Here is a 51568-nt window from a genome sequence, read left to right on the forward strand (position 1 = left end):
CCAAATGCGCAGCACTGGTTCGGTACGGATCACTTCGGGCGTGACATGTTTTCGATGATCATGGTCGGTGCGCGCACGTCCATTGCGGTGGCTTTGGTGGCTGTGGGGATCGGTATGGCGCTGGGCGTCCCCCTTGGCCTGACAGCCGCAGCCCGCAAAGGATCATGGTTGGATGAGGTCATCATGCGTGGTAACGATCTGGTTTTTGCCTTCCCCTCACTGGTCATCGCGATCCTCATCACCGCCGTGTTTGGAGCCGGAGCGATCAACGCCATCATTGCCATCGGTATTTTCAACATCCCCGTTTTTGCCCGCATCACCCGAGGTGCGGCCCTGTCGCTGTGGGAGCGCGAGTTCATCCTTGCCGCTCGCGTTTCGGGAAAAGGGGCGGCGCGGATATCGGTCGAGCATATCCTGCCCAATGTCGCCAACTTGTTGATCGTGCAGGGCACCATCCAATTCAGCCTAGGTATTTTGGCTGAGGCCGGTCTTTCCTACGTCGGACTGGGGGCGCAGCCGCCCACGCCAAGTTGGGGCAGAATGCTGGCGGATGCGCAGACAATGGTCAGTTTTGCCCCGCATTTGGCTCTGATTCCAGGCGTGGCGATCATCGTCACCGTCTTGGGCCTGAACCTGTTGGGCGACGGGTTGCGGGATTGGCTGGATCCACGGATCAGGGTGGCGCGGGCATGAGTTTGTTGCGCATCAAGAACCTGTCACTCTCGATCCATGGGACATCGATCCTGAAACAGATCGACCTGTCCATCGATCACGGTCAGATCGTCGCCGTGACGGGTGAGAGCGGTTCGGGTAAATCCATGACGGCCTTGGCAGTGATGCAGTTGCTTCCGAACGGTGCAGAGGTAGACGGCACGGTCCAACTGGAGGGCGAAGATCTGCTGATCCGGTCCGAGGCCGAGATGTGTGCATTGCGCGGCGCATCCATCGGGATGGTGTTTCAGGAGCCGATGACAGCGCTCAACCCCGTTAAAACCATTGGCGATCAGGTGATGGAAACGATCCTGATCCATAAGGCGATGCCTCTGGCTCAGGCTAGAGCAAGGGCAGAAGAGGTTCTGACCCGCGTCGGTTTGCCTGCCGATCGGTTCCCGTTGTCCCGCTATCCGCATGAGCTGTCTGGTGGGCAACGACAGCGTGTGGTGATCGCCATGGCCATTGCCTTGCGCCCCAAGCTGTTGATCGCGGACGAGCCGACAACGGCGCTGGATGTCACCACGCAGGCGCAGATCCTCGATTTGCTCAAGGGACTGGTGCGCGAATATGACATGGGTCTGTTGATGATCACCCATGATTTGGCTGTGGTCGCAGACATGGCTGACCAAATTACCGTCATGCGTCACGGGGAAGTGGTCGAAAGCGGCGCGACAAGTTACCTGTTACACAACATGCAGCATCCCTACACCCGGATGCTGTTTGAGGCATCCGGTCATCAGGTCACGCTGCCGAAACCGCCGCAGCCGCAGCCGTTACTGGAGGTGAGCCAGGTCGTGCGTGAGTATCGCCTGCCCCGTAAGGGCTTGTTTGACAGGCCGCGTCATCATCGGGCTGTGGATGGTGTAAGCTTTACCCTCAACCGAGGAGAACGTTTGGGGCTTGTGGGCGAGTCTGGCTGCGGAAAATCGACCCTAACACGGGCTATTTTGGGGTTGGAAGAGGTGCAATCGGGCCAGATTCGACTGGACGCGCAGCCTGTGTTCACAGGTCACAAACCCAACCTTGCGGTGCGCCGGAAGATGCAGGTGGTTTTCCAAGACCCCTTTGGCAGTTTCAACCCGCGCCACCGCGTGGCGCGTCTGATCACCGAACCCTTCCATCTGCTAGATACTCCGCCGACCGGATCGGACCGTCAGGATCGGATCGCTGAGATGCTGACAGCGGTCGGCCTCAGCCCGGATGACTCTGGTAAGTACATTCACGAATTCTCGGGCGGGCAGCGTCAGCGGATTGCCATCGCGCGGGCGCTGATCATCCGACCTGAATTGATCCTGTTTGACGAAGCTGTCTCGGCGTTGGACGTGTCGGTCCGAGCGCAAATCCTTGATCTGTTGGCCGAGCTTTGCGAAGCGTATGACCTGACTTATCTGTTCATCAGTCATGACCTGAGCGTTGTGCGCACCGTCACCGACCGAGTGTTGGTAATGCGGTCCGGTCAGATCGTTGAACAGGGCGAGACCGATAAGGTCTTTGAGGCACCACAACACCCCTACACACAAACTCTGATTGCAGCCGCACCCCGATTGCCAGAGATTGAGATGATATCGGCCTAATAACTGCTGATTAGAGCCTGAAATGGAGGCGAAATTGATCCAGAAGATATGGTTCGACCCCACGCTTTGTCTGATCGAGGGACGATGGAAACCTGCAGCCTCGGGTGGCACCCTGCCGCTCATCAACCCCTCGGACGGGACCGAAATCTGCCGGATCGCACGTGGTTCCGAACCAGATATCGACGCCGCAGTTCAAGCGGCTCAAACCGCCTTGCAGTGGGATTGGGGGCGTAAAACAGCGCTGGAGCGGGGGCGCATTCTAACGAGGCTGGGTCAGCTGGTGCTGGAGCGGGCCGACGATCTGGCGCAGCTTGAAGCTATGGATGTGGGTAAACCGCTGACGCAGGCGCGGGCTGACGCTGTCGCGCTGGCCAGATATTGCGAGTTCTATGGGGGTGCTGCGGACAAGGTGATGGGAGAGACCATCCCCTATCTTGATGGCTACACCGTTTATACACTGCGAGAACCGCATGGGGTGACGGGCCATATCGTGCCGTGGAACTACCCGATGCAGATCATTGGGCGTTCGGTTGGGGCGGCGCTAGCTATGGGCAATGCTTGCGTTCTGAAACCTGCAGAGGAAGCTTGTTTAACGGCACTGGCTTTTGCTCATCTGGCGCAACAGGCCGGTTTGCCAGCCGGCGCGTTAAACGTCGTGCCCGGTCTTGGATCCGAGGCAGGCGCGGCGCTGTCAGCACATCCGGGGGTGAACCATATTTCGTTCACCGGTTCGGTGGCCACGGGAGCCCTGGTGCAACAGGCAGCTGGCCGCAATGTGGTGCCTGTAACGCTGGAATTGGGCGGAAAATCCCCGCAACTGGTCTTTGACGATGCGGATCTGGATGCGGCGCTGCCGTTTTTGGTGAACGCGGGTATACAGAATGCAGGGCAAACCTGTTCGGCCTCGTCGCGTATTCTGGTGCAACGTGGGGTGTATGATCAGGTCAAGTCCCGCATGTCTGAGGCGTATGAACAACTGACCGTCGGGCCCGCAATTCAGGATATGCGTGTCGGGCCTTTGATCTCGGACCGGCAGAAACAGATCGTTAGCGGTTTTCTGGATAAAGGCGCGGATCTGACCATTGCCGCGCAGGGTCGTATCGTCCGTGAGGCACCTGAAACAGGTGCTTATGTCCGGCCCACCTTGTTTGCAGATGTATCGCCCGATCACGTGCTGGCCCGGGATGAGATTTTTGGCCCGGTTCAGGTTCTGATCCCGTTTGACACCGAAGAACAGGCTCTGACAATCGCAAACAGTACGGAATACGGCCTTGTCGCCAGCATCTGGACGCGCGACGGGGCACGCCAGATGCGGTTGGCGAAGGCGCTGCATTCAGGGCAGGTTTTTATCAACAACTACGGCGCTGGGGGCGGAGTTGAGTTGCCCTTTGGCGGTGTTGGGAAATCCGGCCACGGTCGTGAGAAGGGGTTCGAGGCCCTTTATGGGTTTTCACAGCTGAAGACGGTCGCAGCCTATCATGGCTAGACCACGACTTCGATCGCTTGTTGCGCACCCACTCCGAAAACGCGTTTGTAGCGCTCGATCTGATCTTTCGGTCCCATCGCCTTTTCCGGGTTGTCTGACAGTTTTACCGTCGGGCGCCCGTTGGCGGATACCGCTTTGCAGACCAATGAGAACGGTGCCAGCGCGTCATTGGGAACAAGTCCGCGAAAATCGTTGGTCAGCAAAGTGCCCCAGCCAAAGGAAATATTGGCGCGGCCAGCGAATTGTGCGTGCAGCTCCTGAATTTTTTCGACGTCCAGACCATCCGAGAAAATAATACGCTTTTGCGTCGGATCTTCACCGCGTGACTTCCACCACGCGATGGCGACTTCTGCCCCTGCCGCTGGATCCCCGCTGTCAATACGAATACCGGTCCACCCGGCCAGCCAATCGGGCGCATTGTCCAAAAAGCCTTTGGTGCCGTAAGTGTCGGGCAGAATGATGCGCAGGTTGCCGTCATGTTCGTCGTGCCAGTCGCTAAGGACGTCGTACGGCGCTTGGGCCAGTTCGGCGTCGGTGTCTGCCAACGCTGAATACACCATCGGCAATTCATGTGCGTTGGTGCCGATGGCCTCAACCTCGCGCCGCATGGCGATCAGACAGTTCGATGTGCCGGTAAAAGACGCGCCCAAGCCTTCGATCATCGCTTGCACGCACCAATCCTGCCATAGAAAGGAATGGCGCCGTCGCGTTCCAAAATCGGCGATGGTTAAACCTTCGACCGAACTCAGCCGTTCGATCTTTTCCCACACGCGCGTCATCGCGCGGGCATAGAGCACCTGCAATGCGAACCGTCGCATATCGTTGAGAACGGCGCGCGATCGCAGCTCCATCAACACCGCCAGCGCAGGGATTTCCCACAGCATGACCTCGTGCCATTTGCCTTCGAAGGTCAGCTCATACTGATCGCCTTTGCGCTCCAGATGATAGGGAGGAAGGCGCATGTTCTCGAACCATTCCATGAAATCGGAACGAAACATCTGACGTTTGCCATAGAACATATTGCCCCGCAGCCAGGTGCTTTCGCCCCGGCTCAGGCTGAGTGATCGGATGTGATCCAGCTGTTCCCGCAACTCTCCTTCGTCGATCAATTTCGCCAAAGGTACGTGATTCGACCGGTTAATCAGCGAAAACACGACGTTTGTTTGGGGCTTATTGCGAAACACTGACTGGCACATCAGCAGTTTGTAGAAATCTGTGTCGATCAAAGATCGTACAATTGGGTCAATCTGCCATTTGTGATTGTATACTCGGGTCGCGATGTCGACCATGGGGAACTCCTGCGATTTCCGTAGTTAGATCAATCGACAACGGGAATGGCAAGAGTCGCTGATTTGGTGACAATGCCAGTTTGACGTCACAATGCCGGCATATTGTGCATTGTTTTAACCGGTTAGTGAGAAGAGGGGATGGAAATACGGAACTGAGTTTGTGAATGGGTCTCGAGTACGATTTTGATATTGTTAACGTAGCACCGGATGATTTTGACCCCGAAATGCCGGGGGCTCAGAAGGGTGGGGTACGTCAAGTGCATGCGGTTTTCCGCGACATCAGAACTGCGGACGCTTTGCGGGGTACGTCTCCGAAAATCCGCAAGATGTTTCTGGATGCTGGTTTCAGCCTCGAGTCGCGCAACAGCGGCATCGTGCCTGGTGTTTTCCCGGCAGAAGATCAAACGGATCGGGTGCGGGTTCTCAGGTCACTTTTTGCCAACATTAAGACCGGTGGGCTCCGTGGGGAATATTGCGGCGAGTTCGACCTGATGGATTTCCTGAACTACGTGCGCACGGCGCAACCCATGGCTGGGATTGTTCGCGCGCGTCAGCCACGCACACCGCCGCCACAGAAACTCGCAGAGTCCAGCCCGAAGCGCCGGACTGTGCCCAGTCGCATCGGCTTGGCTTTGGGTTTGGCGGTTGTTTTGTTTGTGCTTATCAAGCTGCTGGCCGCAGCCGGGGGGGCGCCTTAGCCCAAGGTAACTCCTGCGTCGCGCATGGCGCGTTCCGCTGCCGCAAGTGAGCCATCCATATCAATTGCACGGCACGCATCCATTTGAACAGTGACATCGAACCCTAATTGTGCGGCATCCACGGCCGAATAGTGGACGCAGAAATCGGTTGCCAAACCAACCAGGGTCAAGCGGTTGACACCCCGGGTTTCCAAATACCCTTTTAAGCCCGTGGGTGTCTTGTGGTCGTTTTCAAAAAATGCCGAATAACTGTCTATCGCGCGCCGAAACCCTTTCCGCAGGATCAGATCGCCATCGACACGGAGATCAGGGTGAAATGCGGCCCCTTGCGATCCTTGAACGCAGTGATCGGGCCAAAGCACCTGAGGACCATAGGGCATGTCGATCAGATCGAACGGGTTTTTAGTATCATGTGAGCTGGCGAAAGAAGAATGCCCCGCCGGATGCCAATCTTGCGTCAGGATCACGGCGTCGAAATCGTCCATCATTGCATTGATCGGGGCGACGATTTCGTCCCCTCCGGCCACTGCCAGCGCTCCGCCGGGGCAGAAATCGTTCTGAACATCGATGACGAGCAGTGCATGGGTCATTGCGGCCTCCCTTGATTATCCTATCGGTAGGGATCACAGTACGAGGCGTCAATGCACTCCCTTGCGACTTTGGGTTTGCAAAGGTAAATCGCGCCTATGTACACAATCGCCGCTTTGTACCACTTTACCCGTTTCCCGGATCCCGCTGCGCTGCGTGATCCGCTGCTGAATCTGTGCCGAGAGCAATCTGTCACCGGCACTTTGCTGCTGGCGCAAGAAGGGATCAACGGCACCATCGCAGGTCCACGCGCCGGTATTGATGCGGTACTGGCGCATATCCGCGCTTTGCCAGGTTGCGCAGATCTCGAATGGAAAGAGGCGACCTCGGATCATCCGCCATTTGGCAAGATGAAGGTGCGACTGAAGAAAGAGATCGTGACCATGGGGCAGCCGGATGTCGACCCGCGCGCCCGCGTTGGCAACTATGTTGAGCCTCAAGAGTGGAACGACCTTATCCGCTCGGACGATGTTGTGGTGATTGATACGCGCAACGATTACGAAGTGGCGATTGGCACGTTTGAAGGCGCAATAGACCCTGAAACAGCCAGTTTTCGCGATTTTCCAGCGTGGTGGGCAGAAAACAAAGACCGCTTTCACAACAAACGCGTCGCCATGTTCTGTACCGGCGGTATCCGCTGCGAAAAATCCACCAATTATTTGCTGGGGCAAGGGGTGGAGGATGTCTATCACCTCAAAGGGGGCATCCTGCGGTATCTGGAAGAGACGCCCGCTGAAGACAGCACCTGGCAAGGTGAGTGTTTTGTGTTCGACAATCGCGTATCCGTCGGTCACGGCCTTGTTGAAGGGCCGCACATGCTTTGCCACGGTTGCCGCCGACCGATCTTGCCTGAGGACATGAAACGCCCGGAATACGAACATGGTGTTTCTTGCCACCAGTGCATCGATGAGACGTCCGAGGCAGATAAAATGCGCTTTCGCGAGCGGCAAAAGCAGATTCTGCTGGCGCGTGAACGGGGTGAGACGCATTTACGGCAGGATTGAATTCGGGTTGCAGGCCATTGCTTTAGGTCAGATGATCACCTGGAAATCAGCTTGAAGGGGCACTCATGCGCCGCAAACCCACAACACTGGAAGAGTGGAAGTCGACCTTTCTGGCGGCGTTGGGTTTGATTCTGGCAAGCTTTCTCGCCTGGTATGGCCTTTCTCGCCTGAGCGAAACGACCGCAGGTGACACGATCGGCACAATCGCTTCGGTTGGTCTGTTGATCTGGCTGGTGTCGCAGTCCTGGTACTACATGACCCAAGTGAAATCACCGCGAAGGCTTTTGTTCCTGATGGGGGTGTCTTTCATACAGGTGGTCCCGTTCCTGTTTGCTGCTGTATATGGCGCGTTTGGATACAACGATCATTGTGTCGTCGGTGCAAAAGGTCCGGGTGATATTCTGTATTTTTCGTATGTGACTTTTACGACGGTTGGATATGGCGACATGTCCCCAACCGGCCTGTGTCGCGGGCTTGCCGTGTCCGAAGCTGTGACAGGATACATCTTGCTGGGCATGTTTGTTGCAGCGGCAGTCGCGCTTTATGCGCGCAATCACAGTCATGAAGGCCCTAAGTAGGGTCTATTTGTTGTGATCGATCCAGCGCGACATCATCTTCTTGTCGCGAAAACACTCAGAAGGGATCGGGCGGCGCTTGCTGCGTGAAATCCGCTCGGCGAAGGCAACTTGCTTGCCTGTTGGGTAATTGTCGAATTGCGACGTGCTGCGCGGTTTGTGCGTTGAAATCCAATCCGAAAGCAGCTTTCGGTCACGTTGTGCCTCGACCGGTATCTCCAATGCTGACTTTTCGGCAATTGCGCGGGCATAGCGCATCTGCCGGTCTGTCACCGGAAGCAAATGGTAGTCGTTGCTGGGCCCGTTCAGGGCAGGTTGACGTGCGTGCTGGGCCATCGGTTTATCCTCTGACTATGTAGAACATAAATAGAACATTAGCCAAAAATTTCAAGGTTTGGGGGTAAAGTCGGCACGTTCCCGCCGCTGGAATGAGTTTATTGACTGATCAATCAATAATCTTTAGGGCCGAATTCAACGAACCAATTGTCCCGTTCAGACGGGTGCAAGAGAAGAGGACACGGTATGAAGTTTCAGCCCCAAGCCAGCCATTTCATTGATGGCGCGTATGTCGAAGATACAGATGGTGCCGCCATCGACGTGATCTACCCGGCCACTGGCGAGGTGATCGCGCGATTGCATTCGGCAACTCCGGCGATTGTTGAACAGGCTCTGAACAGTGCCAAAAGTGCGCAAGCGGCCTGGGCGGCTATGTCGGGAACCGAGCGGGGTCGGGTTTTGCGCCGCGCCGCTGACATCATGCGCGAACGCAACTATGATCTGTCGGTCCTGGAAACCCATGACACCGGGAAGCCCATTCAGGAAACCACTGTTGCAGACGCCACTTCGGGCGCGGATGCGCTGGAATACTTTGGTGGATTGGCTGGCAGTCTGACCGGCGAACACATTCCTCTGGGCGGGGGTGATTTTGTCTATACGATCCGCGAGGCTTTGGGCGTTTGCGTCGGGATTGGGGCATGGAACTATCCAACTCAGATCGCGTGCTGGAAGGGGGCTCCGGCGTTGGCCTGCGGCAACACGATGGTGTTCAAGCCTTCGGAGACCACGCCCCTCTCGGCGTTGAAAGTGGCAGAAATCCTCATCGAGGCCGGTGCGCCAAAAGGCGTTTACAACGTGATTCAGGGGTACGGGGATGTAGGTGCTGCACTGGTAACCGACGCGCGTGTGGCCAAAGTCTCGCTGACCGGCTCTGTTCCAACGGGCCGCAGGGTCTATGCTGCTGCAGCCGAAGGCATGAAACATGTCACCATGGAATTGGGTGGCAAATCTCCGATGATCGTGTTTGACGACGCGGATGTCGAAAACGCGGTTTCAGGCGCAATTTTGGGCAACTTCTATTCGTCAGGTCAGGTCTGCTCCAACGGCACCCGCGTGTTTGTGCAAAAGGGTATCAAAGAAGCTTTCCTTAAACGCCTGTCCGAACGTCTGGCCAACGCCAAAATCGGCGACCCGATGGACGAGGATGTCAGCTTTGGCCCGATGGTCAGCGAAAATCAGATGAAAATCGCGCTGGGCTATATCGAAAAAGGCAAGTCCGAGGGTGCGCGTTTGGTCTATGGTGGAGCGCGGCTTGATGGCGACGGGTTCTACATGCAACCCACGGTCTTTGCCGACGTGACCGACGATATGACCATCGCGCGCGAAGAAATCTTTGGCCCGGTCATGTCGGTGCTGGATTTTGACACCGAAGCCGAGGTCATGGCCCGCGCCAACGATACTGAATTTGGTCTGGCCGCCGGTGTCTTCACCAGCGATCTGACACGCGCCCACCGCGTGGTGGCCGGGTTCGAAGCGGGCACCTGTTATATCAACACCTATAACCTTGCCCCGGTCGAAGCCCCGTTTGGCGGATCGAAGATGTCAGGCGTGGGGCGCGAAAACTCGAAACTGGCAATCAACCACTTCAGCGAGATGAAAACCGTCTATGTCTCGATGAACGATGTCGAGGCACCCTACTGAATAGTCGGCGTTACGCCTGTTGCGCCTAATCTGTCCCTGTTCCTGGCACCAAGCCCTAGGAACGGGGCATCATTTGAGAAAACGCTTTTCAATTCTTCGCGCCGACCAGATGTTGATGGCGTTTGCGTCGCAAGCCAATCCGAGAGCCGCTATCGCAATACTGACCCCAAAACGCAGTTTTCTCATGTTGGCACTGGATTGTCTGAAGAGCAGCAGGCGCACTTGTCATTTTAAATTGACCGCATTCAGCATCTCAATGATGCGTTCGCGTGTCGTTTCACTGTTCTCAAGCAGACCCTCTGCGTCCATTAGGGGTTTTTCCAACTGTCGTGCCGGGGTGTCCAACAGGGCTTGCGTTGTCTGGTTCAGGACCGCGTATTTCCCACCCTGTGGTTCAACGGTATCGTCCGGCAGCCCTGCCAGCCAGTATAAGCGGTTTGCTGCCTCGCCTTGCCCCAAATCTTTCATGATCTCAGCTGCTGCTGCAAAGTCACTAATTCTGCCCAGGGCCTGTGCACGCAAGGCGCGGGCTTCGTCCGATTTGTCTTCGTCCAACTCCATCAGAGCCTTGTGCGGACGTCCCGACAGAAGGGCCGCTTTGGCCCGCACGCGCGCTCTTTCTGTCTTGTGCGTTTGATCTTCTGCTCGGTTTGTCAGGTCAATGGCTTGATCCGCAAAACCAAGCGCCGCCAGCCGATCACCAACGGCGATTGCACTGTCCGTTGACAGGGCTGGGGTCTTGCTCATCTGCATTACGTGGAACGCTTGGCGTAAAAAGGTTACGTTGTCGGACCGCTCTGACAGTAGGTGAAAATGTCGATTGAACGCGCGGGTTCTGTCCTGCCCGTTTGGCAAGTTCAGGATGATGTCGAATGCTGGCTCGAAATCCTGGCTCAGGCTCAAGGCGATCGCGTGCGTGCGTGCCATCATTGGGCCCAGGTTCGAGCGTCGGTATTCGACCGCAAAAGACGCCGCCAGTTCCAGTTCTTTCGAAGTGACTGCGCTGCGTTCGCCCCAGCGCTTTTCGACCAAACGGGCCAACGCCACCGGAGCATTCGGCGTGGCTTTGGGTGATGAAACAACCTCCGTCAACAACTCCTCTTCGCGCACGTCGTTCCCCTCTGCCGCAGCAACTATGGCCTTGGCATGTGCGGTACTTGCCGAGGTGCTTTGTTCGATACGGTCGACCGAGCGTATCACTCTGCGGGCGGCCTCCAACTGTTGTGCGTTGACGAGAATTTCGGACAGACGTTTTCCGAATTGGCGGCGCAAGTGGTTCGGCAAACTACCATAAGCTTGCTCGATCGCCTCAACATCCGCGTCAGGTGCCAGAGTGCCTTCGGACAATACTGCCCAAAGCGCGGCGTCACTGTCGCAACGCTGCAATCCACTGAAAGGATGGGGGGGCTTAATTGGTTTGTCGTCTACGAGCTGAGCGACAAACTCGATGCGGTCCAGTTCTTCAGATGGTGCTTCAGACAGCGCCAAAGCAGCCAGTGCTTCGGCCCCAAAGCCGTTGAACGCATACAGCTTTGCCAGTCTGAGAGCCTTGTTTTCATCAATACGGTCAAACTCCTTAAATAGACCCGTACGCAAAGCAGACACTTGCGCAGAAAAGGGTTCATCCCCTGACCAGTGTGCGAAGCCAAGTTCGGACGTCGTGATGCAGGTTGGTTTGTTATCGAACTGCTGCAACTCGGCATTCAGAACATCCTGCAAATCGTCCAGCACCGAAGTCAGTCGAATATTGCCGGACAAACCCGTTGGCAGGCGCGCTGCGTCGGGTGGGGCAGAGCTGCGAGGACCAACTGGGGTTAGGTTCAAACCCAGCAATCTGCGGTCGGCCCCTTGCAGAAAACGCGTGGACAATTGGTCCTTCAACCCGTGTTCAAGAAGCGGCAGGTCCAATGCTGCCAACTGCGCGTCTTTATACGATTCAGTCGTGGCCTTTTTGGCCGTCCGCTTCACTGGGGGGGGGATGTCAACCAGCAGCGGGGGCAGAAATGCGCCCGGTGCAATATCAAGAACAATCATAGAATCCCGGTACAGGAAAGCCGAGGCTGCGCACGCGCACCCGAACTCCAATTCCAATGCCCCACCGGGTTCAGGTTGTGAGATTGACGCAAGGCGATTGGTCGTCAAGCGGCTGAACACTGCGCTTGTCTGAAAGGTCGCGGCATCCAATGCCAGCCTTAAGCGAGCACCGTTTTTACGCTGTTCCAGTGTCCATCCTGTGTTTGGTGGTACATTGAGAACCAAACGCGTATAGCCATCATGCTCACCTGATCGCACCGTCACATTTTGTGCGGATGCCGAAGTGGCCATCATGATCAGGGCCGCAAACAGGATTCCGAACTTTTTCATGCTGCGGCCTGCTTGAGCTCTTTCAGAGCCTCTTCAAGCTCGGAGAAGCCGGGGCGGTTGTGAGTGGGTGTGTTCTGGCGCCCAACCTCAATACACATCGCGGCATTGTGGTTGTGCAGGTTTGCAACCAGAACCTCTTTGATCAATTGGTAGAAGTGATTGTCTTCTTCGACAACGGATTTCAGCTTGCCTGAAAAGGGTCCCACCAGACCATACGCCAGGAAAACCCCCAAGAACGTGCCCACCAGAGCGCCGCCGATCAGTTTGCCCAGAACCTCGGGTGGTTGGTCGATCGAGCCCATCGTTTTGATCACCCCCAAAACAGCCGCTACGATCCCTAGCGCAGGCAGGCCATCCGCCACTGTGTGCAACGCATGGCTTGAGTGCATTGCGTGATGAAAATTCGCCTCCATCCGCTTTTCCAGCACTTCTTCAACCTGGTGCGGATCATCATAGTTCATCGCGGCGGAACGCATAGTGTCACAGATCAGATCGACCGCCTCCTTGTCGGCTTGAATCTTGGGATAAGTGGAAAACAAGCTTGAGTTTTCAGGGTCTTCGATATGTTGCTCGACCTCAACCGGATTAGCACGGGCAATGCGGATCAGTGAAAACAGAAGGCAAAGAAGGTCACGATAGTCCTCGGGTTTCCATTTCGGTCCCTTGAAAACCTTCCCCAGGTCTTTGATCGTGTGTTTTACACCGCCCATGTCATTGCTGATCAAAAAGGCACCAACGGCGGCGCCGCCGATCATCATCATTTCAAACGGAAGCGATTTCAGAATGATGGTCATCTTGCCGCCAGCAGCAAGATAGCCGCCGAAAACCATCACGAAAATGACAACAATTCCAACAATTCCAATCATTTGAGATCTCCGGCTTAGTGATGCGCGTGAAAATGTGGCACTGGTTATTCCAGTGGGGCCGAGGCATTACGGCCTGCCATGACAACACTGATCGTGTAGGCTGCCTCGGGGCTGAGACCAGCAAGTATCCCGGCCGCTGAATCAGGAGGCATACGAGAAAGAAACCCGGCGGCAAAAGTTGGATCCATGGTTTCAAACAACGCAGCAGCATCTTTGGGTTTCATGGTTTGATAGACATCTGTCAGACGGGTCAGATCATTCTCGGCCGCGTTGTCGGCGACAGCCAAAGTGGCACGCAGAGCCTCTTCCGCCTCTTGAAGCGCGACCAGCCGCGTCTCGATAGCCTGGCCCGCGATTTCCAATGCCTTTTCTTGATCCCGCAGCGCGTCTTCACGTTGTGTGACCTGTTTTTCTCGACGCAAAAGCTCGGTCAAAAGAGCTTGAACGTCGCGTGTTTCCAACGCTTTGGGCGTGTGTTCAACGGCCTTAGGTTCGGCTGGTTTCGCAAGCGCCGGCCCAGCCTCTAACCCGATGCGAATTGCGGCTGAACCAAGCATGAGTAAGGAGATGACAGCAAGTACACCGGCCCGCGGGCGAGCGTTTGGCCGAGTTGCGCGAGGGCGGTTCATGCCAGTGTTCCACCCTGCTTGTGATCATGACGGAAGAACATCAGACCCTCTGGCGCTTTGTTTTCTTTTGTTTTGGGTGCTTCAGTTTCAGAAGATTCTGCGTCGTCAGAGGGCTCTGTGACATCCTCTTGCCTTGCAAGAGTTGGTTCTTGTGGCTGAGCCTCTGCCGGAACAGCCTCTGGCTGCGTCTCCGTTTTGGAGGCGTCTTCGGGGATCACGTCATGCATTGACGCCATCATCAGCTCGAGCTGTTGCGCGACGCTCTCGGCTCTGTGTGTGAGGGTTGTAAGCTTGTCCCCGGACTGGTCAGAAGCGCTGCGCGCGTTGTCCAGAGATTTCTTCAGCTCTTCCGCTTGCCGTGAAAGAACCGCCACAGCACCACCAACGCCTTTTTCAAGGTCGGTAAACCGCTTGAGGCGGCGCGACAGAACAAAGCAGTAAAGACCCGCGCCCAACGCACCGGCAACCAGCAAAATATCCGCGATCAGCTCCAATTTCGCCTCCTAGTTCAAAACAAATTCCATCACCAGCACATCGCGAACGCGACCCTCGCCAACGACAATTTCAATGCGGCGCAGCAAATGGCCCCGGATGCGCATCAACGCCAACGAATCTTCAAGATCCTGCAATTCCACGGCACGCAGGTATCCGTTCAGAACATCCATGATTCGCGGCTGCATTTTTTCCACGTCAGCCATGTACGGGGCGTTAACTTCGAGTTGTGCGTGAAACTTCAAATGCCGAGTGCTGTCTGAATTCACCGATACGACGACGGGTGGCAGTGCGAGGAAGCCAACGTTTTCCAGCGCTTTGACAGAGTTTCCTTTTTCCATGTCCTGGCTTGTTTCCTGCGTAGCTTTGCCGCCCAGCGGAATCAGTCCGGATGAGGTTAGGAAATATCCGCCCGCGGCCCCTGCAATTGCCAGAATCAACCCAATAAGGATTCCCTTTTTCCCCCTTTTTTCCGGGGCTTCTGCCTGTTCTGCCGTCGCGTCGGTCATGACGTCCTCATTCATCCGTTCTGTCGTTTCATAACCGCTCAGGGACTAACCGATTGTTAAGGGCAATCGTCCAAACAGAGGGTGCGCCGGGCAGAATGTCGGCGAGTCGGAGGTGAGCGTGCAGCAGATCGGAACTGTTTGGGAAAGTTTGGACAGGCGTAAACAAATCATTGTCGCCAGTGCAGTTGTGCTGGTGTTTTTGGGAATTCTCGGAATGTCCCGCCTTGCAACCGCACCGTCTATGACGCTGCTGTATGCAGGCTTGGAAAGCGGCGCGGCAGGGGACATCGTGCGCGCGCTGGATCAGCGCGGTATCACCTATGAGATTCGCGGTGGGTCAATCTATGTACCCGGCGCGCAGCGGGACGAGTTGCGGATGACTCTGGCCAGTGAAGGCCTGCCCGCAAATGGTAACAGGGGGTATGAACTGCTGGATTCGCTGAGCGGGTTTGGCACCACCTCTCAGATGTTCGACGCCGCATACTGGCGTGCAAAAGAGGGTGAGTTGGCGCGCACCATAGTCGGCAGTCCGCATGTCAGCCAGGCGCGGGTGCACATCGCCAACGGGTCTGCGAACCCGTTCCAGCGCAGCGTTGCGCCGACAGCCTCTGTCTATCTGGTGCCGTCAGGTGCCGATATCACTGGTGATCAGGCCAAGGCGATCCGGTTCCTTGTTGCCTCCGCCGTAAGCGGCCTGGCACCTGAGGACGTGACTGTAATCGATTCGAACGGGGCTGTTATTGGTGGGCAAGACACTGCGGTGGCCGCTGACACGGCAGATGATAAATCGCGCCAACTGCGTGAACGTGTACTGCGCCTTGTGGAAGCGCGTGTCGGACCCGGCAATGCGGTGGTCGAGGTTAGCGTGGATACGGAAACCAAGACAGAATCAATCCGCGAGCGGCGCTTTGACCCCAAAGGCCGCGTGGCCATCAGTACGGATGTCGAGGAACGTTCGGACAGCGCCCGCAATCAGTCTTCTGATGTCACCGTTGCATCCAACCTGCCCGATGGAGATGGGGCTGGTGGTGACGAATCGAACTCCACCCCCACCGAAACGCGTGAGCGGGTGAATTATGAGGTCTCTGAAACAGAGCTTGAAGTTCACACAGCGCCCGGTTCGATTAAGCGCCTGACGGTTGCCGTTTTGGTGAACGGAACGCGTACTGTGGATGCCTCGGGAGCCGAAACATTTGCACCGCTGCCGCAGGCAGAACTGGACGCGCTGCAAGAACTGGTGGCTGCGGCCGTGGGGTTCGACGCCGCGCGCGGGGACGTGATCACACTTAAATCTCTGGATCTGCCTGTGACAGAACCGCAAGGCACTCTGGCTTCGTCTTCCATGTGGCAGAACATTCATCTGGACGCCATGTCCCTGATCCAAATGGCCGTGCTGGCGGTGGTATCGCTAGTGCTGGCGTTGTTCGTGATCCGACCGATTCTGATGAAGCCGACACTGACACCAGCGCTTTTGCCCGCTGTTGACGGGGCCGAGGTGGAACCTTCGGTTTTGACCGGTGAAATCGCGGCCGATGACGTGGCTGAGTTTGCAGCCTTGCCCCAAGACGGGGGCGTTCCAGCGCTGGGCGTCAACGCCGTCGAAGACCCGGTTGAACGGTTGCGGACTATGATCGGTGACAAGCAAGAGGAGACCGTCGAGATCCTTCGCAGCTGGCTTGAAGAAGGCGAGGAGCGGGTGTGATGTCGATCGCCCATCTGCTTGAGGATTTCACCGCTCAGACCAGCACCGGCACGGTTCTGCTTCTGGATGAGGAAACATTAGAAGAACAGAGGCTTGCCGCCTTTGAGGATGGTTATGGTGCTGGTTGGGAGGATGCCGCTCAGGCGCAGGAGCAAAGTCGCGGAAAGGTATCGGCAGAGCTCGCGCAATCGCTGGAGGACATGTCATTCACCTATCACGAGGCGATGACCCGGATGACTCTGTCTTTGGAGCCGATGTTTGAAAGCCCGGTGCAGACAGTCTTACCGCAGATGGTCGACCGGGGATTGGCCACCCTTCTTGTTGAACAGCTGTCGGAGATGGCGCGCATGCAGCTGGAGCAACCTATGCAGATCATGGTGCCGACGGGCCGTGCTGAAGATGTTGCAGCAATTTTGCCGCCAAGTGCACAGCTCGCGCCAGAGGTCATCGAAGATCCCGGGCTCGAGCCGGGGCAGGCCCGCCTGCAAGTCGGCATCAGCAGGCGCGAAGTGGATTGCAGCGCCTTGCTGACCACCGTTGCACAGATTTTTGACGCATACGTCTTTGAGGCAAGAGAGGCTTTGTCCAATGAATGACACTCAGACCCCGAACACCGAAAGACCCAACCCGTTTGAATCCGTCCCGATCGAGGTGACTGTCTCTGTCGGCCGCGCCCGCCCATTGATCCGGGATTTGCTCAATATGGGAGAGAATGCGGTGCTGACACTGGACAAAAGGATCGAAGATCCGGTTGACCTTTATGTCGGGGATCAGTTGGTGGCACGTGGGCTGCTTGAAGAGATGGATGGCGACCAGGCCGGTCAACTGGCCGTGCGCCTGACCGAGATTGCCGACCTTCAAAACGGGATCGGTTGATGCGCTTTGCGATCTGGCTGGCTCTGGCGATTGTGCTGACACCATCGCTCGCCACAGCTCAGGATGTGACTTTGTCCCTTGGCGAGGGAGGATCTATATCGGCACGGACCATCCAGTTGATCCTACTGATCACTGTATTGAGCATAGCGCCGGGCCTGGCAGTTATGATCACCTGTTTCCCGTTCCTGGTTACAGTATTGTCGATCCTGCGACAGGGGATTGGATTGCAGCAATCGCCGCCCAATATGCTGATTGTCAGTCTGGCGTTGTTTTTGACCTATTTCATCATGGACCCTGTCTTCACTGAAGCCTGGGAAAGCGGCATTCGCCCGATGATGGAGGAAACGATCGGGGTCGAGGTCGCACTGGAACGGGCGCTGGACCCGTTCCGTACTTTCATGGCAGCCCGGTTGGACGCGGATACATTTTACGCCATGGCGGCCCTACGTCCCGGTGGGGATGAGATGGAACTGTCAGCACAAGCGCCGCTGTCCGTCCTGATGCCATCTTTCATGCTATCTGAAATCGCGCGGGCCTTTCAGATTGGCTTTCTGATTTTTCTGCCGTTTCTGATCATCGATCTTGTTGTTGCAGCGGTGTTGATGTCGATGGGCATGATGATGGTACCTCCGGCAATCGTATCCTTGCCATTCAAACTTGCGTTCTTTGTCATCGCAGACGGCTGGGCGTTGATTGCAGGCGCTTTGGTGCGTAGCTATGCGCCCTGAAATCGAAACAAAAAAGGGTCAGAAGAACCTGACCCTTTTTTGTGTACTTGCAATAACTTTGATCTGGCGCGTTACCACACCCGGCCGCAAGGTTAGCCTGTTTTGTTCAAATCTCTGATCAGTTGATCCAGATTGCCTTTCCGGGCATCCAGCATAGCGCCGATTTCGGTGCGTTCGGTCAGCAGAAGGTTCACGCCTTCAATGAACATATTATAGAACTTGTCCCGGCCCGACTTGTCGGACACCAGGAACGTCACGTCAAACGGGGCGGAGCCGCGCAGTTTGACCATCGTCCGAACTTCGTACCCGGCCTTGATTTTTCGCGCATTGCGTACGTCAACCTCGCCACCAATAAACTCTCGGAACCGGCGGCCGTATTTACGCGAGATATAGCCCTGGAACGCTTTGGTGAATTTTTTCAGCTGGGCGGGGCTTGCCGTGCGGGCATCCGCCCCCAGGGCATAGCGAGCCATGATCGGGACATCACCATATTGCACAAAGATTTTTTCGAAGTCGCGCAGCATTGCCTTTTCAGACTTGCCCGAATCGATCACCCGATTGATGTCAGCAACCACGCTGTTGACCAGCGCTTTGGCTGCAGCTTCGGTCTGCGCCAAGGCAGGCATGGGCAGCAAGGCCAGCGCGAGGCTCGAGGCGATGAAGTGACGGCGGTTCAACTCGTTATTCGGCATAGGGGTCCTCGTAGGGGTCTAAAAAGGGGTCCCTGACCGGGTCTGTCCCGGTTTCGGCATAGGGGTCAGAATATAGATCCAGATAGGCGTCTTCGTCATCTCTTGCCAGTTCAAAGCGGCGATTTTGCAAAAAGATCAGGCGTGCTTGCGCGTAACTGTCTGCACTTTCGTAAAGAATCGAGTCGACTGTATCCGAGAACCGGCCGCGATCTCCCATGCGGCGCACGATCTCGGCGTAGACGCCAATATTGTCGACCGGTCGCACCGGAGAAAAATTGATTGGGTTCGAGAACAAGTTGATCACAACCCCGATCGCATCTCGTTGGGTGGATGGGCCGTAGAAGGGAAGCTCAACATATGCGCCTTCGCCCACACCCCAGACATGCAGCGTCTCGCCGAAATCGGTATCCACTGGTGGCAAATTCAATTCATCCGCAGGTGCAGAAAGACCAAAGCCACCCACAGTCATGTTGATCACGAAGCGCAGCAACGCGTTGCCCATCTGTTTCGGATTGCCCTGTAACAGGTAATCAACGGCCTGCCCCGGCAGCGAGATGTTTTCGGCGAAGGTGCTGAAACTGGTCACCATCGGATCAGGAACGATCTTCACATAGCCTTTCGAGGCGGGGCGGAACAAAAATCGGTCCACACCAAGGTTGAACTTGTGGATTGCCCGGTTGTTGTTTTCATACGGATCAAAAACATCGCTACGCGAGGCCCCCTCGGGCGGGGTAGTAGCGCAAGCAGACAGAATGGCCATGCATGACAGGACAATAAAATGTTTCAGGCGCAATCTGCTTGGCACGGTTTGCTTCTCCCAAAATGGTCCGACACATGGTCCGCCGGACGTTCAATCAAAATCCACGTGCTGGGGTGGCACAAGTTCTGTCACTAGTCGTTTCGGGTCTTAAATGAAACACCTTGCGTGTAACCTGTCATTTGGGGGCGGGTAAAGTGACCCAGGATCAACAGCTCGTAATAAGTAAAGAAACGCTCAGATCGCAGGCAGACAGGAAATTGCCGGTTTCCGTCTTTCCCAATCCAAGCTTCCCGGTTAGCGTCCGGCAGAGTCGAATTTAGGGAAGGACCCTCTCAATGAGCATCGCCGCAAAACTGGAAACCCTGGGTGTCACGCTGGATGACGCACCTGCACCCGCTGCCAACTATGTGCCGTTCGTGCGCGTGGGCAATATCGTTTATGTCTCGGGCCAGATCTCGAAAGCTGATGAACTGATCACCGGCAAACTGGGCGACGATATGGACGTTGAGGCCGGAGCTGCTGCGGCCCGGGTTTGCGCGATCAACCTGCTGGCGCAGGTCAAGGCAGCCTGCGGCGGCGATATCGAGAAACTGGTGCGTGTGATCAAGCTGACTGGTTTTGTAAACTCGACAGCAGAGTTCACAGCACAGCCACAGGTGATCAACGGTGCCTCCGATTTCATGGTCGAAGCGCTGGGCGAAGCGGGCCGTCATTCACGTTCCGCAGTCAGCGCGGCGTCCCTGCCGTTGGGTGTGGCGGTTGAAATCGAAGGTATTTTCGAAGTCGAATGATACCACCTTTGCCAAACGCGTTTTTGCAGGTCCCTATTGCTCATCGGGCTCTGCATGACATATCGGACAACCGCCCGGAAAACAGCCGGGCGGCTATTCAGGCAGCGATTGACGCGGGTTACGGGATCGAGATCGATCTTCAACTGACATCGGATGACCGGGCCATGGTTTTCCATGACTATGATATGGCGCGTCTGACCGGTCAGCCCGGGCCGATCCGTCAGGTCTCGGCGGCTGCAGCTTCTGGCGCGACCCTTTTGTATGGGGATGATGGCATTCCAACGCTGGATGAGGTCCTAGAGATGGTGGCAGGTCGGGTACCGCTGCTGATCGAACTGAAAGATCAGGACGGTGAAATGGGTGCCAATGTGGGCGCGTTGGAGCGGGATACCGTCCGCGCATTGCAGGGTTACGACGGTCCTGTGGCCCTGATGTCCTTCAATCCCAACTCGGTCGCTGAACTGGCACGGCTTGCCCCGCATCTGCCGCGCGGCATCACCACTTGCGCCTATGAACCCAGCGTCGAACTTTTGCCCCAAGGCGTTTGCGACAATCTGCGTGGTATTCCGGATTTTGATCGTGTCGGAGCAAGTTTCATTAGTCACGAGGCCGCTGACCTGTCGCGCCCCCGCGTGGCTGAATTGAAGGCGCGCGGGGTGCCAATCCTGTGCTGGACTGTCCGATCGCCTGAACAAGAGGCAGAGGCTCGCAAAGTTGCCGACAATGTGACTTTCGAAGGGTATCTGGCTGCGCATTCGGCTTGAACCTCCTTCAGGCTGTCACAGATAAAGGGCAGGCGCGGAGGACATATGGATCAGGCACAGATCGAAATTCAGGTATTGGGTGCTCTGTCGCAGATTTCTGCGGCAGAGTGGGATGCCTGCGCTTGCCCCGAAGCCGTTGATGGCGGGCGGCCTCTTGATCCCTTTACAACCCATCGGTTTTTACTAGCGCTGGAAGAAAGCGGCTCGGTTGGTCGCGGCACAGGCTGGCAGCCGCAATATTTGACTGCTTATCTTGATGGTATGCTGATCGCAGCGGCCCCGATGTATGCCAAATCGCACAGTCAGGGCGAATATATCTTCGATCATAGCTGGGCCCATGCTTATGAAAGCGCAGGTGGACGTTATTACCCCAAGCTTCAGATCGCAGTGCCGTTCACCCCGGCAACCGGACGACGTTTCCTGGTGCGCCCGGGATACGAGAGGATCGGCATGTCAGCTCTGGTGCAGGGCGCTGTACAACTGGCGGCGGATAATCAGGTTTCGTCGGTTCATGCGACCTTCTGTACCGAGGACGAAGCGTTGGCCGGTGAACAGATGGGCCTGATGTTGCGCGGCTCGCAGCAGTTTCACTGGTTGAATGAGGGCTATTCAGACTTCGACGCTTTCCTGGCTGCCCTGTCATCGCGCAAACGCAAGAACATCCGCAAGGAGCGGGCGCAGGCCAATGACTTTGGCGGTGACATCCGCACCCTGACCGGCGAAGCGTTGCGCCCGGAACATTGGGATGCGTTCTGGCGATTCTATCAGGATACCGGCGCGCGCAAGTGGGGCTCGCCGTACCTGACGCGCCAATTCTTTGATATTGCACAGGAAACCATGTCGGATGACATGGCCTTGGTGCTGGCGGAACGGAACGGCTTTGCCATCGCGGGTGCGTTGAACTTCATAGGCCGCGAAACGCTTTTTGGCCGGTATTGGGGTTGCGTTGAACATCATGCCTGTCTGCATTTCGAACTGTGCTATTATAGGGCGATAGACTTTGCCATTGCCCATGGTCTGGCCCGGGTCGAGGCGGGCGCTCAGGGTGAACACAAGTTGGCGCGGGGCTATTTGCCAACGCGCACGCATAGCTTGCACTGGGTTGGCGATCCGGGTTTTGCTGATGCCGTCAAAAAATATCTGGACGCCGAAGGCCGTGCAGTGGGAGAAGAGATCGAGATCCTAACGGACTACGGTCCGTTCAGGAAATCGAACCCGGAGGAACAGCAATGACCGAACTCTTGTCGACAGAAACCCGCGGCCCGCTGCTGGATCCGCTGTTCAAGAACGGTTGGACGATGGTCGAAGGCCGAGATGCGATTACAAAAACGTTTATATTCGACAATTTCGTTTCCGCTTTTGGCTGGATGACCCAGGTAGCGATTTGGTCCGAGAAATGGAACCACCATCCCGAATGGTTCAACGTGTACCGCACGGTCGAGGTTGTTCTGTCCACCCATGACGTAGGTGGTCTGTCCTCATTGGATGCCAAACTGGCACGCAAGATGGACAGTCTGTGCTAGCGATCATTTCCCGAGCCTTGGCCTCCGGCAAGTGAGGCCGTGGTCGCCATCTGCCTGAACTCGGCTGGCGTGACATAGCCGTCGCTGACATCTATGGATGCAGGAATCCTGGTGGTCTTGTTGCCAATCTGGCGCACGCTCCGCGCTGCTGGGTTTATGTCCAGACAGCGGTTTTGATAGCAGGTCAGCCCGGAAAGGTTGATTTCAATGCGAGACTGCCCATCCGGTCCCGTCACCACAGTAGCCTGCGGAACATCACAGGCCGCGACCAGTGCCAATGCGCCCAAACCAATCCATTTGTTCATACCAAGCTCCTGTCGTGACAGGCTTAATCCAGTTGGCCATTGCCATCCTGATCCGCCGTGTTGAAGTCCTCATCCATCTGAGCATCATATTCCGCTCTTGAGATAAAGCTGTCTTTGTTGCGGTCAACATTCTGAAACTGCTTGATGTCCAGAAACGGTTTGGCCTCTTCCAGGCCCAGGGTGCCGTTTTTGTCTTCATCCATGGCCTGAAATGCATAGTCCGAGAATGCGTCGAACTCGTCTTTTGATAAGAACCCGTCATTATTCGCATCAATGGCGTTCAGTTCTTTTTCATGCAGCTCTGCAACGGTTTCGGCGGCGGCTGCCGAGGTCAGAAATGTGATCATGAGTATGATAATTCCGCGTGTCATGGTTGACCCTTTCAGCATGCAAATCTCTGGCCTTCAAAGCCACCAGCCGCGGCACCCGTAGCGGTAAGGATTGTCTTGCCCGACCCGCCACCAAATTGATTGCCGATGGCGCCACCGATCAACGCACCGCCCAAAGTTCCGCCCAGGCACGCGATCTCGTGTTGGCGCGCGGCTTGTTGCTGTGGGGTGGGTGCCGGTCCGCAGGATGCTAGAATGGCGGAGCCGGTCAGGATAAGTGAAAATGTCTTAAGTGTCATAAAGAACTCCCCAAACGCCTGGATCAAGTATTCGCGCATTAGGGAAGAGCATCAAGTTAATTTGGGTTTTGATGGCCCCGAAAAACCGGGGCCGAACTCTATCAGATGACGTCCAGCAGGCCTTCACCGGCAGAGATTTCGCATGCGCCCGGGTTTTCTTCCAGGTTCAAGGCAGTGACTTTGCCGTCCTCAACCAGCATGGCATAGCGTTTGGACCGGGCAATCAGACCGGCGGGCGGGGCGTCGAAATCCATGCCGATGGCTTTGGTGAATTCTGATGCGGCATCTGCCAGCATGGTCAGACCGGCGTCAGACGCGCCGGTGGCTTCGCCCCAAGCTTTCATGACAAAGGGGTCGTTGACCGAAATGCAGATGATTTCGTCTACGCCTTTGGCGTCGAACTGATCTTTCGTCCGCATGAAGCTGGGTACATGCGCGGAATGGCATGTCGGTGTAAACGCCCCAGGAACAGCAAAGATCACCACTTTGCGGCCCTTGGTCTTTTCTGAAATCCGAACCTCTTCCGGCCCGTCCGCGCCCATCTGGGTCAGTGTCGCTTCGGGAAGGGCGTCTCCTGTTGAAATCATTTTTCAGCTCCTGTTGTTTGGATTTGCAGAATTGGGCTTAGCCGCAATATAGGTGGTCCAAACACGGAGACCACGGGAAAACTGCAGGGTGGGCAAAACATGAGCCATATTGTCGTGATCGGTGCCGGTCAGGCGGGTGCATCTTTGGTGGCGCGTTTGCGCAAGGATGGGTTCGACGGGGACATCACCCTTGTCGGCGCTGAACCGCATTTGCCCTATCAGCGCCCGCCTTTGTCCAAAGCATACCTGCTGGGCGAGATGGAGCTGGAGCGCCTGTTCCTGCGGCCCGAGAGTTTCTATGCCGAGAACAACATCACCCTGCGTCTGGGCCAGCGCGTCACGGGCATCGATCCGCAAGCCAAGACTGTGACGTTGGGGGACGAAGTCATTTCTTACGACGAACTGGCGCTGACCACCGGGTCCGATCCGCGCCGTCTGCCCGCGGCAATTGGTGGTGACCTGGAAGGTGTGCATGTGGTGCGCGATCTGGCGCATATCGACGATATGGAGCCCAAGGTCACTGAAGGTGCTCGTACGTTGATCGTGGGGGGTGGCTATATCGGGCTTGAGGCCGCAGCCGTCTGCGCCAAGCGAGGCGTCAAGGTGACTCTGGTCGAGATGGCAGACCGTATTCTACAACGGGTTGCAGCACCCGAGACCAGCGACTATTTCCGTGCATTGCACAGCGAGTATGGTGCGGACATTCGCGAAGGCGTCGGGTTGGATCGGCTGATTGGCAAAAACGGAAAGGTGACGGGGGCCCTGCTTACCGACGGCACCGAGCTTGAGGTTGACTTTGTCGTGGTTGGTGTCGGCATCGCGCCCGCAACCCAATTGGCCGAGATGGCGGGGCTTGAGGTGGACAATGGTATCAAGACCGATGCCCATGGCCGCACTTCGGATCCGTCAATCTGGGCGGCAGGCGATTGTGCCTCGTTTCCACACGGTGAAGGCCGGATCAGGCTAGAGAGTGTGCCTAACGCCATCGATCAGGCCGAGATCGTCGCGCAGAACATGCTGGGCGCGGCCCGGGATTATGTGGCGACCCCATGGTTCTGGTCGGACCAGTATGACGTCAAACTGCAGATCGCCGGTCTGAACACCGGATATGACCGCGTTGTGACCCGCAAGGGCGAAGGGCAGACCGTGTCCTTCTGGTATTACAAGGGCGATCAGTTGATAGCTGTGGACGCAATGAACGATCCCCGCGCGTATATGGTCGGCAAACGCTTGATCGACGCAGGCAAGACGGCCGATCCGGCCATCGTGGCGGATCCGGACGCGGACCTGAAGCCGCTGCTTAAAGCGTGAGAATCATCGCCGGAGAGTTCCGGGGCCGCGCCTTGGCCTCGGTCGGCAAAGGGGATGCGGGGGCACATCTGCGCCCCACCACTGACCGTGTGCGCGAAAGTCTTTTCAACGTCCTGACCCACCAGATCGATTTTGACGGCCTGCGCGTGCTGGATCTGTTCGCAGGAACCGGGGCGCTGGGGCTTGAGGCGCTGTCGCGTGGTGCGTCTCATGTCACCTTTGTTGATGACGGACGTGTGGCCCAAGGGCTAATCCGCAAGAATATCGACCTGACCCACAGCGCCGAGCGTACCGATCTGGTCCGCCGCGATGCCACCCGGCTGGGCGACAACCCGAAGGCCCCATATGATCTGATCTTTCTGGACCCCCCCTACGGCAAAGCGTTGGGCCAAAAGGCAGTGACCGCAATAACCGCCGGTGGATGGGTCGCTGATGACGCCTTACTGGTTTGGGAAGAAAATGCTCCGATGCAGCCACCTGCCGGGTTCACGTTGCAGGGCAGTCGGAAATATGGCGACACGTATATCTCTTTGATATGGAAAGACGAACCGGATGCATGATCTGGTGATTTTTGATTGCGATGGCGTTCTGGTAGACAGCGAAGTGATCTCGAACCAGGTGCTGGTTGAAAATCTAGCTGGCTATGACCTGCACCTGACACTGCCTGAATGCATGTCGCTGTTTGTAGGCGGAACAATGGTCGGGGTGCGCGACAAGGCACGCAGCATGGGTGCCGATTTACCCGATGACTGGGTGGATCAGATCTATGCTGAAACCTATGACCGACTTCGCAAAGGGGTTCCTTTGGTGCCTGGTGTTTCCGAATTGTTGGTGGCATTGGATCAAAACGGCATCCCGTTCTGCGTTGCGTCAAACGGCAGCCCGGACAAGATGAAGATCACCCTGGGTCAGAATGGGCTCTGGGACCGGTTCAAGGACGTTATGTTCTCGGCTCATGTTCTGGGAACTGGCAAACCGGACCCAAGGATGTTCAAGCTGGCCGCTCAGCACTTCGAAGCAAACGCCCCGGTGGTTATTGAAGACAGCGAGAACGGCGTCACTGCGGCCACCCGGGCGGGTATGCGCTGTTTGGCCTACGCACCGCATGGCGGCAGGCTGGCAGATCTGGGTGCCGAAGTAATCACGCACATGTCACAAGCGCACCAGTTGTTGGGACTCTGACCCTTTGTTGTGCTAAGGTGCAGGCATGGACCGCGCCCTGACACCCTTTAGTTGGACGTTTTCCCACGACGCCGAAGCCTCGACCGGCCCCGAGCGCAAACCCATGCGCGCGCCTGTTTTCATCCACGACGCGGTGACGCCTTGGGGGGCAGAGACAATGCTGCTGAAAGTGATGCGCGAACAGGCTGCCGATCAGGAGGAATAGGTCGGGTGGAACTTATCGCCCGGCGAGAGTGTAAAAATCTCGACCCCATCCGCTGTGACACCCACCGAATGCTCGAACTGTGCCGACAGTGACTTGTCGCGGGTCACAGCAGTCCAGTCGTCGGCCAGTGTCTTGGTTTCAGGACGGCCCAAGTTGACCATCGGTTCGATGGTAAAGAACATACCCTCTTCCAGAACCGCGCCAGTGCCCGGACGGCCATAGTGCAAAACGTTGGGCGGCGCGTGGAACACGCGGCCCAGACCGTGGCCGCAGAAATCACGCACAACACTCATCCGGTGCGCTTCGACATAAGCCTGAATGGCGTGGCCGATATCGCCAAAAGTGTTGCCGGGCTTCACCATCTCGATGCCCTTGAACAGCGCGTCATGGGTCACTTGAATCAGCCGCTCTGCCTTGCGGGGCAATTTACCGGCCACATACATACGCGAGGTGTCGCCGAACCAGCCATCGACGATCACAGTCACGTCGATGTTCAGGATGTCGCCATCCTTCAGCTTTTTTTCACCCGGAATGCCATGGCAAACGACGTGATTGACGCTGATGCAGCTGGCGTGCTGATAGCCTTTGTAGCCAATCGTGGCCGAAGTTGCGCCTGCGTCTTCGACCATCTGCGTGATCAGCCCGTCAATCGCGCCAGTGGTCTGGCCGGGAAAGACGTGTTCTGCAATATCATCCAGAATGCGTGCCGCCAAAGCCCCTGCCGCGTGCATTCCGGCAAAGTCGCTTTGTTCATAGATGCGGATGCCGTCTTTGGTCAGGCGGCCACGATGTTCTTTCATCGACGCTAAGCTCCAAATGTTTCGCGCAGCATTCCTTTTACGCTGCTTGTGCAGAAAGTACCAGAGGGCGCAGGGTCACACTCTTTCAGCGAAGTAGTTCGACGGCTTATCAGTTTCAACAGCCGCTCTCTCATGCCATTACTACGACCCTATGTCGCGACAGGCTCAATCCCACGCTATTTTCGGGGGTGGAGTGCCGCAAACTTCCAAACGAGCGGACAGTGCGATCAATTTGCCCTTGGTCGCGGCTATTTCGCCCTCCAAATCATCCCCAGATAAACTGGATACAGGAACGCCGATTAACAGCACGCCGACAGCGTCACCAGCAACCGCTTGTTTTTGTGCGGAAACCAAGGCAGGCACTCTGGCAACCTCTTGTTGGTAGAGTTGTCGTGCCTTTGCGCAAGATACGTCGTTATAGACGTCTCCGATTGGAACCGGTGCAATCGAACTTGGTTGTTCCGCGCACGCGGTGACGGCGAGAAGGACGGCCAATGTGACTAAATTTTTTTGCATGCTGAACTCAGTGATTTCTGACATAAGGCGACAGTTTCGCGAAGGCTCAGCAGGTATAGGTGAACTCCCACTGAGGGTCGATGACCAGTTGGGCAGAACGGATGTCACATGTTCTGCCGGTTGACTTCAGGTACTCTGCCGCCGCCGATTGAAAGACCAACTGCGTGGGGTCCATACTGCCAGCCAAGCCGAATGTTGCCCCTTCGGCGGCACCTGCCAATGCCGCATCTCCCAAGCTGGGCGTCAGCATAATCAAGCCGCTTTCAGGCTTGTCGAAGACGCGCCAGGTTCTGCCAAAGGCTTCGAAGTTTATTGGGTCGACGTCGCCATATGTCTTCATCGCGTAACTCATGCCCGAGCAAGAGGCCGTGTATAGGAGTGCGGCGCACAGAACGGTCATACCAATGGCTTTGTATCGCATGACAAATCTCCCCTCGAAATTGTCGTGCTGAATAGCAAAGCTTTTTGTATGCTCATTAACCTTGATATGAATCAACAAATAGCGTTTTAAGAATGTTTATAGTGAGCTTTAGGTTTGACCCGAGACGCTAGGTTATCTTGTTTCTGGCGGGTGCTGCTGAATGGCCTCTAGATCGGTTTGGGTAAGACTGCGACGCCTAAGGGTGAAATCTCTGTCCCATACACCAATCGTTCCACCCCCTGCGCCTGTGCTGTTTCAAACGCCGCCGCATAGGCCGGGTCAATATCAGCCGCCAGCGCAAACCTGTCGCAATCGGTACGCTGGACCAGATACAGCATGATCGCGCGGTGTCCTTGCGCGGCCATGGCTGCCAGCTCGCCCAGATGCTTTGTGCCGCGTGCCGTGACACTGTCGGGAAACTCGGCCAGGCCGGGCTGGCGCGAGAGGGTCACGCTTTTGACCTCGACATAAGCGTCGGGCAGGCCCGGCCCGGTCAGCAGGAAATCGATGCGGCTGTTTTCGCCGTATTTCACTTCGGGCCGGACGGTGTCATAGGCGGCCAGTTCTGCAATCTCACCGGCTTCAAGCGCTGCCCTTAAGGCGCGATTGGGAACCGAGGTGTCAACGCCGGTGAAATGCCCGTTTTCGTGATCCACCAAACGCCAGCCGTATTTCAGCTTTTTCTTGGGGTCGTCATTGGGTTCCAGCCAGATTTTCTCGCCCGGTTCAGCCAGCCCCATCATCGATCCCGGATTGGCGCAATGGGCCGTAACCTCTTGCCCGTCTTCCAGCGTGCAATCAGCCAGAAAGCGTTTGTAGCGGCGGATCAGGCGGGCGGGGACAAGAGGGGTTTCAAATCGCATGGTTCAGGGCCTATACCTGCCCCTGAGAACGATCAAGAGGGGAGAGCGCCATGGCCAATCCAACTGCAGCAATGCTGGTGATCGGGGATGAAATCCTGTCCGGCCGCACCCGTGATGCCAACATGCACTTTCTGGCGCAGGAGCTGACCAAACACGGCATCGACCTGAAAGAAGTGCGCATTGTCAGCGATGACGCCCCCGCCATCGAAGCGGCGGTCAAAGCACTGTCTGATGCCTATGACACCGTCTTTACCAGTGGCGGCATCGGTCCGACACATGACGATATCACCGCCGATTGCATCGCGCGGGCCTTCGACACGCCGATTGATATTCGGGATGACGCGCGGGCGCTGTTGCAGGCGCATTACGACAAATCGGGGTTGGAGCTGAATGCCGCCCGACTGCGCATGGCCCGCATTCCCGATGGTGCGGCGCTGATCGACAATCCGGTCTCGACTGCACCGGGCTTTATCCTTGCGAACGTGCATGTGATGGCCGGTGTGCCTTCGGTGTTTCAGGCCATGGTGGCCAGTGTTCTGCCAACGTTAACCGGAGGCAGTCCCTTGCTGTCGCAAACTCTGCGCGTGGATCGGGGCGAGGGCGATATTGCCGCAAACCTGTCCGCCTTGGCCGAAGAGTTCAGCGACCTGTCCATTGGCTGTTATCCGTTCCAGATCAACGGGGCCTTCGGTGCCAACGTTGTGATACGGGGCACTGACGGAAGGCAGATCGATGCGGCGATGACCCGTCTGGCGAAAGAGTTGGAGCTTTGAGCACCAACTGGGCGGATATTGTCGACGGCACTTGGCCCGCCGCAGGCTACAAGGCGCTTGGCCCGTTCCAACTGCGCGAAGGGCAGGGTGGTGGGTCACGCGTGTCTGCCGCCAACGCGCTGGGTCCTGCCAGGGACGCGGATATTGACGCCGCCGAGGCCGCAATGCTGGCCATGGGGCAAAAACGCATTTTCTGTCTGCGTCCGGGTGATGAGGCTCTGGACGCGAAACTGGCTGATCGGGGGTACAGCGTTCTGGACCCGGTCAACATCTATGCCTGTCCGGTCGACCTGCTGACAGATCAACCGATCCCTCCGATCATGGTCTTCTCGGTCTGGGAGCCGCTTGAGATCATGCGTGAAATCTGGGCTTCGGCCGGGATTGGGCCAGAACGCCAAGCGGTGATGGCGCGCGCGAAGGGCCCCAAAACCAGTCTGTTGTTGCGCCACAACGACAAGCCCAGTGGCGTAGCATTTGTCGCGATGCACGGGGATGTTGCGATGGTCCACGCACTTGAAATCCTGCCCGATCATCGCCGCCAAGGTCTGGGCCACTGGACCATGCGCGCGGCGGCAATCTGGGCGCGGGACAATGGCGCGCAGACCCTCAGCGTGATCTGCACCAAGGCCAACGTGGGAGCCAATGGTCTTTATCGCGCACTCGGGATGGAGCTTGCGGGCGAATACCATTACCGTCACCTTGAGTGAACTGAAGAGGCCGCCGTGACACAGAAAGACATGCCCACCGCGCTGAACCTGCCCATGGTCGATCCGCTGCCGCCGGAAACGCAGAAATACTTTGATATCTGTGTCGAAAAGCTGGGAATGGTGCCGAACGTATTGAAAGCCAACGCATTCGACATCGACAAGCTGAACGCCTTCACAGCGATGTACAATGACCTGATGCTGGTCGACAGCGGCTTGTCCAAGCTGGAGCGCGAGATGATTGCGGTGGTGGTATCGTCGATCAACAAGTGCTTCTACTGTCTGGTCGCACATGGCGCGGCGGTGCGTCAGCTATCGGGTAATCCGCAACTGGGTGAGATGCTGGTGATGAATTACCGCGTCGCGCCGCTGGAGCCGCGTCAACGTGCGATGTTGGATTTTGCCGCCAAGATGACCACTGCCAGTGCCGAGATTGAAGAACCTGACCGCCAGAAACTGCGCGATGCCGGGTTCACCGACCGGGATATCTGGGACATTGCCAATGTCACCGGGTTCTTCAACATGTCCAACCGGGTGGCCAGCGCGACCGCAATGGTACCCAACGAAGAATATCACGCACAGTTTCGATGATCCGCGCCGCCGCCCTTGTTTCAATGCTTCTGACAGGTCCGGTTCTGGCACAGGACCTGACACTGCCCAGCAGTGCGCGTCAGATCAGCGACCGGACCTCGCCGCTGGATAGCTATGACCTACCGACGGGGCCTTATGCCGATGGTGCAGTGCCAGCAAAGACCGTTGAGGGGCAGGTCGAACGGTTCACATGGCGGCTTCAGGCCGGGTCCAGTACGACCCTGCAACTTCTGGCCCCGCTGCGCGACCAGATCGAGGCGCAGGGATACAAAATCCTGTTCGAATGCGAGGCTCAAAACTGTGGCGGCTTCGATTTTCGATTTGGTACCGAAGTTGTGCCGACACCGGACATGTATGTCGCCATTCAGGATTACCGCTTCCTGTCGGCCACCAAAGGGCCTGTTGTGTTGAGCCTGTTGGTCAGTCGCAACCCGCCGGATGGCTATGTTCAGCTTATCCGTGTGACGCCGCAGGATGCTCCTGACCCTGATCCGGTGGTGATCGAACAGGCCGTCGAAGGTTCGGGCGGATTGCTCGAGGCTCTGACTAGCACTGGGCATGTGATCCTGGATGATTTGCATTTCCCTACGGGCGAGGTGGCGTTAGGAGAAGGGCCATTTGGCTCACTGGCCCTGCTGGCCGGATATCTGGCCGACAACCCGGAGACGCGGTTGGCGCTGGTGGGGCATACCGACGACACCGGCGCGCTGTCGGCCAATATCTCTGTCAGCAAAAGCCGGGCCGAGGCCGTACGCACCCGATTGATCGAGGCGCATGGCGTGGCCCCCGAGCGGATTGAGGCGCAAGGCGTGGGCTATCTGGCTCCGATAACGTCCAATGCAACGCCTGAAGGGCGCGACCTGAACCGCCGGGTCGAGGCGGTTTTATTGGTCAACTGAAACTGTGCCGCCGAGTCTGAAGGCAAAAAAAGACCCGCACTTTGACATGCGGGTCATAGGTTGGTCTTCAGGGAGAATTACCAGTCCATCGGGCCTTTGTCGTGGTAGGAATTGACCAGGAAGTCGATGAAGGCCCGAACTTTGGGTTGTGTGAAGCGGCCGGGTGGGTAGACGGCATAGATGCCCTGAACCTCATCCGGCAGTGATGGCATGGCGTCGACCACCTGCCCTGATTTAAGCGCATCGGCATAAAGATAGCTGTGCAGATACGCGATCCCCAGCCCCGAGATGGCCGCGTTCAGCAGCGACTGCCCGTCATTCACGCTCAGCCAGCCCGCAGTGCGCACCTGACGCTTTTCACCCGAAGGTGCCGTCAGTTTCCAGACATTGCCCGAGGACTGGCTGGAATAGTGCAGCAGCTTGTGTTCGTTCAGATCATCAATCTTCTGCGGGCGACCGAAGCGCTCTATGTAGCTGGGCGCAACCACCATGCGCTTCACGGTTTCAGTCAGTTTACGGGCGCGCAACGTGCTGTCTTCCAGCTCGCCAATGCGGACGGCCACGTCAAATCCTTCGGAAATCAGTTCGACATAACGGTTGTTCAGAACCATGTTCACGGTGATGTCGGGATAGGCGGCCAGGAACTCGGACAGAACGGGGGACAGGTGATTCACGCCGAAATCCGTGGCAACGCTGATGCGCAACAGGCCAGATGGGGCCGACTGCATTGAGGTGACCAGCGAATCTGCCTCGCCCGCGTCATTCAGAACGCGCCGTGCGCGGTCATAATAGGCAAGGCCGATTTCTGTCGGCGACACCCGACGCGTGGTGCGGTTCAGCAACCGGGCCCCCAGACGCGCTTCGAGGCTCGAGACATGTTTGGACACGGCGGATTTGGAGATGCCCATCTTTTTGGCCGCATCGGTGAAGCCACCTTGGTCCACCACATTGGCGAAGGCTTCCATTTCAGTCAGTCGGTCCATACTTGTTCCCCAGATCTTGATTTCCTCCCTGACTATGGCGCTGAATCTGGGCGGAAACGGGGCATACATGGGATAATATCAGGGATTTGAATCGGATCGTTTGCGTATGGGAAACGCAGAAACAGTGGTTTCCAAATGCGCCGCAGCCCCTGTGTGGCTGTGTTTTTTGGCCAATTGGACTAATCTATTAGTTTGAGAATGGCATTTTTGTGACAAGGGAGGAGACCATGAAGACCGTTTTCACCATCGCTGCCTTTTGCCTTTTTGCGGGTTTCGCACACGCCGGGGGTGAAACGCCTTCGAACCCCGAAGCAAAGGTCTATTTCGTCAATTTGTCAGACGGTGACGCAGTGCAATCGCCGGTTACGGTTGTCTTTGGCCTCAGCGGAATGGGTGTCGCTCCGGCAGGGACCGAGAAGGAAAACACCGGCCACCACCACTTGCTGCTTAACCGCCCACCAATTGGTGAGGGTGATGACGGCGCAGATGAGCTGGCCTATGGCCTGCCCGCCGACGACAACCACATGCACTTCGGAGGCGGTCAGACCGAGGTGACACTGGACCTGCCCCCTGGTCAGCACACGTTGCAACTGGTGCTGGGGGACGCGGGCCATGTGCCGCATAACCCGCCGATTGTGTCCGAGGTGATTACGATTACCGTCGAATAAGCAACCACGGGCCTGTTTACTTTCGCGTTGATGTGGGGAACTCTCCGGCGCGTGTTCGGGGGGTTTCATGTCGCTTGAGTTTCTTCTTACGTCCTTGATCGTTGTTCTGTTGCCGGGTACCGGCGTCATCTACACGCTGGCCATTGGGCTTGGCCGAGGATTTCGCGCCAGCGTCGCGGCAGCAGCAGGCTGTACACTTGGGATCGTGCCCGCCGCTGTAGCCAGCATTATCGGCCTGGCCGCTTTGCTGCATACAAGCGCGCTGGCCTTTCAGGTGCTCAAATACCTTGGCGTGCTCTACCTGTTCTATATGGCGTGGGGAATCGTCCGTGAGGGCGGTGCGATGGAAGTGAGCGCCGAAAAATCCGGTAAAGGCTACCTAAAGATTGCGACGACCGGCACGCTTATCAACGTTTTGAACCCTAAGTTGTCTTTGTTCTTCCTTGCGTTCCTGCCGCAATTCCTGCCCGCCGACACAAGCGATGCGGGGCTGGCTTTGGTGCAACTGGCGCTTGCGTTCATGGCGATGACCTTTGTTGTATTCATCGCCTACGGGGCCTGCGCGGCCTTGGCGCGGGACTACATAATCCACCGCCCGTCAGTGATGGCCTGGATCAAACGTTGTTTTGCAACAGCCTTCGGCGCGCTTGGGGTAAAACTTGCGCTGTCCGACTGACCAAGCTTAAAGCTCGGCCGCCAATCGTGTTCCTTGATTGATCGCACGTTTGGCGTCCAGTTCGGCCGCTACATCCGCACCGCCGATTACGTGCGGGGTAACGCCGCGTTCGATCAGTGCGTCCGCGAGCGACCGGTCTGAAACCTGCCCGGCACACAAAACGATCGTATCCGCCGAGATCACTGTGGGGTCTGCACGGTCTTCGCCAAAGCTGACATGCAGGCCGTCGTCATCAATGCGCTCATAGTTCACGCCGCCCACGAAGTTGACGTTTTTCATCTTCAACGCTGCACGGTGAATCCAGCCAGTGGTTTTGCCCAATCCCTTGCCGTGTGCCTGTTTCTTGCGCTGTAGCAATGTGACCTGACGCGCTGGCGCGCTGGGTTGAGGCCCTTCTGGCGCAAGGCCCGAGCGGTGCTCGGCCGGGTCTGTCACGCCCCATTCCTTCATCCAAAGCGGCAAGTCGGTGGTTGCGCTGTGCCCGTCCTCCAAAAGAAATTCGGAGACGTCAAAGCCGATGCCACCTGCACCGATCACGGCGACAGATTCGCCGACTTCGGCCTTGCCACGCAGCACGTCGATATAGCTGAGGACATTTTTCCGATCCTGCCCGGGAATCTGTGGATCACGCGGGGTGACGCCGGTTGCGATGATCACTTCGTCAAAGCCGGCCAGGTCGTCGGCGCTGACCTCACGGTTCAATTCCACCTTCACGCCCAGATCGGCCATCATTGTGCGATACCAGTCGACCAGCCCCCAGAACTCTTCCTTGCCCGGCACCTGTTTGGCCATGTTCAACTGTCCGCCAATCTCTGCGGCGCGGTCAAACAAAGTCACGTCGTGACCACGCTGGGCGGCTGTCATGGCCGTGGACAGACCGGCGGGGCCCGCACCGACAATGGCAACGTTTTTCTGCGTTGTGGCGGGCTCAATCACCAGCTCAGTCTCATGACAGGCGCGGGGATTGACCAGGCATGTCGTCAGTTTGCCGCTGAATGTATGGTCCAAACAGGCCTGGTTGCAGGCGATGCAAGGCGCGATCTGCGCAGATTGTCCTGCGATTGCTTTGTTGACAAAATCCGCGTCCGCCAGCATCGGGCGGGCCATCGAAACCATATCGGCACAGCCGGTGGCCAAGACCTCTTCGGCGACCTCGGGCGTGTTGATCCGGTTTGAGGTGATCACAGGTATCGAAACCTTGCCCATCAACTTTTTCGTCACCCAAGCAAAGGCTGCACGCGGGACGCTGGTGGCGATGGTCGGAATCCGCGCCTCGTGCCAACCAATGCCGGTATTGATGATTGTGGCACCGGCCTTTTCTACTTCTTGCGCCAGTTGCACCACTTCTTCATGGGTTGAACCATTGGGGACCAGATCAATCATCGAAAGGCGGTAGATGATGATGAAATCGCGGCCAACGGCCTCGCGCGTGCGGCGCACGACCTCAATCGGCAGGCGCATTCTGTTTTCGTAGGACCCGCCCCAGCGGTCTGTGCGTTTGTTGGTATGGGTCACAAGGAACTGGTTCAGGAAATACCCTTCAGACCCCATGATCTCGACCCCGTCATAGCCCGCCTGTTGGGCCAGAACGGCGGCGTTTACAATGTCGCTGATCTGTTTTTCGATGCCGTCTTCATCCAGCTCATTTGGCGGAAAGGGAGAGATAGGGGACTTCACCGGGCTTGGGGCTACGCATTTCGGGCCATAGGCATAGCGGCCTGCGTGCAGGATCTGCATCGCAATCTTGCCGCCTGCTTCGTGCACCCGCTGGGTCACGATGGAATGGTTCGCCACCTCTTTTTCATTGGTCATCATCGACGCGCCGGGCAGAACCGAGCCCTCAAGATTTGGACCAATGCCACCTGTCACCATAAGCGCCACGCCGCCGCGCGCCCGGTCCGCATAGAATTCAGCCACCCGGTTCCAGTCACCGGTTTCCTCAAGCCCCGTATGCATCGAGCCCATCAGCACGCGGTTCTTCAGGGTAGTAAAGCCCAGATCCAGCGGGGCCAGCATGTTTGGGTACGCAGTCATGGCGAAACTCTCCCTCCCGAATATGCGAGTTAGATTGACCTTCGCGTCACCTTTGTCACGCGAAACCCCACGTCACCCTCTTTGCTGTTGCCCCTGTGGTTGTTAGAGGTTGGCGGAACAACCCGAAGAGGCCCCGTATGACCCCCGAAGACATCGCCAAGCTACCCTATCGCCCATGTGTGGGGCTAATGCTGATAAATGCGGACGGCAGGATTTTTGTGGGTCAGCGCAATGATCGCCACAAAGACGCGTGGCAGATGCCGCAGGGCGGCGTGGACAAAGGCGAAGACCCGCGCGATGCGGCCCTGCGCGAGTTGTGGGAGGAAACCGGGGTAACCTCGGACCTGGTGGAGATCGTGGCCGAAACCGACGGTTGGCTGCTCTACGATCTGCCGCAGGACATCGTGCCCAGGATCTGGAAAGGGCGCTATCGCGGGCAAGAGCAGAAATGGTTCCTACTGCGCTTTGTCGGTAAGGATGACCAGATCAACATCGAAACCGACCACCCAGAGTTTTCACAATGGAAATGGCAAGCGCCTGATCGGTTGATCGACGAGATCGTACCGTTCAAACGGGACGTGTACGAGCAAGTGCTGGCGGCTTTTGAAGACCACCTCGGCTCGTATAAGTGACGCTTGGGAAAGTTGGACATCCTTTTGGCGGGACTTTAGCGCAGAGCTGTTTTTTAACTGGCCAGTCATGATGCAAACAACCTATCCCAGCCCAATACGCGCGCATCGCACCGCGGACATGGTTGTCCATGTGATCGGGTTGTCCTTGATCCTGACGGCTGGGGGTTTGCTGATCGTGAACGCCTATCAGCGTCTGGATGTCGCGCTGCTTTTTGCTGTCATCGTTTATGTTCTTTGCGCGCTAGCGTCGAACCTTGCGTCTTGTGCCTATCATTTCGCGCCCTGGCATGACCGTCGCAAGTTGTTGCGCCGTATCGACCACGCCGCGATTTATCCCAGTATCTGCGGGACGTTCACACCATTCTTCGTTCAGGCGGGCACGGCATGGACCATGACCTTGCTTTGGGTGTGCTGGGGGCTGACCATCGCAGCCGTCTGGAACAAGATCGCGAATGAGACGGTTAAGTCGCGATGGTCGACGGCGTCATACCTTGGTTTGGGTGGTATCGGTTTAGGCGCAATCCCAGACATGACCACCGTTCCCGCAGCCACCCTTTGGTGCATTGCGGGCGGTGCAGTCAGCTATGTCGTTGGAACGATGTTTTACGCCCAAAAGACACTGCCGTTTCGTTATGCGATTTGGCACGTCTGGGTGAACCTGGGTGGGGTTCTGATGTTCGTCGGAATCTGGCTGGCGCTGTTTTCTAACTAAAGGGTAGGGTTGGGGCGCTGACGCCCCAATCCATTTTGTGAAAAGGATTCGATCCGAGGTCAGAGCAACCCTTCGGCGCGCAGCAATTCCTGCATGTTTGCCTCGGGGCGCGGACCGATATGGCTGATGACTTCGCGGGCACAGACATTGCCGATCTTTGCACAAGTCTCGTAATCTCGACCTGTGGCCATGCCAAACAGGAAGCCCGCAGCAAACTGATCGCCAGCACCTGTTGCATCCACGGGCACAATCTTTTCAACCGGCACGTCAATGCGGTTGTCACCACTCAGAACAGTGACACCGTCGCCTGACCGGGTGCAGACCACCAGCGGACAGATTGCGGCTGTTTTGGCCAGCGCTTCCTCCAAGTCGTCGGTTTCGAACAGAGATTTGATCTCGGCCTCGTTGCCGATCACGAAATCCAGCTCATTCTCGATCAGCAACAGGAAATCGACCCGGTGACGTTCCACGCAGAACGGGTCGGAAATGGCGATACCGGCCTTGCCACCACCCTTATGACAGGCACGTGCAGCTTCAAGAAACGCGGCTTTGCCTTTTTCTTTGTCGAACAGATAACCTTCGAGGAACATGATCTGGCTGTTGCCTGCAACATCATCCGAAACGTCCTGCGAAGACAGCTCGGACGAAATCCCCAGATAAGTGTTCATCGACCGCTCGCCATCGGGCGACACAAAGATCATCGAACGCGAGGTCGGCAGCTCTCCTCCCGGGACCGGGGGGTTCACGAAGTCAACGCCGTCTTCGTTCATCGCATCCGCATAGAACCGCCCCAGCGCGTCGTCATGCACGCGCCCGATAAAAGCGGCGTCCAGTCCAAGGGCACCGGCACCTGCAATCGTGTTGGCGACCGAACCGCCAGGCGTCTGCACGCGGCCTTCCATCGAGGCATAGAGAACTTCACCGCGCTCCTGCTCGATCAGCTGCATGATGCCTTTCTCGATGCCCATCAGTTCCAGGAAACTGTCGTCGGCCTGGGAAATCACGTCTACGACGGCATTTCCGATGCCGGTCAGTTGGTAAGTTTTCATTGGGTTTTGTCCTCGAATCGACAGAGATCACGGATGATGCAGGTCGGGCATTGCGGCTTGCGTGCCTTGCAATGGTACCGGCCATGCAGGATCAGCCAGTGATGCGCATGTAGTTGAAAGTCAGCAGGTATGTTGTCTTCGATGGCGCGCTCGACTGCGTCTACGTCCTTGCCGGGGCAAATGCCGGTTCGGTTGCCTACGCGAAAGATGTGCGTATCAACCGCCTGCGCGGGTTGCCGCCACCACATGTTCAGCACCACATTGGCCGTCTTGCGGCCTACACCGGGTAGGGATTGCAACGCGGCGCGTGAGTTGGGCACCTCGCCATCATAGTCCTCGACCAGAATTCGGCTGAGTTTGATGACATTCTTCGCCTTTTGGCGGAACAGGCCTATGGTCTTGATATGTTCGATCAGACCCTGTTCGCCCAGGTCCAGCATCTTTTGTGGTGTGTCGGCGATCTTGAACAGCTCGCGCGTGGCTTTGTTGACGCCAGCGTCGGTCACTTGCGCCGACAGCGCCACGGCCACGACCAGGGTATAGACGTTCACATGCTCCAGCTCGCCCTTGGGTTCGCGGTCGGCGTCCTGAAAGCGCGTAAAGATCTCGCGGATCGTATGATAATCGAGTTGCTTTGCCATCCGGGCCTTAATGCCGCCCAAGGTCCCGTGACACAAGCCCAAAGCCAATGCGCAAGTTCCGGGTCGCTTGGGCGTGGCCTGCGCGCTATGGTTTTGTCAGGAAATGAGGTGGAACCATGAATGTCCAGACCCCGGAAAGCGGATACCACTACAACGTCATGCGCCGCGCGATCGATCTGATCGATCAGGGCGGCGAGGGCCTTAGCCTTGATGAGCTGGCCCACCAGATGGATATGAGCCCGGCCCATTTCCAACGTCTGTTCTCGCGTTGGACTGGGGTGTCACCGAAGAGATACCAGCAGTACCTGACACTAGGCCATGCAAAGGCATTACTGCGGGAACGATTCACCACGCTGGAAACGGCACATAACGTTGGCCTCTCGGGCAGCGGACGCCTGCATGATTTGTTCCTGAAATGGGAATCCATGAGTCCCGGCGAATACGCCCGCAAGGGTGAAGGTCTCACGATCTATTGGGGTTGGTTCGAATGCCCCTTTGGTCCTGCGCTTGTCATGGGAACAGACAAAGGTATCTGCGGCATGGCCTTTGGGGCAGAGACCGGGGAAGAGGCCGCGATGGAGGACATGATTTCGCGCTGGCCCAAAGCGGATTTCGTCGAGGATCCGATGCGTTTGCGTCCTTGGGTGCTCAGCGCTTTTGGGGCTGCCAGCGACCGGTTGGAACCAACGCCGCTTTACCTGATCGGATCGCCCCTGCAGATCAAAGTGTGGGAAGCGTTGATGCATATCCCATCAGGACAAGTCACCACCTATTCCGAGATCGCGCAGCGCGTAGGCTCGCCACAAGCCGTGCGTGCGGTGGGAACGGCAGTTGGGCGTAACCCGGTTAGTTGGTTGATCCCCTGTCACCGCGCGCTGCGCAAATCGGGTGGCCTTGGCGGCTATCACTGGGGCCTACCGGTAAAGCGGGCCATGCTGGCGTACGAAGCTGCTCAGGCGGATGCCTGAGACATAGAGTGAGGCATCCTAAGGTGCCTCACGCTTGGTTCACGTTGCAATCTGGCTTATTCTGCAGCCCAGCCGCCGACGGCTTTGATTTCCAGAAAGTCTTCCAGACCAAAGACACCGCCTTCGCGCCCGTTGCCAGATTGCTTCATGCCGCCGAACGGAGAGCCCGCGCTGCGTGATTGACCATTCATTTCAACCATGCCCGAGCGTAAGACCCGCGCCATGCGATTGGCTCGCGCGCCGTCTTGGGTCTGAACATAGTTGGTCAGGCCATAGGGCGTGTCGTTGGCTATCTCGATGGCTTCTTCTTCGGTGTCGAAGGGGATCATGGTCAGAACCGGACCAAAGATCTCTTCGCGTGCGATGGTCATCTGGTTGTTGGCGTCGGCAAAAACCGTCGGGCGGACATAGTAGCCCTTGTTCAGCCCCTCGGGCCGTCCGGTGCCACCGGCGACCAAACGCGCGCCTTCGTCAATGCCCTTTTGAATCAGATCCTGAATCTTGGTCCACTGAACCTCATTCACCACCGGACCGATATGGCGGCCCTCTTCCATTGCGGGACCAACCTTGACCATGTTTGCAACCTCGGCCGCCGTTTCCACTGCCTTGTCGTAGATCGGGCGTTGAACAAGCATCCGGCTGGGGGCGTTACAGCTTTGGCCGGTGTTTTGCATCATGTGCAGCACGCCGCGTTTGACCGCCTTCTCGTCGGCGTCCTCAAAGACCACATTGGCACCTTTGCCGCCCAATTCCAGATGCACTTTTTTGAGCGTCTCGGCTGCGTTCTTCGAAATCGCCGTGCCAGCACGGGTTGAGCCGGTAAAGCTGACCATATCGACATCCTTATGGCCCGATAGCTGAGAGCCAACGCCCACCCCGTCACCGTTGACCAGATTGAACACACCGGGTGGGAAGCCTGCCTCGTCCATCATCTCGGCAAAGATCATCGCGTTCAACGGGCTTTGTTCTGACGGTTTCAAAACCATCGTACAGCCCGCAATTGCCGCCGCGCCGACCTTGAGCGTGATCTGGTTCATAGGCCAGTTCCAGGGTGTGATCAGCGCGGCAACGCCAACAGCCTCGTAAATGATCCGGTCATTTGGTGCGTGATCTCCAAGCGGGCGCTCAAACTCGAATGCTTTGGCAGCGCGAATGAAGTTCTTCAGATGGTAGATGCCCGCCCCAGCCTGCGCCGAACGGGCCAGATCGATGGGCGCCCCCATCTCAAGCGACATGGCTTGCGCCAGATCCTCGGACCGCGCCGCATAAAGATCCACCAGTTTTTCAACCAGCGCTATGCGGGTTTCCACCGGGGTTTCCATCCAGCCGGGAAGGGCGGCCTTGGCCGCCGCGACGGCTGCATTTGTGTCGGCTTCCGCGCCAAGCGAAATCACTGCGCAGGGTTCTTCGGTCGAGGGGTTTATGACCTCGAAATCATTGGGCTGCGACGGCGCGACCCAATGACCGTTAATATAGAAATCCCGTTTTTCGATCATCGTGCGCCCTCCTGAAGGTTCAGCCTTAAATCGGTGTTTCGGACACACTCTGTCACCCATACTTAGACTGGGCAATAGTGAATTTGATCAAATTATTTTCTTGGGAGGTCTGTAAATTCCTTATCCCTAGACGCATAGGATGGTTTAACCTGCGCGCAAAGTGATTAGGTTCCAAGCAACCGACTCAGGTTTTTAACAGGAAAGGAGATGCCCCATGGGTTTGCGCATCAACGATACCGTCCCAAATTTCACAGCAGAAACGGATCAGGGTACCGTTCAGTTTCACGACTGGATCGGCGACAGCTGGGCCATTCTGTTCTCGCACCCAAAGGATTTCACGCCTGTTTGCACCACCGAGTTTTCTGCCGTTGCGCAACTGAATGACGAATGGGCTGCGCGCAACACCAAGGTGATCGGTGTTTCGGTCGACGGGGTCGAGGACCACAAGAAGTGGAAAAAAGACATCGAAGAATACGGCAAAGCCAATCCTGGTTTCCCGATCATCGCCGATGACGGACTGGCTGTGTCCAAAGCCTTCGATATGCTGCCCGCTGAAGCGTATCTGCCGGACGGTCGCACTCCTGCAGACAGCGCCACTGTGCGTTCAGTCTTCATCATCGGCCCGGACAAGCAACTGAAGCTGTCGATGACCTATCCGATGACCGTGGGCCGGAACTTTGCCGAGATCCTGCGTGCGCTGGACGGGCTGCAGATGTCAGCCAAGGGTGTTGCGACACCGGCCAATTGGGTTCCGGGCGAGGACGTAATTATCCCGCCGACCGTTTCCAACGAAGATGCCAAGGCCAAGTTTGGCGAGTTTGAGACGATCTTCCCATATCTGCGCAAGACCAAAGCACCGTCCTAAGGCGGGCTGAAAGTTGGGGGGCCGTTGGCTCCCCAATCGCGTCTATAGGAATTTTTCCCAAAATGTGTTTAGCGTCGGATGCAACTGGCGGTTGCTGATCGCATGGCAATCCGCAGAATGTTTGATCTGCGCTTTATTTTGTCGATTTTTTCAGAATGCCCCCGCACCAGAGGCGCGAGGGCATAACGGGGAAGGGAAACCGGAGAGAAACCTAACCCCCGATTTTATCAAAACTTGTAACGAAGCCCGAAGTTAACGCTGAATGTATCCAGGTCGTCTTCAACCGTTCCCGTCAAAGCGCCGTTCGGGGCCAACCGCTGCGACGACACATCAAAGGCGCGGGCATAGCGGGCGTCTACGGTAAGGGCGGTTGACGGGTTGATGTCATAAGCCACGCCAGCGATCACCTGAGCCGCAAAAGCAGTGTCGCTGTCATCCAGCGCCACACCGGGGCCGTAAGCAAAATCCAGATCCGAATAAGTCGCGCCCAGACCAAAGCCTGCAAACGGGGTCAGCGCACCGGATTGTTTGAAGTCGAACAGCACGTTGGCAAAGAGCGAAGTTTGCGACACGTCGCCGGAAATATTGCCTTCCGGTGCCGGACCGTTGCCCGAGAAATTTACACCATCCACGTCGCTTTCGCGGTATGATAATTCCAGTTCAATACGCGTTCCGACCGTGTCGTTGGACCACTGCGGGATCTCTTTACCGATAGCCACACCCAGGCCAAAACCTGCATCAAAATCCGTATCGACAGATTGGGTCGCGCCGCCAATCGCGCCAGAGAAATTGCTGTCCTGCAACTGACTGTAGCCAATGAAGCCTTGAACATAGGTGCCGTCACCCAGGCTTTGCGCGGTTGCTGCAGTTGAGCCCAGCATCAGGGCGGCGGAGGTCAGGATGAAACGACTAACCATGATCATGTCCTTTGTTCCAAAACGTTTCCACACGTAAATCGTGTGTCTGGCGTTGCATGGAAAGGGCTTGGGCGGTCACATCGGATCACTCTAAATTGGGTCCGTGTGATAGAATAATTCGCTTTATCAAATTGTTGTCGCTCGACAGCAGCAGGTTGGTTTCTGATCTGCGCAGGGATGTGCTAGTATGGCTGAAGGGGGCTGTTCCACAGGCGAAGGCCATCGGGATTTCACTGTACTTTGCAGGAGAGAACCATGGCGTTTACAGATTGGTATGTTGAAGGAGAAAGCTTCGGTAACTGCAATTGCGGTTATGCTTGTCCCTGCCAATTCGAAGAACTGCCCACGCATGGGGATTGCCGGGGCTTCGAGGTGCTTGAGATTGGCAAGGGGCATTTTGGCGACACTGATCTTTGCGGTGCCAAAGCTGCTCTGATTTATGCCTGGCCAGGGCCGATTTTCGAAGGTGGCGGGGAAATGCAGGTGATTGTTGATCCTGCGGCGAGCCCTGCGCAGCGCGCTGCGCTGGAAAAGGTCTTTCATGGAGAAGAAACAGAAGAGATGGCGACGCATTGGTACGTGTTCCGTGCCATGTGCGATAAGGTGCACGAGACTCTCTATTTGCCGATTGAGTTCGAGATGGACATGGAAGAGCGTACTGCCCACGTGTCCATCGGAGATGTGCTGAGCTCGACGGGTCGTCCCATAGAAGCCCCACATGGCGGGGGCGCGCATCGCGTACGCATCGAAATTCCCGGGGGCATCGAATTCTCTGTGGCCGAGATCGGCAGCGCCACAACACGCGCAGATGCGGCGATCAAGCTGGATTTGAAAGACAGTTATGGCCAATGGCACGTCCTGAAACATGGGCCGAGTGGCGTCTTTCACTAGATGATGTCAGGCGGCCCTCTTCTGCAGGTTTGGACTTGTCTGCCAATTTGGAACCATCAGCTCTGATTTCAGAATTTCGGCCTCAAAGGGTTTTAGAACCGGCAGTACCGTTGGCCCGTAATCTTGCGCGCCGCGCGACAGGTCTGGGAACAGGTCGAACAACCTGCGCAGGGTGGCAGGTTCCATCGCACTGAGGGTCGTGTCGCCGGGATAGAAGGATTCGGACCAGATCCCTTCGACATTCACCAGCTCATGCTGATCTAAAAGGATGTGAACATATTCGACCCCCTGCGCAGGCAGGTCCTGTACAATGCTTTGCCCGTTGATCAACGCCTTTGCCGGGGTCAGCATCACGGTCTCGCCATGCATCAGCTCCATCATCGCTGATGTCACGGCGACCCGATGTTGCGGCGACACCAGCAGATCGCGCGTGGGGGCGTTTTGCCCGAAACAGCCCGCCTTCAAGCGCACTGGGCACAGATGCGGAGACGAACGCAGCTCTTGCGTCGACAAATGCCGTCGCCCGATCCAGCGCACTGGCCGGATGCGCCCATCTGTGGTCAGGACAGGATCCCCCGGTACCAGTTCTTCCACCTGGCGCTGCCCGGAGGGCGTCAGGATCAGCGACCCCGTGGTGAAACACACGAAAGAGGGTAGGCTCTGATACGGGGTAGAAGTTGCGGTGCCGCCAAAGCTGGTGTCTTCGATGGTGTCATTCAGCGCAGCCTGCCCCGAAGTGACGATGATATAGCGCGGGTTGCTGAACTGGATCAGGGTGAAACTGACAGGCGCGCCGTTGATCGTTCCGGAATATGTCTCGAACGTACTGAAATTCTGAGACGAGGCGGTAAAGCCCGGCAGCCCGGAAAGATCCAATTGGGTGCTGTCGGGGTCCGGGTCATCCAGGATCGCGTCGTTATCAGTTACTTCAACAGAATACGCGGCCGTGATATCGACGTTGCGCATGCTGAACGGGTCTGCACTGATTTCATAGACGGTAATCGTGGCCACGGTCGCACAACATCCCTAAGAGCAACAAAATTACCCTTAAGGTTGTGCTAATACGTTTAAGAATCGTTAATGGTTGATTTACCAAGGCCAGAGTATGGGGGCGTGATTGATGACATCTCCAAACAAAAAAGACCCCGGACAGTGCCGGGGCCTTTCGAGCTTGAAGAAAGTTACAGATTACTCTGCGTCTTCTTTCTTTTCTTTCTTCTCGGGAACGACCTCTTCGCCGGTTTCCTGATCGACGACTTTCATCGACAGGCGGACCTTGCCGCGATCGTCAAAGCCCAGCAGCTTGACCTTCACTTCCTGACCTTCCTTCAGAACGTCTGACGGATGGTTCAGGCGGCGATTTTCGATCTGGGACACGTGGACCAGACCGTCGCGCTTGCCAAAGAAGTTCACGAAGGCGCCGAAATCGACGATCTTGACCACTTTACCGGTGTAGATCTGACCTTCTTCCGGTTCGGCCACGATCGAATAGATCATGTCATAAGCCTTCTGGATCGATTCACCGTCGGGCGATGCGATCTTGATGACACCGTCGTCGTTGATGTCGACCTTAGCACCCGAGGTTTCCACGATCTCGCGGATGACCTTACCGCCCGAGCCGATCACTTCGCGGATCTTATCGGTCGGGATGTTCATGGTTTCGATGCGCGGGGCGTGGACCGAGAATTCGTTGGTCTCGGACAGGGCTTTGCCCATCTCGCCCAGAATGTGCATCCGGCCCTCTTTGGCCTGTGCCAGAGCGGTTTCCATGATCTGCGGGGTGATACCTGCGACCTTGATGTCCATCTGCAGCGAGGTGATGCCGTTTTCGGTACCTGCCACTTTGAAGTCCATGTCGCCCAGGTGGTCTTCATCACCCAGAATGTCGGTCAGAACAGCATAGTCGCCATCATCTTCCAGGATCAGACCCATGGCCACACCGGCAACCGGTGCTTTCAGCGGAACACCTGCGTCCATCATCGACAGCGAACCACCGCAGACAGAAGCCATCGAGGAGGAACCGTTGGATTCCGTGATCTCCGACACCACGCGAACGGTATAGGGGAAGTCGGTTGGCGCAGGCAGAACCGCTTGCAGCGCGCGCCATGCCAGCTTGCCGTGGCCGATTTCACGACGGCCGGGCGAACCAACGCGGCCAACTTCACCCACCGAATATGGAGGGAAGTTGTAGTGCAGCAGGAAGTTCGATTTGAAGTTGCCATGCAGCGCGTCGATGAACTGTTCGTCGTCACCGGTGCCCAGCGTGGTTACAGCCAGCGCCTGTGTCTCACCACGGGTGAACAGGGCGGAACCGTGGGTCCGGGGCAGCAGCGAGGTTTCGGCTTCGATGGCGCGCACATCGGTGGTCGAACGACCGTCGATGCGCTTGCCGCCTTTGACGACGTCACCGCGCAGAATACCGGCTTCCAGCTTTTTCATCGCCGAGCCAAGATTGGCGTCTTCCAGCTGTTCCTCGGTCAGCGCTTCTTTGATCGCTTCACGGGCAGCGGCAACAGCTGCGGTGCGCTCTTGCTTGTCGGTGATCGCGAAGGCGGCGCGCATCTGTTCTTCACCGGCAGCGGAAACAGCGGCGTACAGCTCCGAGTAATCGGGAGCGACGAACTCAAACGGCTCTTTCGCGGTTTCTTCGGCCAACGAGATGATCAGGTCGATGACCGGCTGGATTTGCTCATGCGCAAAGGTCACGGCGCCCAGCATTTCGGCTTCGGACAGTTCATAAGCTTCCGACTCCACCATCATCACGGCGTCTTTGGTACCGGCCACAACCAGGTCCAGACGCTGTTCGGGGTTCAGGCGCAGGTCCTGCATATCGTCCACGGTCGGGTTCAGGACGTATTCGCCATCCACGAAACCAACACGGGCACCAGCGATCGGGCCCATGAACGGGGCACCCGAAATGGTCAGGGCAGCCGAAGCAGCGATCATTGCAACGATGTCGGGGTCATTGACCAGATCGTGGGACAGCACGGTGCACATCACCAGAACTTCGTTCTTGAAGCCGTCAACGAACAGCGGGCGGATCGGACGGTCGATTAGACGCGCGGTCAGCGTCTCTTTTTCGGTCGGGCGCGCTTCGCGCTTGAAGAAGCCACCCGGAACCTTACCGGCGGCATAGTATTTTTCTTGGTAGTGTACGGTCAGCGGGAAAAAGTCCTGACCGGGCTTTTGTTGCTTGGCAAAGGTCACGTTGGCCATGACGCTGGTTTCGCCCAGCGTGGCAATCACGGTGCCGTCGGCCTGACGGGCAACCTTGCCGGTTTCCAGTGTCAGCGTCTCTTCGCCCCACTGAATCGATTTCTTCGTTACATCAAACATATGCGTATCCTAGAACGGAGCACTCCCGCCCCTGCGGGTCTCCGGTTTGCATGGCGGCCCCATTGCCGCCGACCCCACTTTATCTTCCATTCGAGTGCCAGGGTCAGGGCACAACGTCTCAGATAACGCGCGCATACATGAGAATGCGTTGGAAGGAAAGAGAAACCGCATCCGGCGGCCGGATCATGCTGAGACAGATCGAAGCTTTCCTTTTGTACGTAATTTTCAGGTCAGGGCATGAAACTGAACGTCGTGAAACAGGGCGTTTTTTCCGGGCAGGGGATAATAAATCGCAAAAAAATTTTATCGCTAACATAGGTGAGATCGAATGCAATTGAAAAAATAGCAAGGCTGTATAAGCTCTTACGAACCAGCCTGCGGTCGAAATGACGGAAACGCGCCAAGGGGGTAACTATCTCATAACCGTCCGCCGACCGAATACCTTGGCGTTTGCAAAAAGCGAACAGAAGGGCAATCGAATGGCACAAACAAAGAAGATGCTGGATCCGGACCCCCGGATTTACGACTTCGAAACGGAATATGAGCTGGGTCAGGATAACGTCCGGCCATTTGGTCTGGATATTCACAACCCGGTCTTTCTGATCTCGAGTATTTTGATCTTTGCGTTCGTTCTGATCGCATTGGCCAACCAAGAGGCTGCGGCTTCTTTCTTCGGCTGGCTCCGGCCCTGGCTGACCAGCACGTTTGACTGGTTCCTGGTTCTTTCGGTCGACGCAATTACCCTGTTTTGTCTGGTTCTGATCATTCTGCCGGTCGGCAGTGTTCGGATCGGCGGCAAGGATGCCAAGCCTGACTATTCCTATGCCGGATGGATCGCGATGATGTTCGCCGCCGGTATTGGTATCGGTCTGCTGTTCTTTGGCGTGATGGAGCCGGTCTATTATAACTTTGCCGAAAGCGGGAATGCGCGGCCCTTGGGCATTGATATTGCCGTTCCGGGCAATGAATACATCGGCATCGTCGGCACAATCCATCATTGGGGGCTGGAAGGCTGGGCGGTCTATGCCGCTGTGGGTCTGAGCCTTGCGATTTTTGCCTATAACCTGAATCTGCCACTGACCCTGCGCTCGGCCTTTTATCCAATCCTGGGCGAGCGTGTCTGGGGCTGGTGGGGCCATATCATCGACACGCTTGCGGTGTTTGCGACGTTGTTCGGCCTGACGACCTCTTTGGGTCTTGGGGCGCAGCAAGTTGCGGCGGGGCTGAACGAGGTGTTCGGCATCGAACCCAGTCCGACCGTGACCGTGCTGCTGATCATCGGCATCACCATGATCGCGCTGGGATCAGTCCTTATGGGCATGGATGCAGGCGTGAAACGGCTGAGTGAGATCAACATGATCATGGCTGTGGGCCTGTTCCTTTTCGTCATTGTTGTCACCGGCGTTGGCACAGCCGTCGCGCGGTATTTCAACGTGATGGTGGATTACGTGACGCACCTTCCGGCGCTGTCGAACCCGTTCGGGCGAGAAGACACCAGCTATTTCCACGGCTGGACGACCTTCTACTGGGCCTGGTGGATCGCATGGTCGCCGTTTGTAGGCATGTTCATCGCCCGCATCTCCAAGGGACGCACGGTGCGAGAGTTCATCCTCTGCGCGCTGCTGGCCCCGACGGCAGTCTGCGCCCTGTGGATGTCGACCTTCGGCGGTGCAGCCATCGACATGCTGAACGCAGGCGGAGCGGAAGGTGTCCGCGCCACCGTGATCGACAGCTACGCCCCCGAAGGCGCGCTGTTCGGCTTCCTGAAAGAGCTGCCGCTTTATGGCATCGTCGCGCCCATCGCGTTGATCCTGATCGTGGTGTTCTTTGTCACCTCGTCCGACTCGGGTTCGCTGGTAATCGATACGATTACGGCGGGCGGCAAGATGGATGCGCCAGTTGTACAGCGCGTGTTCTGGTGCACGCTCGAAGGCCTGGTGGCCATCGCCCTGCTGCTTGGAGGCGGGTTGTCCGCCCTGCAGGGTGCTGCGGTTTCAACAGGGATACCGTTCACGCTAGTGGTCCTGATAATGTGCTACTGCCTGTGGCTGGCGCTAAAGTCGGAGAAGGCGAAGATGTAAGTTCTACGCGCGAAAACAACGAAACGCCCGCCATTTGGCGGGCGTTTTGAGTCCCTTATCGGACCTTCACCGAACATTGAGGATTTGACTGTGAGGCAAGTTGCAAACTGCAGGTTCCGGACGTTCAAAATCAGGTATCGGTTGGCTGGCGAGCGAACAAAACCCCAAACCTAAAGTCGGCTTCCGTCATGATGCTCGTGTGACCCGAGACAGCATTAACATTATTGAAATAACTGATAGCCGCAATCTAATGTGTAAGACAGGTTTTAGGGACCAAAAACCAAGACGATTCAGGTTGGGTATTGTGATGACGTTAAAGTTCTTTTGGACTGGCTTGCTCTTTTTTTCTTATCCCTTTGTCTGCTGAAGCGGACACTGCATTCTTCAAGATTTGTCAAAACTACCGATCAGGTCAGTTCCGGTCTTGCACCCCATTGGACAAAATCGAATTCACTGCTTTGGGTACGGAAGTTCTTCACGTGTATTCGGATTTGACATGGGCTCCAGATGGTGCTCGCCAGCACCCAGACATCTATCTTCGATGGCTACATGTCTCGCCGGATGGCACGGAGACGCTGGTTGCATCTTACCCGGATGTGCCAGCTTATCGCTGGCGACCGTCCCAGACCGTTCCTGTTACACGCTGGCATATTGAAGTCACAGTTTGGAAGGACCTCGAAGGTAGTTTTGTCTTTCAGGCCTATACGCAGCCCGCGGCAATCGAGGACAGCCTGATCGAACAACTTTCGGTGCCTGTGATCAAGTAACTAAGGGAGAAGCCCGTTGAGATATTTGATGAAATTTTCAGCAATTATTCTAGTTGCTCTGTCTATGTTTGCGCCGTTCGCCAGTGCGCAAGAAACTACCTTTAGTGGCGAAGCTCTACGCACTTTATTTACATCGTTAAATGGGCGCATAGATGAAATCGCAAACGGTAGCCGAGCATCGCATGCCGAGTTGGCAGAAGAACTCAATAGGCTTGAATCTTCAATGAATGAATTTCGTTTGCTGGAAGATCGCATTTCCGAGCTCGAAACTGCTGTGGAAGCCACGGGTGTTTTGCGTGATGAATTGCTAGAAGCGATTGAGGTTTCATCTGCATTAAACGATGCGTTGGAAGATGTTAAAAATAATTCTTCTGCTGCACTACAAAGTGCCGAAGATGCTCAAACCAGCGCTAGGCTCAGGACCCATTGATTTCCGTTTGGTTGCGTGATTCACGGGCCGAAAAAC

Annotated in this window: 59 protein-coding genes (1 of these 59 cut by a window edge); 33 read left to right on the forward strand and 26 right to left on the reverse strand. The window is 56.8% G+C overall.

Going from position 1 to position 51568, the window contains the following annotated elements; genetic code table 11:
• The 3 genes in view from GOV89_RS08190 to GOV89_RS08200 are tightly spaced (at most 22 nt apart) and all read left to right on the forward strand, a layout consistent with a single transcriptional unit that may run on beyond the window.
• A protein-coding gene (locus GOV89_RS08190; RefSeq protein ID WP_171178336.1) for an ABC transporter permease crosses the window boundary here: on the forward strand, positions 1-693 show its 3' portion. The gene continues 123 nt to the left of window position 1, outside the view; 693 of the gene's 816 nt are visible here — the last part of the coding sequence; its start codon lies off the left edge, out of view; it ends in the stop codon at positions 691-693.
• On the forward strand, positions 690-2288 hold the full coding sequence (locus GOV89_RS08195) for an ABC transporter ATP-binding protein (protein WP_171178334.1): 1599 nt from the start codon (positions 690-692) through the stop codon (positions 2286-2288). Before GOV89_RS08190 ends, GOV89_RS08195 begins: the two co-directional genes overlap by 4 nt.
• 22 nt (positions 2289-2310) lie before the next feature.
• Positions 2311-3774: an aldehyde dehydrogenase family protein gene (locus tag GOV89_RS08200; protein ID WP_171178332.1), complete on the forward strand. Its 1464-nt coding sequence runs from the start codon at positions 2311-2313 to the stop codon at positions 3772-3774.
• Here GOV89_RS08200 and pncB read toward each other — a convergent pair.
• Positions 3771-5063 carry a nicotinate phosphoribosyltransferase gene (gene pncB / locus GOV89_RS08205; protein WP_171178330.1) on the reverse strand — a complete coding sequence of 431 codons (1293 nt, stop codon included), beginning with the start codon at positions 5061-5063 and terminating at the stop codon, positions 3771-3773. The genes GOV89_RS08200 and pncB overlap by 4 nt on opposite strands.
• Before the next feature lie 164 nt (positions 5064-5227).
• Here pncB and GOV89_RS08210 point away from each other — a divergent pair, with 164 nt between their 5' ends.
• A complete protein-coding gene (locus GOV89_RS08210; RefSeq protein WP_171237935.1) occupies positions 5228-5761 on the forward strand; it encodes a hypothetical protein in 534 nt (177 codons plus the stop codon).
• Here GOV89_RS08210 and pncA read toward each other — a convergent pair.
• A complete protein-coding gene (gene pncA, locus GOV89_RS08215) occupies positions 5758-6351 on the reverse strand; it encodes a bifunctional nicotinamidase/pyrazinamidase (RefSeq protein WP_171178325.1) in 594 nt (197 codons plus the stop codon). The two genes, GOV89_RS08210 and pncA, sit on opposite strands and share 4 nt — an antisense overlap.
• Before the next feature lie 96 nt (positions 6352-6447).
• Here pncA and GOV89_RS08220 point away from each other — a divergent pair, with 96 nt between their 5' ends.
• Both GOV89_RS08220 and GOV89_RS08225 read left to right on the forward strand, forming a co-directional pair.
• Complete coding sequence (locus GOV89_RS08220; RefSeq protein ID WP_171178323.1) at positions 6448-7353, forward strand: rhodanese-related sulfurtransferase; 906 nt, start codon at positions 6448-6450, stop codon at positions 7351-7353.
• A gap of 65 nt (positions 7354-7418) precedes the next feature.
• Complete coding sequence (locus GOV89_RS08225; protein ID WP_171237936.1) at positions 7419-7931, forward strand: potassium channel family protein; 513 nt, start codon at positions 7419-7421, stop codon at positions 7929-7931.
• Between the two features lie 3 nt (positions 7932-7934).
• Here GOV89_RS08225 and GOV89_RS08230 read toward each other — a convergent pair whose 3' ends face one another.
• A complete protein-coding gene (locus GOV89_RS08230) occupies positions 7935-8264 on the reverse strand; it encodes a hypothetical protein (RefSeq protein ID WP_171178319.1) in 330 nt (109 codons plus the stop codon).
• 186 nt (positions 8265-8450) lie between these two features.
• On the opposite strand from GOV89_RS08230, the gene betB reads away from it, so the two are divergent.
• Positions 8451-9905 (forward strand): betaine-aldehyde dehydrogenase, encoded by a 1455-nt coding sequence (gene betB, locus GOV89_RS08235; RefSeq protein WP_171178317.1) that lies wholly within the window; start codon positions 8451-8453, stop codon positions 9903-9905.
• A gap of 225 nt (positions 9906-10130) precedes the next feature.
• On the opposite strand, the gene GOV89_RS08240 is transcribed toward betB, so the two are convergent.
• Genes GOV89_RS08240 through fliL form a run of 5 tightly spaced genes read right to left on the reverse strand, consistent with a single transcriptional unit; the run spans position 10131 to position 14765 of the window.
• Positions 10131-12269 carry a hypothetical protein gene (locus tag GOV89_RS08240; RefSeq protein WP_171237937.1) on the reverse strand — a complete coding sequence of 713 codons (2139 nt, stop codon included), beginning with the start codon at positions 12267-12269 and terminating at the stop codon, positions 10131-10133.
• On the reverse strand, positions 12266-13135 hold the full coding sequence (gene motA / locus GOV89_RS08245) for a flagellar motor stator protein MotA (RefSeq protein WP_171237938.1): 870 nt from the start codon (positions 13133-13135) through the stop codon (positions 12266-12268). Before motA ends, GOV89_RS08240 begins: the two co-directional genes overlap by 4 nt.
• A gap of 44 nt (positions 13136-13179) precedes the next feature.
• Positions 13180-13764: a MotE family protein gene (locus GOV89_RS08250; RefSeq protein WP_171178311.1), complete on the reverse strand. Its 585-nt coding sequence runs from the start codon at positions 13762-13764 to the stop codon at positions 13180-13182.
• A complete protein-coding gene (locus tag GOV89_RS08255; protein WP_171237939.1) occupies positions 13761-14258 on the reverse strand; it encodes a hypothetical protein in 498 nt (165 codons plus the stop codon). Before GOV89_RS08255 ends, GOV89_RS08250 begins: the two co-directional genes overlap by 4 nt.
• A gap of 9 nt (positions 14259-14267) precedes the next feature.
• Entirely contained in the window at positions 14268-14765 is a 498-nt protein-coding gene (gene fliL, locus GOV89_RS08260) for a flagellar basal body-associated protein FliL (protein ID WP_171237940.1), read from the reverse strand.
• 118 nt (positions 14766-14883) lie between these two features.
• Here fliL and fliF point away from each other — a divergent pair, with 118 nt between their 5' ends.
• From fliF to fliP, 4 genes are read left to right on the forward strand one after another with little or no spacing between them, the layout of a single operon-like run.
• Positions 14884-16467 (forward strand): flagellar basal-body MS-ring/collar protein FliF, encoded by a 1584-nt coding sequence (fliF, locus tag GOV89_RS08265; protein ID WP_171237941.1) that lies wholly within the window; start codon positions 14884-14886, stop codon positions 16465-16467.
• Positions 16467-17063, forward strand: coding sequence for an ABC transporter ATP-binding protein (locus tag GOV89_RS08270; RefSeq protein ID WP_171237942.1), 597 nt, complete (start codon positions 16467-16469; stop codon positions 17061-17063). Before fliF ends, GOV89_RS08270 begins: the two co-directional genes overlap by 1 nt.
• Positions 17056-17343, forward strand: coding sequence for a FliM/FliN family flagellar motor C-terminal domain-containing protein (locus GOV89_RS08275; protein WP_171178301.1), 288 nt, complete (start codon positions 17056-17058; stop codon positions 17341-17343). Before GOV89_RS08270 ends, GOV89_RS08275 begins: the two co-directional genes overlap by 8 nt.
• Positions 17343-18071, forward strand: coding sequence for a flagellar type III secretion system pore protein FliP (gene fliP, locus GOV89_RS08280; RefSeq protein WP_171178299.1), 729 nt, complete (start codon positions 17343-17345; stop codon positions 18069-18071). The genes GOV89_RS08275 and fliP overlap by 1 nt, the downstream gene beginning before the upstream one ends.
• A 92-nt stretch (positions 18072-18163) precedes the next feature.
• Here the strand turns inward: fliP and GOV89_RS08285 are convergent, their stop codons facing one another.
• Positions 18164-18763, reverse strand: a complete 600-nt coding sequence (locus GOV89_RS08285) for a phospholipid-binding protein MlaC (RefSeq protein ID WP_171178297.1) — start codon at positions 18761-18763, stop codon at positions 18164-18166.
• Positions 18753-19568: a VacJ family lipoprotein gene (locus GOV89_RS08290; RefSeq protein ID WP_371732269.1), complete on the reverse strand. Its 816-nt coding sequence runs from the start codon at positions 19566-19568 to the stop codon at positions 18753-18755. The genes GOV89_RS08285 and GOV89_RS08290 overlap by 11 nt, the downstream gene beginning before the upstream one ends.
• Positions 19569-19858: 290 nt before the next feature.
• On the opposite strand from GOV89_RS08290, the gene GOV89_RS08295 reads away from it, so the two are divergent.
• From GOV89_RS08295 to GOV89_RS08310, 4 genes are read left to right on the forward strand one after another with little or no spacing between them, the layout of a single operon-like run.
• A complete protein-coding gene (locus tag GOV89_RS08295; RefSeq protein ID WP_171178294.1) occupies positions 19859-20314 on the forward strand; it encodes a RidA family protein in 456 nt (151 codons plus the stop codon).
• Entirely contained in the window at positions 20311-21078 is a 768-nt protein-coding gene (locus tag GOV89_RS08300) for a glycerophosphodiester phosphodiesterase family protein (protein ID WP_171178292.1), read from the forward strand. Before GOV89_RS08295 ends, GOV89_RS08300 begins: the two co-directional genes overlap by 4 nt.
• A gap of 45 nt (positions 21079-21123) precedes the next feature.
• Positions 21124-22311: a GNAT family N-acetyltransferase gene (locus GOV89_RS08305; protein WP_171178290.1), complete on the forward strand. Its 1188-nt coding sequence runs from the start codon at positions 21124-21126 to the stop codon at positions 22309-22311.
• On the forward strand, positions 22308-22601 hold the full coding sequence (locus tag GOV89_RS08310; protein WP_171178288.1) for a 4a-hydroxytetrahydrobiopterin dehydratase: 294 nt from the start codon (positions 22308-22310) through the stop codon (positions 22599-22601). The genes GOV89_RS08305 and GOV89_RS08310 overlap by 4 nt, the downstream gene beginning before the upstream one ends.
• Here GOV89_RS08310 and GOV89_RS08315 read toward each other — a convergent pair.
• From GOV89_RS08315 to GOV89_RS08330, 4 genes are all read right to left on the reverse strand, one after another.
• Positions 22598-22906, reverse strand: coding sequence for a hypothetical protein (locus GOV89_RS08315; RefSeq protein ID WP_171178286.1), 309 nt, complete (start codon positions 22904-22906; stop codon positions 22598-22600). The genes GOV89_RS08310 and GOV89_RS08315 overlap by 4 nt on opposite strands.
• 23 nt (positions 22907-22929) lie before the next feature.
• Complete coding sequence (locus tag GOV89_RS08320; RefSeq protein WP_245222904.1) at positions 22930-23277, reverse strand: hypothetical protein; 348 nt, start codon at positions 23275-23277, stop codon at positions 22930-22932.
• A gap of 11 nt (positions 23278-23288) precedes the next feature.
• Positions 23289-23534 (reverse strand): glycine zipper 2TM domain-containing protein, encoded by a 246-nt coding sequence (locus GOV89_RS08325; protein ID WP_171237943.1) that lies wholly within the window; start codon positions 23532-23534, stop codon positions 23289-23291.
• 101 nt (positions 23535-23635) lie between these two features.
• Positions 23636-24121: a peroxiredoxin gene (locus tag GOV89_RS08330; protein WP_171178280.1), complete on the reverse strand. Its 486-nt coding sequence runs from the start codon at positions 24119-24121 to the stop codon at positions 23636-23638.
• A gap of 99 nt (positions 24122-24220) precedes the next feature.
• On the opposite strand from GOV89_RS08330, the gene GOV89_RS08335 reads away from it, so the two are divergent.
• Genes GOV89_RS08335 through GOV89_RS08350 form a run of 4 tightly spaced genes read left to right on the forward strand, consistent with a single transcriptional unit; the run spans position 24221 to position 26819 of the window.
• Entirely contained in the window at positions 24221-25432 is a 1212-nt protein-coding gene (locus GOV89_RS08335) for an NAD(P)/FAD-dependent oxidoreductase (RefSeq protein WP_171237944.1), read from the forward strand.
• Positions 25429-25992, forward strand: a complete 564-nt coding sequence (rsmD, locus tag GOV89_RS08340) for a 16S rRNA (guanine(966)-N(2))-methyltransferase RsmD (RefSeq protein ID WP_171178276.1) — start codon at positions 25429-25431, stop codon at positions 25990-25992. The genes GOV89_RS08335 and rsmD overlap by 4 nt, the downstream gene beginning before the upstream one ends.
• Complete coding sequence (locus GOV89_RS08345; protein WP_171178274.1) at positions 25985-26614, forward strand: HAD family phosphatase; 630 nt, start codon at positions 25985-25987, stop codon at positions 26612-26614. The genes rsmD and GOV89_RS08345 overlap by 8 nt, the downstream gene beginning before the upstream one ends.
• A gap of 25 nt (positions 26615-26639) precedes the next feature.
• On the forward strand, positions 26640-26819 hold the full coding sequence (locus tag GOV89_RS08350; protein WP_171178272.1) for a hypothetical protein: 180 nt from the start codon (positions 26640-26642) through the stop codon (positions 26817-26819).
• On the opposite strand, the gene map is transcribed toward GOV89_RS08350, so the two are convergent.
• From map to sfsA, 4 genes are all read right to left on the reverse strand, one after another.
• Positions 26807-27619: a type I methionyl aminopeptidase gene (gene map, locus GOV89_RS08355; RefSeq protein WP_171093205.1), complete on the reverse strand. Its 813-nt coding sequence runs from the start codon at positions 27617-27619 to the stop codon at positions 26807-26809. The genes GOV89_RS08350 and map overlap by 13 nt on opposite strands.
• Before the next feature lie 165 nt (positions 27620-27784).
• Entirely contained in the window at positions 27785-28159 is a 375-nt protein-coding gene (locus GOV89_RS08360; protein WP_171178270.1) for a hypothetical protein, read from the reverse strand.
• Between the two features lie 22 nt (positions 28160-28181).
• The gene (locus GOV89_RS08365) at positions 28182-28556 is read right to left on the reverse strand and encodes a hypothetical protein (protein ID WP_171178268.1); all 375 of its coding nucleotides are present in this window, start codon (positions 28554-28556) and stop codon (positions 28182-28184) included.
• Positions 28557-28723: 167 nt separating this feature from the next.
• On the reverse strand, positions 28724-29419 hold the full coding sequence (gene sfsA, locus GOV89_RS08370; RefSeq protein WP_171178266.1) for a DNA/RNA nuclease SfsA: 696 nt from the start codon (positions 29417-29419) through the stop codon (positions 28724-28726).
• A gap of 50 nt (positions 29420-29469) precedes the next feature.
• On the opposite strand from sfsA, the gene GOV89_RS08375 reads away from it, so the two are divergent.
• Genes GOV89_RS08375 through GOV89_RS08390 form a run of 4 tightly spaced genes read left to right on the forward strand, consistent with a single transcriptional unit; the run spans position 29470 to position 32386 of the window.
• On the forward strand, positions 29470-30192 hold the full coding sequence (locus tag GOV89_RS08375) for a molybdopterin-binding protein (protein ID WP_171178265.1): 723 nt from the start codon (positions 29470-29472) through the stop codon (positions 30190-30192).
• Positions 30189-30899: a GNAT family N-acetyltransferase gene (locus tag GOV89_RS08380; protein ID WP_171178263.1), complete on the forward strand. Its 711-nt coding sequence runs from the start codon at positions 30189-30191 to the stop codon at positions 30897-30899. Before GOV89_RS08375 ends, GOV89_RS08380 begins: the two co-directional genes overlap by 4 nt.
• A gap of 30 nt (positions 30900-30929) precedes the next feature.
• The gene (locus tag GOV89_RS08385) at positions 30930-31487 is read left to right on the forward strand and encodes a peroxidase-related enzyme (protein ID WP_171178845.1); all 558 of its coding nucleotides are present in this window, start codon (positions 30930-30932) and stop codon (positions 31485-31487) included.
• Positions 31484-32386: an OmpA family protein gene (locus tag GOV89_RS08390; protein WP_171178261.1), complete on the forward strand. Its 903-nt coding sequence runs from the start codon at positions 31484-31486 to the stop codon at positions 32384-32386. The genes GOV89_RS08385 and GOV89_RS08390 overlap by 4 nt, the downstream gene beginning before the upstream one ends.
• A gap of 77 nt (positions 32387-32463) precedes the next feature.
• Here the strand turns inward: GOV89_RS08390 and GOV89_RS08395 are convergent, their stop codons facing one another.
• Positions 32464-33369 carry a LysR family transcriptional regulator gene (locus GOV89_RS08395; protein ID WP_171237945.1) on the reverse strand — a complete coding sequence of 302 codons (906 nt, stop codon included), beginning with the start codon at positions 33367-33369 and terminating at the stop codon, positions 32464-32466.
• A 227-nt stretch (positions 33370-33596) separates the two neighbouring features.
• On the opposite strand from GOV89_RS08395, the gene GOV89_RS08400 reads away from it, so the two are divergent.
• Positions 33597-34037 carry a DUF4399 domain-containing protein gene (locus tag GOV89_RS08400; RefSeq protein ID WP_171178257.1) on the forward strand — a complete coding sequence of 147 codons (441 nt, stop codon included), beginning with the start codon at positions 33597-33599 and terminating at the stop codon, positions 34035-34037.
• A gap of 67 nt (positions 34038-34104) precedes the next feature.
• Complete coding sequence (locus GOV89_RS08405) at positions 34105-34713, forward strand: LysE family translocator (RefSeq protein WP_171178255.1); 609 nt, start codon at positions 34105-34107, stop codon at positions 34711-34713.
• A gap of 6 nt (positions 34714-34719) precedes the next feature.
• Here GOV89_RS08405 and GOV89_RS08410 read toward each other — a convergent pair whose 3' ends face one another.
• Positions 34720-36747, reverse strand: a complete 2028-nt coding sequence (locus tag GOV89_RS08410) for an NADPH-dependent 2,4-dienoyl-CoA reductase (protein WP_171178253.1) — start codon at positions 36745-36747, stop codon at positions 34720-34722.
• Between the two features lie 137 nt (positions 36748-36884).
• Between GOV89_RS08410 and GOV89_RS08415 the strand changes: the two genes are divergently transcribed.
• Together GOV89_RS08415 and GOV89_RS08420 are read left to right on the forward strand one after the other, a co-directional pair.
• Complete coding sequence (locus GOV89_RS08415) at positions 36885-37379, forward strand: RNA pyrophosphohydrolase (protein WP_171178252.1); 495 nt, start codon at positions 36885-36887, stop codon at positions 37377-37379.
• Positions 37380-37446: 67 nt separating this feature from the next.
• Positions 37447-38091, forward strand: coding sequence for a hemolysin III family protein (locus GOV89_RS08420; protein WP_171178250.1), 645 nt, complete (start codon positions 37447-37449; stop codon positions 38089-38091).
• A 59-nt stretch (positions 38092-38150) separates the two neighbouring features.
• On the opposite strand, the gene GOV89_RS08425 is transcribed toward GOV89_RS08420, so the two are convergent.
• Together GOV89_RS08425 and nth are read right to left on the reverse strand one after the other, a co-directional pair.
• A complete protein-coding gene (locus GOV89_RS08425; RefSeq protein WP_171237946.1) occupies positions 38151-39140 on the reverse strand; it encodes an adenosine kinase in 990 nt (329 codons plus the stop codon).
• Positions 39137-39781, reverse strand: a complete 645-nt coding sequence (gene nth, locus GOV89_RS08430) for an endonuclease III (protein ID WP_171237947.1) — start codon at positions 39779-39781, stop codon at positions 39137-39139. Before nth ends, GOV89_RS08425 begins: the two co-directional genes overlap by 4 nt.
• A 116-nt stretch (positions 39782-39897) precedes the next feature.
• Between nth and GOV89_RS08435 the strand changes: the two genes are divergently transcribed.
• Positions 39898-40749 carry a bifunctional helix-turn-helix domain-containing protein/methylated-DNA--[protein]-cysteine S-methyltransferase gene (locus tag GOV89_RS08435; RefSeq protein WP_171178240.1) on the forward strand — a complete coding sequence of 284 codons (852 nt, stop codon included), beginning with the start codon at positions 39898-39900 and terminating at the stop codon, positions 40747-40749.
• Positions 40750-40805: 56 nt separating this feature from the next.
• Here GOV89_RS08435 and GOV89_RS08440 read toward each other — a convergent pair whose 3' ends face one another.
• Complete coding sequence (locus GOV89_RS08440) at positions 40806-42245, reverse strand: aldehyde dehydrogenase family protein (RefSeq protein ID WP_171178238.1); 1440 nt, start codon at positions 42243-42245, stop codon at positions 40806-40808.
• A 214-nt stretch (positions 42246-42459) separates the two neighbouring features.
• Here GOV89_RS08440 and GOV89_RS08445 point away from each other — a divergent pair, with 214 nt between their 5' ends.
• Positions 42460-43110, forward strand: coding sequence for a peroxiredoxin (locus tag GOV89_RS08445; protein ID WP_039543105.1), 651 nt, complete (start codon positions 42460-42462; stop codon positions 43108-43110).
• Positions 43111-43337: 227 nt separating this feature from the next.
• Here the strand turns inward: GOV89_RS08445 and GOV89_RS08450 are convergent, their stop codons facing one another.
• Entirely contained in the window at positions 43338-44027 is a 690-nt protein-coding gene (locus GOV89_RS08450; protein ID WP_171178236.1) for an outer membrane protein, read from the reverse strand.
• 255 nt (positions 44028-44282) lie between these two features.
• Here GOV89_RS08450 and GOV89_RS08455 point away from each other — a divergent pair, with 255 nt between their 5' ends.
• Positions 44283-44918, forward strand: coding sequence for a DUF1326 domain-containing protein (locus tag GOV89_RS08455; protein WP_171178234.1), 636 nt, complete (start codon positions 44283-44285; stop codon positions 44916-44918).
• 6 nt (positions 44919-44924) lie between these two features.
• Here the strand turns inward: GOV89_RS08455 and GOV89_RS08460 are convergent, their stop codons facing one another.
• On the reverse strand, positions 44925-45929 hold the full coding sequence (locus GOV89_RS08460) for a Hint domain-containing protein (protein ID WP_171237948.1): 1005 nt from the start codon (positions 45927-45929) through the stop codon (positions 44925-44927).
• Positions 45930-46106: 177 nt separating this feature from the next.
• A complete protein-coding gene (pnp, locus tag GOV89_RS08465; protein WP_171178230.1) occupies positions 46107-48254 on the reverse strand; it encodes a polyribonucleotide nucleotidyltransferase in 2148 nt (715 codons plus the stop codon).
• Between the two features lie 479 nt (positions 48255-48733).
• Here pnp and GOV89_RS08470 point away from each other — a divergent pair, with 479 nt between their 5' ends.
• The 3 genes from GOV89_RS08470 to GOV89_RS08480 all read left to right on the forward strand — a co-directional run bounded on the left by GOV89_RS08470 (position 48734) and on the right by GOV89_RS08480 (position 51532).
• Entirely contained in the window at positions 48734-50335 is a 1602-nt protein-coding gene (locus GOV89_RS08470) for a BCCT family transporter (RefSeq protein ID WP_171237949.1), read from the forward strand.
• 479 nt (positions 50336-50814) lie between these two features.
• The gene (locus tag GOV89_RS08475; protein WP_171237950.1) at positions 50815-51102 is read left to right on the forward strand and encodes a hypothetical protein; all 288 of its coding nucleotides are present in this window, start codon (positions 50815-50817) and stop codon (positions 51100-51102) included.
• A gap of 28 nt (positions 51103-51130) precedes the next feature.
• A complete protein-coding gene (locus tag GOV89_RS08480) occupies positions 51131-51532 on the forward strand; it encodes a hypothetical protein (protein WP_171237951.1) in 402 nt (133 codons plus the stop codon).
• The last annotated feature ends 36 nt before the right edge of the window (positions 51533-51568 follow it).

The organism is Ruegeria sp. HKCCA5763 (assembly GCF_013034545.1).
GTDB lineage: Bacteria > Pseudomonadota > Alphaproteobacteria > Rhodobacterales > Rhodobacteraceae > Ruegeria.

Coding starts and splice junctions, on each gene's coding strand:
- GOV89_RS08315 (WP_171178286.1), bottom strand. CDS start 22,906: ATGAACAAATGGATTGGTTTGGGCGCATTGGCACTGGTCGCGGCCTGT.
- GOV89_RS08410 (WP_171178253.1), bottom strand. CDS start 36,747: ATGACTGCGTACCCAAACATGCTGGCCCCGCTGGATCTGGGCTTTACT.
- GOV89_RS08345 (WP_171178274.1), top strand. CDS start 25,985: ATGCATGATCTGGTGATTTTTGATTGCGATGGCGTTCTGGTAGACAGC.
- GOV89_RS08250 (WP_171178311.1), bottom strand. CDS start 13,764: ATGAACCGCCCTCGCGCAACTCGGCCAAACGCTCGCCCGCGGGCCGGT.
- GOV89_RS08470 (WP_171237949.1), top strand. CDS start 48,734: ATGGCACAAACAAAGAAGATGCTGGATCCGGACCCCCGGATTTACGAC.
- GOV89_RS08365 (WP_171178268.1), bottom strand. CDS start 28,556: ATGCGATACAAAGCCATTGGTATGACCGTTCTGTGCGCCGCACTCCTA.
- GOV89_RS08295 (WP_171178294.1), top strand. CDS start 19,859: ATGAGCATCGCCGCAAAACTGGAAACCCTGGGTGTCACGCTGGATGAC.
- GOV89_RS08240 (WP_171237937.1), bottom strand. CDS start 12,269: ATGAAAAAGTTCGGAATCCTGTTTGCGGCCCTGATCATGATGGCCACT.
- GOV89_RS08390 (WP_171178261.1), top strand. CDS start 31,484: ATGATCCGCGCCGCCGCCCTTGTTTCAATGCTTCTGACAGGTCCGGTT.
- GOV89_RS08225 (WP_171237936.1), top strand. CDS start 7,419: ATGCGCCGCAAACCCACAACACTGGAAGAGTGGAAGTCGACCTTTCTG.
- betB (WP_171178317.1), top strand. CDS start 8,451: ATGAAGTTTCAGCCCCAAGCCAGCCATTTCATTGATGGCGCGTATGTC.
- GOV89_RS08375 (WP_171178265.1), top strand. CDS start 29,470: ATGGCCAATCCAACTGCAGCAATGCTGGTGATCGGGGATGAAATCCTG.
- pnp (WP_171178230.1), bottom strand. CDS start 48,254: ATGTTTGATGTAACGAAGAAATCGATTCAGTGGGGCGAAGAGACGCTG.
- fliL (WP_171237940.1), bottom strand. CDS start 14,765: ATGACCGACGCGACGGCAGAACAGGCAGAAGCCCCGGAAAAAAGGGGG.
- motA (WP_171237938.1), bottom strand. CDS start 13,135: ATGATTGGAATTGTTGGAATTGTTGTCATTTTCGTGATGGTTTTCGGC.
- GOV89_RS08270 (WP_171237942.1), top strand. CDS start 16,467: ATGTCGATCGCCCATCTGCTTGAGGATTTCACCGCTCAGACCAGCACC.
- GOV89_RS08415 (WP_171178252.1), top strand. CDS start 36,885: ATGACCCCCGAAGACATCGCCAAGCTACCCTATCGCCCATGTGTGGGG.
- GOV89_RS08275 (WP_171178301.1), top strand. CDS start 17,056: ATGAATGACACTCAGACCCCGAACACCGAAAGACCCAACCCGTTTGAA.
- GOV89_RS08435 (WP_171178240.1), top strand. CDS start 39,898: ATGAATGTCCAGACCCCGGAAAGCGGATACCACTACAACGTCATGCGC.
- GOV89_RS08330 (WP_171178280.1), bottom strand. CDS start 24,121: ATGATTTCAACAGGAGACGCCCTTCCCGAAGCGACACTGACCCAGATG.
- GOV89_RS08305 (WP_171178290.1), top strand. CDS start 21,124: ATGGATCAGGCACAGATCGAAATTCAGGTATTGGGTGCTCTGTCGCAG.
- GOV89_RS08395 (WP_171237945.1), bottom strand. CDS start 33,369: ATGGACCGACTGACTGAAATGGAAGCCTTCGCCAATGTGGTGGACCAA.
- GOV89_RS08320 (WP_245222904.1), bottom strand. CDS start 23,277: ATGACACGCGGAATTATCATACTCATGATCACATTTCTGACCTCGGCA.
- fliP (WP_171178299.1), top strand. CDS start 17,343: ATGCGCTTTGCGATCTGGCTGGCTCTGGCGATTGTGCTGACACCATCG.
- GOV89_RS08425 (WP_171237946.1), bottom strand. CDS start 39,140: ATGAAAACTTACCAACTGACCGGCATCGGAAATGCCGTCGTAGACGTG.
- GOV89_RS08420 (WP_171178250.1), top strand. CDS start 37,447: ATGATGCAAACAACCTATCCCAGCCCAATACGCGCGCATCGCACCGCG.
- GOV89_RS08335 (WP_171237944.1), top strand. CDS start 24,221: ATGAGCCATATTGTCGTGATCGGTGCCGGTCAGGCGGGTGCATCTTTG.
- GOV89_RS08230 (WP_171178319.1), bottom strand. CDS start 8,264: ATGGCCCAGCACGCACGTCAACCTGCCCTGAACGGGCCCAGCAACGAC.
- GOV89_RS08360 (WP_171178270.1), bottom strand. CDS start 28,159: ATGTCAGAAATCACTGAGTTCAGCATGCAAAAAAATTTAGTCACATTG.
- GOV89_RS08405 (WP_171178255.1), top strand. CDS start 34,105: ATGTCGCTTGAGTTTCTTCTTACGTCCTTGATCGTTGTTCTGTTGCCG.
- GOV89_RS08450 (WP_171178236.1), bottom strand. CDS start 44,027: ATGGTTAGTCGTTTCATCCTGACCTCCGCCGCCCTGATGCTGGGCTCA.
- GOV89_RS08400 (WP_171178257.1), top strand. CDS start 33,597: ATGAAGACCGTTTTCACCATCGCTGCCTTTTGCCTTTTTGCGGGTTTC.
- pncA (WP_171178325.1), bottom strand. CDS start 6,351: ATGACCCATGCACTGCTCGTCATCGATGTTCAGAACGATTTCTGCCCC.
- GOV89_RS08350 (WP_171178272.1), top strand. CDS start 26,640: ATGGACCGCGCCCTGACACCCTTTAGTTGGACGTTTTCCCACGACGCC.
- GOV89_RS08220 (WP_171178323.1), top strand. CDS start 6,448: ATGTACACAATCGCCGCTTTGTACCACTTTACCCGTTTCCCGGATCCC.
- GOV89_RS08325 (WP_171237943.1), bottom strand. CDS start 23,534: ATGACACTTAAGACATTTTCACTTATCCTGACCGGCTCCGCCATTCTA.
- map (WP_171093205.1), bottom strand. CDS start 27,619: ATGAAAGAACATCGTGGCCGCCTGACCAAAGACGGCATCCGCATCTAT.
- GOV89_RS08195 (WP_171178334.1), top strand. CDS start 690: ATGAGTTTGTTGCGCATCAAGAACCTGTCACTCTCGATCCATGGGACA.
- GOV89_RS08310 (WP_171178288.1), top strand. CDS start 22,308: ATGACCGAACTCTTGTCGACAGAAACCCGCGGCCCGCTGCTGGATCCG.
- GOV89_RS08200 (WP_171178332.1), top strand. CDS start 2,311: ATGGAGGCGAAATTGATCCAGAAGATATGGTTCGACCCCACGCTTTGT.
- sfsA (WP_171178266.1), bottom strand. CDS start 29,419: ATGCGATTTGAAACCCCTCTTGTCCCCGCCCGCCTGATCCGCCGCTAC.
- GOV89_RS08285 (WP_171178297.1), bottom strand. CDS start 18,763: ATGCCGAATAACGAGTTGAACCGCCGTCACTTCATCGCCTCGAGCCTC.
- GOV89_RS08455 (WP_171178234.1), top strand. CDS start 44,283: ATGGCGTTTACAGATTGGTATGTTGAAGGAGAAAGCTTCGGTAACTGC.
- GOV89_RS08440 (WP_171178238.1), bottom strand. CDS start 42,245: ATGATCGAAAAACGGGATTTCTATATTAACGGTCATTGGGTCGCGCCG.
- GOV89_RS08210 (WP_171237935.1), top strand. CDS start 5,228: ATGGGTCTCGAGTACGATTTTGATATTGTTAACGTAGCACCGGATGAT.
- pncB (WP_171178330.1), bottom strand. CDS start 5,063: ATGGTCGACATCGCGACCCGAGTATACAATCACAAATGGCAGATTGAC.
- GOV89_RS08445 (WP_039543105.1), top strand. CDS start 42,460: ATGGGTTTGCGCATCAACGATACCGTCCCAAATTTCACAGCAGAAACG.
- GOV89_RS08300 (WP_171178292.1), top strand. CDS start 20,311: ATGATACCACCTTTGCCAAACGCGTTTTTGCAGGTCCCTATTGCTCAT.
- GOV89_RS08385 (WP_171178845.1), top strand. CDS start 30,930: ATGCCCACCGCGCTGAACCTGCCCATGGTCGATCCGCTGCCGCCGGAA.
- GOV89_RS08480 (WP_171237951.1), top strand. CDS start 51,131: ATGAAATTTTCAGCAATTATTCTAGTTGCTCTGTCTATGTTTGCGCCG.
- nth (WP_171237947.1), bottom strand. CDS start 39,781: ATGGCAAAGCAACTCGATTATCATACGATCCGCGAGATCTTTACGCGC.